Source organism: Caulobacter sp. KR2-114, from assembly GCF_049446115.1.
In the GTDB taxonomy this organism is placed as follows: Bacteria; Pseudomonadota; Alphaproteobacteria; order Caulobacterales; family Caulobacteraceae; genus Acaudatibacter.
Window position 1 is genome coordinate 600,963 of the sequence record NZ_JBMSEC010000001.1, and the last position, 54,238, is coordinate 655,200.

The window sequence follows — 54,238 nt, forward strand, 5'->3', positions numbered from 1 at the left end:
TTCGGCCTCGACTACGCCCGGCTGGTGCGCCCCGACGGGACGGTGTCCGAAATTCCGGTGCAGACCACCGCCGGTCCGGCGCCTGACAGCGTCGAGGTGCTGTCGGGCCTGCGCGACGGCGATGTGCTGACGCCGGCGGTCGCCGGCCAATGAACCTCGGCCTCTCAGGGCGCCTGACGCGCGCCACCATCAACTCGCCGCTGACCCCGCTGCTGCTGCTCGCGGCCCTCGCGGCCGGCCTGCTGGCCCTGGTCTCGATCCCCCGCGAGGAGGAGCCGCAGATCAGCGTGCCGATGGTCGACATCCTGGTGCAGGCGCCTGGCCTGCGCGCGCCCGATGCGGTGGAGCTGGTGGGCAAGCCGCTGGAGACCATCGTCAAGAGCGTCGCCCAGGTGGACCACGTCTACACCTTCGCCGAGGACAACCAGGTGATGGTGACCGCCCGCTTCAAGGTGGGGGTCGATCCGGACGCCGCCGCGGTGCGCATCCACGAGAAGGTGCGCGCCAACTACGATCGCATTCCTGCCGGCATACCCGAGCCGCTAATCCAGACCCGCGGCATCAACGACGTGCCGGGCCTGGTGCTGACCCTATCGCCCAAGCCGGGCGCGGCCGGGGCCTGGAACGACCAGGCGCTGTACGAGATCGCGGGCAAGCTGCGCACCGAGATCGCCAAGGTGGACGACGTCGGCCTGACCTTCATCGTCGGCGGCCGCCCCGAAGAGCTGCGCATCGAGCCTGATCCGGCCCGGCTGGCGCAGCACGGCGTGTCGCTGGGGGCGCTGATGGACACCGTGCGCCAGGCCAACCGCGCCTTCCCCGCCGGCTCCGTGCGCAACGGCGGCCAGGCCGTGGACGTCACCGCCGGCCACACCCTGGGAACGCCCGCCGAGATCGGCCTGCTGGCGCTGCCCTCGGCCAAGGGCGAGCGGGTCTATGTGCGCGACGTGGCCAAAGTGGTCGAGGCGCCGCGCGAGGACCAGGCGCGCGCCTGGCGCTCGGTGCGCGTCGGTGATCGCTGGACCAGCGCCCCGGCGGTCAGCCTGGCCATCGCCAAGCGCAAGGGCGCCAACGCGGTGGTGGTGTCCAAGGCGGTGCTGGACCGCGTCGAGACGCTGAAGGGCGCCCTGCTGCCGCCCAGTCTGGATGTCGCGGTGACCCGCGACTACGGCCAGACCGCCAATGAGAAGGCCAACGATCTGCTGTTCCACTTGGCGCTGGCGACGATCTCGATCGTGGCGCTGATCGGCTTCGCCATCGGCTGGCGCGAGGCGGCGGTGACGGCGATCGTCATCCCCACCACCATCCTGCTGACGCTCTTCGCCTCCAATCTGATGGGCTACACCATCAACCGGGTCAGCCTGTTCGCCCTGATCTTCTCGATCGGCATCCTGGTCGACGACGCTATCGTGATGATCGAGAACATCGCCCGGCACTGGGCGATGGCTGACGGCCGCAGCCGCGTCGACGCCGCGGTGGACGCCGTGGCCGAGGTGGGCAATCCCACCGTGGTCGCCACCATGACCGTGGTCGCCGCCCTGCTGCCAATGCTGTTCGTCAGCGGCCTGATGGGCCCCTACATGGCGCCGATCCCGGTCAACGCATCGGCGGCGATGGTGTTCTCGTTCTTCGTCGCGGTGGTGATCGCCCCATGGCTCATGGTGCGCTTCGCGCGCAAGGCGGTGGCGGCCGGCGGGGCGCACGGCGGCCATGACGAGGGTCCGCTGGGCCGGCTCTATCGACGGGTTGCCGGCCGGGTGATCGCCACCCGCCGCGGAGCCTGGCGGTTCCTCATCGGCGTCGGCCTGGCGACACTTGTCGCCTGCGCCATGTTCGCTACCCGCACGGTGACGGTGAAGCTGCTGCCGTTCGACAACAAGTCCGAGCTGCAGGTGCTGGTGAACCTGACCGAAGGGACCTCGCTGGAGGAGACCCAGCGCACCCTGGCCGATGCGGCGGTCATCGCCCACGGCGTGCCCGAGGTGACCGCCATCGACGGCTACGCCGGCACAGCCTCTCCATTCAACTTCAACGGCCTCGTGCGGCATTACTATCTGCGCAACCGGGCCGAACAGGGCGACTTGGCCGTCACCCTGGCGCCAAAGGATGCGCGCCATCGCGACAGCCACGCCGTCGCGCTGGACCTGCGCCAGCGGTTGGGCCGGCTGGCCCTGCCGCCGGGCGCGGTGATCAAGGTGGTGGAGGCGCCGCCCGGACCGCCGGTGATGGCCACCCTGCTGGCCGAGATCTATGGCCCGGACGCGGCCACGCGGCGCGCCGTCGCGGAGCGGGTGAAGGCGATCTTCCGTTCCGTGCCCTACATCGTCGACGTGGACGACAGCTACGGCCATCCGCGGCCAGGTCTGCGGCTGGTCGCCGATCGCGAGCGCCTGGAGGCGCTGGGCGTCGCCGACCGCGAAATCTACGACAGCCTGGGCGCCGCCCTCGGCGGCCAGGTGCTTGGCTACGCCCACCGCGGCCAGGATCGCGACCCGCTGGAGATTTCCGTGCGCCTGCCGCAGTCGGCCCGCACCTGGGGCCAGGGGCTGGAGGCCCTGCCGGTGGCCAGAGCGGCCGACGGGCGGCTGGTGTCGCTCGGCGAGGTGACCGACGCGACCCGCGAGGCCGGCTCCACGCGCGTGTTCCGCCGCGACGGCCGCGACGTGGACATGGTGATGGCCGAACTGGCCGGCGCCTACGAGGCGCCGATCTACGGCATGCTCGACGTGGACAAGGCGATCGCCGACACCGACTGGAAGGGCCTGCCGAAGCCGGACGTGCGGCTGCATGGCCAGCCACAGAGCGAGGCGCGTCCCACCGTGCTGTGGGACGGCGAGTGGGAGATCACCTGGGTGACCTTCCGCGACATGGGCGCGGCCTTCGGCATCGCCATTCTGGGCATCTACGTGCTGGTGGTGGCGCAGTTCAAGAGCTTCCGCCTGCCGCTGGTGATCCTGACGCCGATCCCGCTGACGCTGGTGGGGATCGTTCTGGGCCATATCCTGTTCCACGCCCCGTTCACCGCCACCTCGATGATCGGCTTCATCGCCCTGGCGGGGATCATCGTGCGCAACTCGATCCTGCTGGTGGACTTCATCCGCCACGCCCAGGGCGAGGGACGGCCGCTGCGCGACGTGCTGCTGGAGGCCGGGGCGATCCGCTTCAAGCCCATCCTGCTCACGGCCCTGGCGGCGATGATCGGCGCGGCGGTGATCCTCAGCGACCCAATCTTCCAGGGCCTGGCGATCTCGCTGCTGTTCGGCCTGGCCTCCTCCACCTTGCTGACGGTGCTGGTGATCCCCGCGATCTACGTCGTGCTGCGCGACGATGGGCGGCCGCCGACCCCGGCTGAGGGGAGTCGGCGGCCCGACGACCGCACGGTCGCCCCGGCAGGGCTTGCTTGAATTCGTCTGCGCATATTCTACATCAGGAATATGCCAACGCCGCCGCGCCCCGCCCTTCTCGCCGAACGACAGTCCGACGGCTCGGCCCTGGAGGCCTGCGCCCACTCGGCGGCGCGGCTGCTGAAGCTGCTGGCCAGCGAACAGCGACTGCTGCTGCTGTGCCGCATGATCGAGGGTGAGGCATCGGTGGGCGCGCTGGCCGAGCACGCGAACCTCGCCCAGTCGGCGGCCTCGCAGCACCTGGCCAAGATGCGCGCGGAGGGTCTGGTCGCCACCCGCCGCGACGCCCAGACCATCTACTACCGCCTGGCTGATCCCAACGCCGTGCGGGTGTTGCAGACCCTGTCCGAAATCTATCGCGGCTAAGGCGGCGCCCAGCCCCCCCCCGCTCGCCCGGGGCGGACCTGCGGAACGGCTGGCCCGTCTACGCGCCCCGTCCGGGCCGGACGAAGGCGATCACCGGGGAACGACGGCCATGCTTGCCCGTTTCCCAGGCGAGCCCAACCCTGCCGCAGGAGCCTCCATGGCCGATCCCCGCACGCCCCAGCCGTGCAACGACACCAAGGCCCAGCCCGGCCAGCGCGACCCGCTGGACGAGTTCGAGGCCGAGCGCGCCCATCGTGAAGAGACCGCCGGGCAGGAAGGCGCCGGCGCGGGCCTGGGCCAGGGCGGCCAGGCTCATCTGAAGGACGGTCCGGACAATCCGAACAGGAAGCGCTGAGGCCGGCGCCTCGGCGCCAGCGGCGTAAATGGCGATTGGTAGGCCGGGTGGGGATCGAACCCACGACCATTCGATTAAAAGTCGAATGCTCTACCGCTGAGCTACCGGCCCCCTTGGACGGTCCCCAGGCTTGCGCCGGGCGCCGTCAAAGCGGCGCGGACCATAGTCGGGCGCCTGCCATGGCCGCAAGCCGCCAATAAATCAAGCGTTCCCGTCACCGGCGCCGCTGGCGCGCACGGCCGCTTGGCGGACCCGCCCCGGTCAAGTTAGAACAGCGGCATGCGCAGACTCCTGGCCCCCCCCGCCGCCCTGATCCCCGCCCTGATCGCCGCCCTCGCGGTTCCCGTCCTCGCCTTGGCCGACCCGCCGCCGCCGGGCCAGCTGCAGACGCCGGACCAGGCCGGCCAGTCCAGCGTCGGCATGGCCGCCGCCGCGCCGATGCACGACATGAACCTGATGCGCCAGAAGATCCCGCCGGTGCTGCTGGCGGCGATGGCCGATCCGTACGCCCGGCCGAACCCGGCCACCTGCCGCAACCTGTCGGCCCTGGTGAACGAGCTGACCGTGGCCCTCGGCGACGACCTGGACGTGGTGGCCGACGAGGACGACAGCACGCGCGCCAAGCGCGACCGTCTGGCGCGCGAGGGCCTGCACGCGGGCTCGGAGGCGCTGCTGCCGTTCGCCGGCTTCGTGCGCAAGCTGTCGGGCGCCGAGCAGCACGACAAGCTGGTGCTGGACGCGATCACCTCCGGGGACGTGCGCCGCGCCTATCTGAAGGGCCTGGGCGAAGCCCGCGGCTGCCCGCCGCCCGCCACCCCGCGCCACCTGACGCACCCGATCAGCCTGCCGGTCGACGACGGCGGCCATCGCAAGCCGCAGTACCCGATCCACTAGGGGGGGGTGTGAGGGGCGTAACCCCTCACCTTCCCATGGCTGCGCCATGGGCCCCTTCCTCTCCCTATGGGAGAGGAGAGGCTTGGCGGACGCTGGGAGGATCACGTCTCCCGGAGGGAGAGGGAGAGGGAGGGGTCCGCGGCGCTTGCGCCAGCAAGCGGCGTGGGAGGGTGAGGGGTTCAGGCGTCCGCCGCCGTCCCCTCCCCGGCCTGCCGCGCCTTGAAGGCCCGGCGGAACGCGTCCATCCGCCCCTCGACGATCGCCTGGCGCACCTCGCGCAGCAGGTGCTGGAAGAAGGCGATGTTGTGCCAGGAGAGCAGCACCTGGCCGAGGATCTCGTCGGCCTTGACCAGGTGGTGCAGGTAGGCGCGCGTGTAGTCGCGGCTGGCGGGGCAGTCGACGTCCGGCGACAGCGCCGATTCGTCCTCGGCGAAGCGGGCGTTCTTCAGGTTGATCGGCCCGTCCCAGGTCCAGGCCTGGCCGTGCCGCCCGGAGCGGGTGGGCAGCACGCAGTCGAACATGTCGACGCCGCGCGCGGCCGCCTCCACCAGGTCGATCGGCTTGCCGACCCCCATCAGGTAGCGCGGCCTGTCGGCGGGCAGCAGCCCCGGCGCGTAGTCCAGCACCTCGCACATCGCCGTATGCCCCTCGCCCACCGCCAGGCCGCCCAGGGCATAGCCGTCGAAGCCGATCTCCAGCAGGCGCTCGGCGCTCTCGCGGCGCAGGGCCTCGATGGTCGAGCCCTGCTGGATGCCGAACAGGGCCTGGCGGTCGCGGGTCCCGAAGGCGGCCTTGCAGCGCGCGCCCCAGCGGGCCGAGCGGCGCAGGGCGTCGGCCGCCCGCCCCTCCTCCGCCGGCCACGACACCAGTTCGTCCAGCTGCATGACGATGTCGGAGCCCAGCAGGTCGGCCTGGATCTGCATCGAGCGTTCCGGCGACAGGGCGTGGCGCGAGCCGTCGATGTGGCTCTGGAAGGTGACCGACTCCTCGGTGACCTTGGAGATCTTCGACAGGCTCATCACCTGGAAGCCGCCGGAATCGGTGAGGATCGGCCCGTCCCAGCGCATGAACCGGTGCAGCCCGCCCAGCCGCGCCACCCGCTCGGCGGTGGGGCGCAGCATCAGGTGGTAGGTGTTGCCGAGGATGATCTGGGCGCCGGAGGCCTTCACCTGGTCGACGGTGAGCGCCTTGACCGTGCCGGCGGTGCCGACCGGCATGAAGGCGGGAGTGACGATGTCGCCGCGAGGCGTCTTCAGCATCCCGGCGCGCGCGGCGCCGTCGGTGGCGGCGATCTCGAAGGGAAAGGCGGCCATCAGGCGGCCCGCCACAGCAGCGAGGCGTCGCCGTAGGAATAGAAGCGGTAGCCGGTCTCGATGGCGTGGGCGTAGGCCGCCCGCATGGTCTGGAGCCCCGCGAAGGCGCTGACCAGCATGAACAGCGTCGACTTGGGCAGGTGGAAATTGGTCATCAGCCCGTCCGCCGCCCGGAAGCGGTAGCCGGGGGTGATGAAGATGGCGGTCTCGTCGGCGAACGGATGGATCACCCCGTCCTCGGTGGCGGCGCTCTCCAGCAGACGCAGCGAGGTGGTGCCGACGCAGACGATGCGGCCGCCGGCGGCGCGCACGGCGTTCAGGGCGGCGGCGGTCTCGGGCGTCACCTCGCCCCACTCCGGATGCATGCGATGCTCGCTGATCTCGTCCACCTTGACCGGCAGGAAGGTGCCCGCGCCGACGTGCAGGGTCACGAAGTGCTCGGAGACCCCCATGTCGGCCAGGGTCTGCAGCAGGCCGGGCGTGAAGTGCAGGCCCGCGGTCGGCGCGGCGACCGAGCCGTCGTCGCGGGCGTAGACGGTCTGGTAGTCGGTGCGATCCTGTTCGTCCTCGGCGCGGCGCGCGGCGATGTACGGCGGCAGCGGCATCATCCCGCGCTCGGCGATGGCGATGTCGAGATCCGGCCCGGACAGGTCGAACGCCAGGGTCACCTCGCCGTCCTCGCCCTTGTCGACGACGGTGGCGTCGAGGGCCGCCAGCAGGCAGGCGCGGTCGGAGGTCTCGCCGAAGCTCACCCGGTCGCCGGCCTTCAGCCGCTTGCCGGGGCGCATGAAGGCGGTCCAGCGGCTGGGCGACAGGCGCCGGTGCAAGGTCGCCTCGACAGCCACAACGCTGTCCTCGCGCACCCGCTGGCCGGAGAGCCGCGCCGGGATCACCCGGGTCTGGTTGAACACCAGGGCGTCGCCCGCGCGCAGCACCGAGGGCAGGTCCGACACGCTCAGATCACGGAAGCCCGGCGCGCCCTGCCCGTCCGTCTCCACCGCCAGCAGGCGCGCGGCGTCGCGCGGAACCGCCGGCCGCAGGGCGATGCGATCCTCGGGCAGCGGAAAGTCGAAGGCGTCCAGTCTCATGCGGGGTGGGCGATAGGGACCCCCGCCCCCAGCGTCAAGCGGCGCGGCGAAGCTCGGCGACGCGCGACAGCGCCCGGCGCATCGGCGGGCGGGCAGGTTGGGTCACCTGGCCGAGCAGGGCCAGGTACTGCCGCGCGACGCCCAGCGGCGACAGCACGCGCAGGGCGTCGGCGGTCATGCGCAGCTCCTCCAGCGCGCCCTGCAGCGCGCCGACCTTCTCGTGCTTGCGGATGTTGCTGACCCCCGGCCAGTCCACCACCGCCAGGCGCAGGCGGCGGGCCAGCACCTGTTCGTTCAGCCAGGCCTCGGCCCCCCACCGCGGCAGGCGCGCCATGGCCTTGGCCGCCTCGACCATCACCTCGGCCGGCAGCAGCCGTTCGCCGGAGACGAAGTCCAGGCCCATCAGCCGGTAGAACCACAGGCTGTTGCGGCGCAGGCTGATGCTCATGTCGGCGCGGCCATCCAGCACCGGTGCGGCCAGGGCGTCGATGTCGCGGGCGCGCAGGCCCGCCAGATCGGCGTCCAGCAGCAGGATCCAGTCGCCGCGCGCGGCGCTCACCCCCTGGCCCATGGCCCAGGTCTTGCCGCGGTTCTCGGCATACGAGATCACCCGCACGCTGGGCCAGGCGGCCAGCCGCGCCAGGGTGTCGTCGGTGGAGCCGTCGTTGACGACGATGATCTCGGCCAGGGCGGGATGGCCGACGATGGCGTCCAGGATGGCGCCGATGCGATCGGCCTCATTGTAGGCGCAGACGACGCAGGAAATCCCGGCCGCGGTCCGGTGCGCGACGGTTGCCATCGGCGTGTCTTCCTCCGGTGCAGGGCGTTCGCCGCCCGTGGTGCTGAACAACGCCAACCGGGGCAAAACGATCCGGCGCAGCGGCTTCGAGCGTCGCCTTGCCGACACCCGGAGAGCTTTGCCGGTCAAAGAGTTGCGGCAGAGATATGAAAGACCCGCCGGGGCGGGAACCGCGCCCTCGGCGAACGGTTACCGGCGGCTGGAACATCACCTTCGAGGGAGACGACTTATGGCCGCCACCGGTCAGACCACGCATGCCAAGTCCACCAAGGGCGCCCGCTCCGGCCGCACCCGCCGCACCGGCCGGCGCGACCCGCTGGCCATCAGCCTGCTCAAGGCCGACCACCGTGAGGTGGAGGGCTGGTTCGACGAGTACGAACAGCTGGAGGCCGACGCCGAAAAGCTGGCGCTGTTCAACAAGATCGCCCTGGCCCTGAAGGTGCACACCGCGATCGAGGAGGAGATCTTCTATCCGGCCGAGCGCGGCGAGGTGGAGGACGACCTGCTGGACGAAGCCTATGTCGAGCACGACGGGGCCAAGAAGCTGATCGCCGAGATCGAGGCGATGCAGCCCGGCGACGAATTCTACGACGCCAAGGTCAAGGTGCTGGGCGAGTACATCAAGCACCACGTCAAGGAAGAGGAGCAGCCGGGCGGCGTGTTCGCCCAGGCCAAGAAGGGCGACGACGACCTGGAGGCGATGGGCCAGCAGCTCAAGGCGCGCAAGGCGGCGCTGATGGCCGAGATGGGCGGCAAGGGCAAGGCGCCCGCCAGGCACTAGGCCCGACGCCTCCCCCGGAGCGCCCGCTCGCGCGCCGGGGGACCGCCCTGGCGCGCGAGCGGCAAATCGCCTAGCCAGGGCGCCTGGTTTCGGTTGGCTCGCGGCGGGACATGGCGGGGTTGCATTGGCTGGTGGTCGCGCTGCGGGCGCTGGCGTTCCTGTTGGCGCTGGGCGCGGCTGCGTTCGGCTTCCTGGCCCTGGGCGGCGTGGTCAGCCGCTGGCTGGACGTGCTCACCCACTTCGCCCCGCTATACCTGATCGCCGGCCTGGGCGCCGTGCTGCTGCGGCTGGCGACCGGCCTCGACGGCTCCCGGCCGACCCTGACGCTGGGCCTCGCGGCGGTCGCCTTCGCGGCCATCCTGATCGCTCCAGAACTGCTGTCGGCCGAGATGCTGGGCCGTCTTCGCGCGCCAGCGCCGCCGCAGGGCCGCGTACAGACCGTCAAGCTGCTGCAGTTCAACCTCTGGGAGCGCAACCTCGACCCCGAAGGCACGGCGCGCTGGATCGCCGCCCAGGGCGCGGACGTGGTGGTGCTGGAGGAGGTCAACGACCACGCCGGCGAGATCCCCGACCTGTTGCGGGCGCAATATCCCTATCGCACCACCTGCTGGCCGCAGCGGCCATGCTCGACCACCATCCTCACCCGGGTGAAGCCCACCGCCTCGGCCGGCCTGATGCCGCCGCCGGCGCGCCTCTCCGCCGCCTGGGTGACCCTCGGCGCGGGAGCGGACGCCTTCACGGTGGCGGGCGTGCACTACACCTGGCCGATCCCACCCGGCCCGCAGCAGAACCAGTCGCACCGGCTGGAGGCGGCTCTCACGGGCTTCGACCGCCGCAGCCTGATCGTCGCCGGGGACATGAATTCCACGCCCTGGTCTTTCACCCTGCGCCGCCAGGACGCCCGCTTCGGCCTGCAGCGGCGCACCCGCGCCCTGTTCACCTGGCCGGTGGCGCCGTTCGGCGCCTTCAGGCTGAGATCCCCCCTGCCCTTCCTGGCCATCGACCAGGTCTATGCCGGGTCGGACTGGACCACGGTCAGCGTCAAGGCCGGGCCCCGGCAGGGCTCCGACCACCAGCCGGTGACGGTGGTGCTGCAGCGGCCGCGCTGACCGGCAACCGGTTCTAGGTCAGGGTCGCCAGCTCGCGCGCCAGATTGGCCCGCGCGGCCGCCTCGAAGCGCGCCGCGAACCCGGGATAGGCGAAGATCGCCGGCGCGGCCAGGAAGCGCTGCAGCACCGCGCTGCGCCCGGCGCGAAAGGCCGGAGCCGGGACATGGGCGTATTCCGCGCGCACGGCGGCGGCATAGGCGTCGTAGATGGCCGGGGCGGCGCCCAGGATCGACAGGTCGATGGACACCATCAGCGCCCCCAGCCGGTCGCCCGCGGCGACGCTGTGCCCCGCGGTCAGCAGGATCAGGCGGGCGACCTCGTCGACCTCGGCGGGCGAAGCGCCCAGGTCCGGCAGGTCGCGGCGGGCCAACTCTGCGCTGGCGGCCTCGTTGTCGGCGCGGGTCGGATCGTAGATCGCGTCGTGCCACCAGATCGCCCAGGTCAGCACGCGCTGCGCCGCCTCGCCGGGATCGGCGATCTCGGCGAGGCGGGCAAGGCAGTCATCGATGTGGGTGGCGGTGTGATAGCGCCGGTGGGGTTCGGCGTACCGCGCCCGCAGCTCCGGCGTCACGGCGCCCGGCCTCAGGCGTCCGCCGCGACCTTGACCGAGAGGATCTTGCCCGGGCTCGTCGGCGGCTCGCCGGCCGGCAGTTCGTCGACATGCTCCATGCCCTCAACCACCTGGCCCCAAACCGTGTACTGACGATCCAGGAAGGTGGCGTCGTCGAACACGATGAAGAACTGGCTGTTGGCGCTGTTCGGGTTGGGCGTGCGGGCCATGGAGCAGACGCCGCGCACGTGCGGCTCGGCGGAGAACTCGGCGGTGAGGTTCGGCTTGTCCGAGCCGCCCGTGCCGGTGCCCGTGGGATCGCCGCCCTGGGCCATGAAGCCCGGGATCACGCGGTGGAACACCACGCCGTCGTAGAACCCCTCGCGGGCCAGTTCCTTGATCCGCGCCACGTGCCCGGGCGCCAGGTCCGGCCGCAGGCGGATGGTCACCGGACCCGTTTCCAGGGTCATGATCAGGGTGTTCTCGGGATCGTCGGCCATGGGTCGGGCTTTCCTTGCTTTTCGTTAGGGCGCGCCGCGTTTTGCGGGCGTCACTTCACTTCGGAGATGAGATCAACGTCGCACGGACCCAGTTCGATCACCTTGTCCTTGCGCGCCTTGGCGGCCAGCACCTGGAACCAGGGTCCCCGCGGGTCGAGCACGCGCACCTTGGGGCGCTGCGCCTCGGGCAGGTCGGCCAGCACGCGCACCGTGGTCATGCTGTCCTTGGGATCGGGCACCGCGCCCGAGGGGTCGGGGCCGGCCTTGATCGCGCGCACCACGTCCAGGCCGCTGATCACCGCGCCGAACGCGGTGTACTTCTGGTCCAGCGAGTGGGCCGGGTCGCGCATCAGGTAGAACTGGCTGTTGGCGCTGGCCGGATCCTCGGCCCGCGCCGCGCCGATCACCCCCTGGCAGAAGGGGCCGAAGGCGGCGACCTTGTGGTCGGCGGTCATCATGGCCAGGTCCATCGGCTGGCTGACCACCGCCATCGAGTTCAGGAACCCCCATTCCGTGCCCGCGCCCCGGCCCACGCTGACGAACGGGGTGTCGGCGCCGCGCCGGAACATGAACTCCGGCGGCAGGTTCGGCTTGTCCGAGCCGCCGGTGCCGTTGTTGTTGGGGTCGCCGGTCTGGTCCATGAACCCTTCCAGCACGCGGAAGAAGGTCAGGCCGTCGTAGAAGTGCGCGCGGGCCAGCTCCTTGACGCGCTGCACGTGCAGGGGCGCGGCGAGCGGCTCCAGCTCGACCAGGATGCGGCCCTTGCTGGTGTCGATCACCAGCACGTTCTGCGGGTCGGGCGTGCGCCAGTCCCCCTCGCCGGGGCCTGTGGGGCCCGTCGGGGCGGCCGGCGCGGCAGGGGCTGCGGCCGGGGCGGCCTGGGGCCGGGTCTTGGCGAAGACGGGAGCCGTGGCGGCGGTCAGGGCGGCGACGCAGGCGAGCGTGACGGACACGGATTTCATGCGCATGCCCCTAGAGGCAAACGCGGCGGCGCGCCATAGCGATTTCGCCGCGCCGATCGGCGGGCCTCAGACCGGGCCGTACTTGGCCTGCAGCCGCTCCTTCACCCCCGGCGGCACGAAGCGCGAGGTGTCGCCGCCCATCTGCACGATCACCTTCACCAGGCTGGAGGCGATCGCCTGGTGGCGCGGGTCGGCCATCAGGAACACGGTCTCGATGTCGCGGTCCAGCTGCTGGTTCATCGCCGTCATCTGGTACTCGAACTCGAAGTCGGCCACGGCGCGCAGCGAGCGGATGATGATGTTGGCGCCCACGTCGCGGGCCAGCTGGATGGTCAGCTTGTCGTCGTAGCCGATCACCTCGATCTCGGCGATCTTGGCGCAGCTGGTGGTCTCCTGCTGCAGGATCTCCACCCGTTCCTCGAGGGTGAACAGCGGCCCCTTGGTGGGGTTGCCGGCCACGCCGATCACCAGCTTGTCGACCAGCTTCACGGCCCGGCTGATGATGTCCAAGTGCCCGTTGTGAGCGGGATCGAACGTCCCCGGATAGAGACCAACGCGCGCCATGCCGTCCCCCGCAGCCTGGGTGAAACTGAAGCCCAGCCCCAAGACGAGGAAATCCGCGTCCTGTCAACCTTGCCGGTGGGTGAGGCGCGCTCTTCCCCCGCTTGCGGTCAGTGGGTTCTCTCCCGCCGCTGGGGGAAGCACCGCCGAAGGCGGGGATGGGGGCTGCCGCGCGCCCGCGCTCGGCGGAGGTCAGCGCCCCGCTGGAGCCCCCTACCCCCGCTTCGCGGGGACTTCCCCCAGAGGGGGAAGAGAGACTAGTCCTCGCCGCCCTCAGGCGCGGTCTCGCCGCCGTCCGAAGCCTCCTCCTCCGGCGCCTCGCCCTCGCCTTCCAGGCGCTCCACCGAGACCACGTGCTCGTTCTCGGCGGTGCGGAAGATGGTGACGCCCTGGGTGTTGCGGCCGGCGATGCGGATCTGCGCCACGGGGGTGCGGATCAGCTGGCCCTGGTCGGAGACCAGCAGCAGCTCGTCGGAATCCTCGACCGGGAAGCTGGCGACCAGCCGGCCGCCGCGCTTGGACAGGTCGTGCGCGGCCAGGCCCTGGCCGCCGCGGCCTGTGCGGCGATAGTCGTAGGCGCTGGTGCGCTTGCCAAAGCCCTCGGACGACACGGTCAGGATGTGCTGCTCGGCCCCGCCCAGCTCGGCGATGCGTTCGGGCGACAGGGCGACGGCGGCCTCGACCACCTCGGCGCCCTCCTCGGCCTCCTCCGGCGCGGCGACGTCGTCGTCCTCGCCGGCGGCCTTGCGCATGGCGGCCGCGTGCTTGAGGTAGGCCGCGCGCTCGTCCGGCGTGGCCGGCACGCCGCGCAGCACGGCCATCGAGATCACCGTGTCGGCGTCGGCCAGGCGGATGCCGCGCACGCCGGTGGATTCCCTGCTGGCGAACACCCGCACGTCCTCCACCGGGAAGCGGATGCAGCGGGCCGCGGCCGTGGTCAGCAGCACGTCGTCGCCGGCTGCGCACAGGGCCACGCCGATGATCGAGTCGCCCTCGTCCAGCTTCATGGCGATCTTGCCGTTGCGGTTCACCTGCACGAAGTCGCTGAGCTTGTTGCGGCGCACCGAGCCGGAGCGAGTGGCGAACATCACGTCCAGCCGATCCCAGGTCGCCTCGTCCTCCGGCAGGGCCAGGATCGAGGTCATGGTCTCGCCATGCTCGATCGGGAACAGGTTGACGAACGCCTTGCCGCGCGAGGTCGGCGTGCCCACCGGCAGGCGCCAGACCTTCAGCTTGTAGACCTTGCCCCCGGACGAGAAGAACAGCATCGGCGCGTGGGTCGAGGCCGAGAACACCCGGGTGACGGCATCCTCGTCCTTGGTCGACATGCCGGAGCGACCGCGGCCGCCGCGGTGCTGCGTGCGATAGGTCGACAGCGGCGTGCGCTTCACATAGCCGCCGTGGGTGACCGTGATCACCATGTCCTCGCGGACGATCAGGTCCTCGTCCTCGAGGTCGGCGTCGCCCTCGACGATCTGGGTGCGGCGCGGCACGGCGTAGGCGTCGCGCACCTCGATCAGCTCGGCGCGGACCACCGCCATGATGTTGGCGCGGTCCGACAGAAGTTCGAGCAAGTCGGCAATAGTCTTGGCCAGATCGTTGGCTTCGTTGAAGATTTCCTCGCGACCCAGACCGGTCAGGCGGGCCAGGGTCAGCGCCAGGATGGCGCGGGCCTGCTCCTCGGACAGGCGCACGCGGGAGCCTCCGGCCGGCACGCCCGCGCTGGCGTCCCCGTCGACGATCAGGGCCGTACGCGGGTCGGCGATCAGCTCGATCAGCGGCAGCATGTCGCCCACCGGCCAGTCGCGGGCGACCAGGCGCTCGCGCGCCTCGGCCGGGTCCTTGGACGAGCGGATGATGTGGATCACCTCGTCGATGTTGACCACCGCGATGGCCAGCCCCACCAGCACGTGGCCGCGGTCACGGGCCTTGTTCAGGTGGAACTTGGTGCGCCGCACGACCACTTCCTCGCGGAAGTCGACGAAGGCGGTCAGCATCTCCTTCAGGCCCATCTGCTCGGGCCGGCCGCGGTTGATGGCCAGGGCGTTGACGCCGAACGAGGTCTGCAGCGGGGTGAAGCGGTAGAGCTGGTTCAGCACCACCTCGGCGCTGGCGTCGCGCTTCAGCTCGATCACCACCCGCAGGCCCTGGCGGTCGCTTTCGTCGCGCAGGTCGCCGATGCCCTCGATGCGCTTCTCGCGCACCAGCTCGGCGATCCGCTCGACCATGGCGGCCTTGTTCACCTGGAACGGGATCGAGGTGATGACGATGGCCTCGCGGTCCTTGCGGATGTCCTCGATGGTCGCCTCGCCGCGCATGATCACGCTGCCGCGGCCGGTCATCAGCGCCTGCCGCGCGCCCGTGCGGCCGATGATCTCGCCGCCGGTGGGGAAGTCGGGGCCGGGCACGATGTCCAGCAGGCGATCGAGGCCGACGTCCGGCTCGTCGATCATCGCCACGCAGGCGTCGATCACCTCGCCGAGGTTGTGCGGCGGGATGTTGGTAGCCATGCCGACGGCGATGCCGCCCGAGCCGTTGACCAGCAGGTTGGGGATCCGCGACGGCAGGACGTGCGGTTCCTTCTCCTTGCCGTCGTAGTTGTCCTTGAAGTCGACGGTGTCGGAATCGATGTCGGCCAGCAGCGCCATCGCCGGCTTGGCCAGGCGGCACTCGGTGTAGCGCATCTGCGCCGGCGGATCGTTGTCGATCGAACCGAAGTTGCCCTGGCCGTCGATCAGCACCAGCCCCATGGAGAACGGCTGCGCCATGCGCACCAGGCTGTCGTAGATCGCCGTGTCGCCGTGCGGGTGGTACTTGCCCATCACGTCGCCGACCACGCGCGCCGACTTCACATAGGGCCGGTCGGGCGTGTGGCCCTGCTCGTTCATCGAGAACAGGATGCGCCGGTGCACGGGCTTCAGCCCGTCGCGCACATCCGGCAGCGCCCGGCTGATGATCACGCTCATGGCGTAATCGAGGTAGGACTTCTTGAGTTCGTCCTCGATGTGGATCGGGGCCACGGCGCCACGGCGCGAGTCGTCGGGCGGCAGGGTTGTATCGTCGGTCAAAGGGGGATTTCAGACTGTGTGAATCGGACACCAAACGTCCGCTTCCGTGTTAGCATCCAGGCGCCGCCGACGCCACCCGAGGCGCCCTTTCTGACCTGCCCGCGGGCCGGCGCCGGACTTCCTGAAGAGGAGCGTCCAAGGCCATGTCCGCACATCTGATTTCCCTCGCCGCCGGCGCCCTGGTCCTGGCCTGGGTTTCCGCCGCCCCCGACACCGCCCATCCGGCCGCAGACCGCCACGCCGGCGTCTATCAGTTCGAGCCCCTGCCGGAGGGCTGGTGCGCCGGCCACGCGCCGCAGAGCTATCGCCCGCAGGCCCCAGCGCGCCTGACGCCGCTGGGCGCCCTGCCGCCCGCCTACGTCATCCGCCTGACCGCGACCGCCCCGGCGCCCCTGGAAGCCGCGCCGCCCACCGCCGCGCCGCCGCCCGCAAGCCAGGGCCCCTACGATCCCTGCGCCCGCGTGGGCCCGGCGGTCGTGCGCGTGCGGTAGTCGCTTCTCCCGCACGGCTCAGGCCAGGCCTTCCCGCAGCCGCGCCATCGCGATCGCGTCGACATACGCCCCGTCCCGGAAGGCGTAGGCGCGGTGCAGGCCCTCGCGGACGAAGCCGGCGCCCTCGTAGAGGCGGATGGCGCGGTCGTTGTCGGCCCACACCGTCAGCTCGATGCGGCTGAAGTTCTGCCAGCGGTCGGCCAGTTCCAGCAGCGCCCCCAGCAGGGCGCGGCCGGCCCCGCGCCCGGCGAAGCCGTCGTGCACCGCCATGCCGATGCTGGCGACATGCGCGCGCCGGCGGTTGGCCTCCGGATGCAGCCCCGCCGCGCCGATCACCTTGCCGTCGACCACCGCCCCGATCGCGGTGTGGCCGGGCGGCAGGGCGAGGTGGCGCGCGCGGCGCGCCTCGACGCTCAGATAGGGCGCCTGCAGCGTGCCCCAGACGGCGCGGGGCTGGGCGAAGATCTCGGCGACGTCGTCGAAGTCGGCGGCTTCGAGGGCGCGGATCTGGATGTCGGCGGGTGGCATGCGGGCTCCTTCGGGCGAAGGCGCCGGCGGGACACGAAGAAGCCCCGTCCGACGCCGGCGGGGCTGGGGGTGGACAGGTCTGGCTGAACCGGTCAGGCCGGCGCGCGACGTCCCTCCCCGGCCCGGGCCGGGTCAATAAGGGTCGCTACGGGCATGGTCGTGCGCATGGCCATCAATCGCTAGCAGATCGGTGCGCGGTCCGCGAGTCGGTGACGCGTACAGTCTTCGGTTGTTTCTACCCCGCTTCCATGCCAGGGTTGCTCCTGTCCGCTCGCGAGCGACGCCCTGTCACCCGCCCGCCGCGCGCGTCTTCTTCAGTACGGATCAGTCTGCGGCCGGCGCTGCGCGCCACCGCTTCACCGTGGGAGGGAACCATGACCTATCGCGTATTGTCGCTGGACGGCGGAGGCGCCTGGGCCCTGCTGCAGGCCAGGGCGCTGGAGGCGGTTTACGGCGACATTCCCGGCCGGGCCATCCTGGCGAGGTTCGACCTGGCCGTGGCCAATTCCGGGGGCAGCATCGTGCTGGGCGGGCTGGTGGAGAACAAGTCGCCCACCCAGATCGCCGACCTGTTCCTGCAGCAGGCGAACCGGGCCGCGATCTTCGCCAAGACCAACCTGATCGAGAACCTGCTGTCGCACATTCCGATCTTTCCCCGCTATTCCGCCGCCGGAAAGCTCAGGGGGCTGACCAATGTGTTCGGCGCTCAGGGGGCGACGCCGCTCTCGGCCTTCTCCGGCGCGAGCTGGGTGCAGGGGCCGAACGGCGGCGACGTGAAGCTGATGATCGCGGCGTTCCACTACGACGAGATGCGCGCGGCGCTGTTCCGCTCCTACGGCACCGCGCACGGCGCCACCGCCAACGACATTCCGCTGGTTCAGGCGGTGCATGCCTCCAGCGACGCGCCGGTGGAATTCTTCGATGCGCCCACGGTCTGGGCCGGACACCGCTATTGGGACGGGGCCATGGCCGGGCTGAACAACCCGCTGCTGGCCGGGGTGATCGACCTGATGGGCGAAGGCGTGCGCGCGCAGGACATCGTCTGCCTCTCGCTCGGCACCGGCACCGTGCGCCTGGCGCCGCCGAACGCCGGCGCCCCCGCGGCCCTGACCCAGGCCACGCAGACCCCCGGGGTGATCAGCGACCTGGGCAAGGCGGCGGGCTGCATCACCGACGACCCGCCGGACATGGCCAGCTTCACCACCCACGTGATGCTGGCGTCGGCGCGCGACGCCGACCCGACGGCGCTGGGCTGGCTGGTGCGGCTGAGCCCGATGGTCACCCCGCTGCCTCCGGCGGGCGGCCAGGGCTGGGTCGTGCCGCCTGGCCTGACGCCCGACCAGTTCCATGGCCTGGCGACGCTGAGCATGGACGCCGTGGAACAGGACCAGGTGGCCCTTATCGACGCCCTCGCGACCTGCTGGATCCAGGGCGACGACCCGATCAACCAGCCGATCCGGGTGGACTGGGACGACCCGGCCAACGCCCTGGGCGAGCGCACCTTCTCCGCGGCCAAGGCCCGTTGGCTGGCGATCAGCTGACCGCGCGGGGTCAGTCGCCGATGCGCTCGCCGTAGAACGCCGTGAAGGCCGCCAGCGGCGCGCTGACCGCCAGGGCCGGTAGCGGGAACACCCGCCACGGGGCATCGGGATCCAGGTCCCGCAGCCGGGTGAGGAAGGCCTCGCGGGCGGCGGGTTTCACCTGGCCGCGGTGGTCGATCAGCTGGCCCCAGCTGGAGGTGCCGTTCAGCCGCAGGGGCTCGGGGCGCTGGCGGGAGGCGCCGTACTGCGGCGGGAACAGCCGGCGATAGGCCTCGAGGTTGTAGAGCCACGAGCCGCCCTTGACGGTGTGCGCGTCGGCGTGGGCGGCGGCGATATGGCCGAACATCGCCGCCGCATCGGCGCGCCGTCGTCCCAGCTTGTCATCCGCCAGTGGACTGACCCCGTCGTCGTCGCGGTTCTCGAAGTGGATGCGCACCACACCGTCGCCCAGGGCCGCATCGGGCGGGTCGTAGGCGAAGCAGCCGAACACCGGCCTGGCCGTGGTCGGGGGCGGTCCCTCGGCGCAGCACCGCACGGTCCAGTCCAGCCGCTCTTCCAGCGTCGCCCGCGCTTCCAGGCCTTCGACGTAGCGCCGCCAGAACGGCGAGACCGCCTGCGGATCCAGGGTTCCGAGACCGAAGCGCCGGTGCAGGTTGGTGAGCAGCCCCACGGTCTCGCCGAGCGGCGCGCCCCGCCGCTCGGCGGCCACCTCCGCCAGCCGCAACTGCAGCTCGAACCAGCCGCGCAGTCCCTCGGCCCGGACCCGCTGGGCTTCGGTCATGCGAGGTCGGGGCGTAGGCTGGAGGGCTGTCGGGGCAAGGCGGGTTCAGACCCCGCTGCTCAGAACGGGATCTCGTCGTCCAGGTCGGCGCTGAAGTTTTCCGAGGGGCCCGAGCGCGAGGCGGGGGCGCGACCGCCGCTGGAGTAGCCGCCGCCGCTGTTGCTGGCGCCGCCGCCCGAATAGCCGCCGAAGTCGCCTTCCGAGGCCCCGCCACCCTCGCCGCGGCCGTCGAGCATGGTCAGTTCGCCGCGGAACTTCTGCAGCACGATCTCGGTGGAGAACTTCTCGGCGCCGGAGGCGTCCTGGTACTTGCGGGTCTGCAGCGCGCCCTCGATGTAAACCTTGGAGCCCTTGCGCAGGTAGTTCTCGGCCACCTTCACCAGGTTGTCGTTGAAGATCACCACCCGGTGCCACTCGGTGCGCTCCTTGCGCTCGCCTGAGTTGCGGTCGCGCCAGGTCTCGGAGGTGGCGATGTTGAGGTTGGCGACGCGGTCGCCGGAATTGAGGGTGCGGATCTCGGGGTCGCGCCCCAGATTGCCCACCAGGATGACCTTGTTGATGCTGCCGGACACGCCCTTGGCTCCATGCTCGCCCGGCGACCCTATGCGCCGGAATCTGCGGAGCAGGTTAGCGAGCCGTTAACCCGCTGGCAAACAGTTTGTTCTCATTATGTTCCGATTCCACGCGACCATCCACAGCTAATTGGCCGCAGCGCCCAGGCAACGCTACTGCTGCGGCATCGCCCCCGGCACAGCCAGGCGACCGTCGCCCGTGCGCACCATGAACGGATAGCGTGCGCCCTCGTAGGACTGGGCGGTGAACACCCCCTCGCGCTGCAGGAACAGGAAGCTGCCCTGGTACTCGCCGGTGATCTCGGTCTGGGTGCCGCCGAGGCTGAGGAACTTGATGCGCATGGCTTCCAGCTGGGCGGCGCAGTGCTCCAAATCCGGCACGTGCTCGGCGACCTTGTTGAACTTCACCTTGCCGTCCTTGGTGACCGCCATCGACCAGCACACCTGCGGGTCAGTGGGGGCGTCGAGCTTCTTCTCGCAGCCGCCGAGGGCGGCAGGCAGGACGAGGATCGCGAGGGCGGCGAGGAGACGGTTGCGCATGGCCTCGAAGCTACACCGATCCCGCGACGGAGGAATAGCGATGAAGCGGCCCCGCGAGGCTCAGCCGATGGCGGGAACGGCGCAGCCGGGCCCCTGTTCCGCCAGGGTGCGGAAGTCGTGGTTGTCGCCGGAGACCTCGATGCGGCCCGGCACCGAGCGCAGGGTCTGGTCGATCCACCGGCCGTAGGTGGCGCCGCCCTGGCGCTCGCAATGGCCGGCGTAGAGCGCCTGGACGCAGGCGTTGAGCGTGAGATCGGTCGGCAGCTTCTGCCACTGGCCGCCGGCGCGTCGCCAGCAGGCGCCTGCCGGCCCTCGCGCGGCGGCGACGGTCTTGCCGGCCGCAATCGGCGCCTGGCCGGGGGACGGCGCTTCAGCGCCCGGGGCGGGCGAGACGCCGCCCGGCGGGCTGAGCTGGGTCACCGGCTGCGGCGGCAGGGGCGTGATGTCGGAGTTGGAGCCGTTGGCCGCCGCCAGGGCGCCCGAGGAGTCGACGCCCACGTCCAGCGAGCCGGAGGCCACGCCGTTGCGCTTGGCGCACTCGTCCAAGGTCAGCTCGCCGACGAACTGGCCGCCGACGAAGCAGCGCAGGGGCCGCTTGGCGTCCAGCTTGACGTCGTCGTCACGGCCGGTCTCCACGACCAGCCCGCCCTGGGAGGCCGGGGGCGCGTCGGCGGGCCCCTTGTCGTGGCCGGTCAGCAGGAAGGCGATCGCCAGGCCCGCGCCCAGCGCCAGCAGGCCGCCGAGTCCCAGCAGCACCCGGCGGTCGCGGAACAGGTTGTTGGAGGGTCCGGCCATATCCCTGGCTACGATGCGCCCCGCTTCGTTTCAAGCGGCGCCACGCAGCAAGACCGTCAGCCGAAGAGGCTGGCCGTGCCCGTCCCGCTGGAGGAACCGCCCGTGAGGCGGTTCAGCGCCGCCGTATAGTTGGAGATCTGGTTCTTCAGGTAGCTGGGCACCGTGCCCGAGGGGTTGGTGGTGGGCGGCGTCTTGGGCTTGGGGGTCGCCGCGGTCTTCATGTCGTTATAGGCGTTGACGATGGTGGTGATCGCCGACTGCAGCGCCGAGGAGGCGGCCGCGATGGCGTCCTTGGAATTCAGGTTCAGATTGCTGGACAGGCCCAGGCCGTAGACCTGGCCCTTGCCGTCGGCCGAGACCACCTGTCCGCTGGAATCCACGGTGGTGTTGCGCACCACCCCGGCATTGATGCCCAGCGCGCTCAAGGCGTCGTGGCCGGAGGGCCCGTTGACGAACTCCACCGTGCTGGTGTCCGAGAACGGCTTGATCGACAGCGAGCGCAGGCCGTTGACCGTAGTGGTCGCGACGGTCACCTGGAAGCCGGCCGCGCGCTGGATCTTGGTCTTCAGGGTGTCGAGGGTGTCGCTGGCGTCGATCGTCACCTTGATCGGCGTGCCGCCCTCCAGGGTCTTCACAAAGAAGCTGTCGCCCGGGCGCACCGAGGAGTTGTCGATCAGCCGGGTGGACTGGGCGGCGTTCATCGTGCCCTGCGGCAGGCCGAGCTGGTCGAGGATGCTGGCGCCGCCGGGGGCGACGGCCACGCTGGTCGGGGCGTCCTGGCCGTCCTTGGCGGTGAAGCGGCGGGCGAAGCCCACCGAGCCGTCCACGGAGGAAACGCTGACCAGGAAGCCGTCCTTGGTCCCGACCTGGGGCAGCCCCGGCAGGTCGCCCGAGCCGGCCGAGCCGGTGAGGTAGACGTTGTTGCCGGACACCGCCATGCCGGTGACCTTGTCGTTCCCGCTGCCGCCGTAATAGGCGACCGTGTCGGAAGCGTTGGCGCTCAGGCTGGGGTCGATGGCGGCGACGAAGCCGTCCTCCCCGCCCCCGCCGGCGGCGGTCACCGTGCCGGCGTTCAGGTTGTCGCCGAAGCTGGAGCCGGCCACCACGACCTGGCCGTTGGCGTTGACGCCGATGCCAGCGATGTTGCCGCCGCCCAGGTTGCCGAGGTCGCGCTGGGCGGTCTGCACCGGCGCCCCGGTTCCCGAGGTGTCGAAGCTGCGCACCACCGCATGGCCCTGCTCGTTGCTGGCCACGTAGACGTTCGCGCCGTCCACCACCAGGCTCTGGGCGGCGTCCGAGCCCGAGCTGCCGAACTGGTTGGTGAACTTGACGGTGGGCAGGCCCTTGGCCGAGGTGGTGATGCCCATCAGGTAGCCGTCCTGGCCACCCTGGGTTCCGCCGGTCTGGCCGGTCATGGCCCCGTTGGTCTGGCCGGCCACATAGACTGTGCCGTCGTTGCCGAACGCGACCGCATTGGCCTGGTCGGCGCCGGAGGCGCCGCGGCGCTGGGTCCAGACCTCCTGGCCGCTGGCGTCGTAGAGACTGACGAAGCTGTCGGACGTCGTGGCGCTGGCCATGGTCTCGCCCGCGTCGAGCGAGCCGGTGACCGAGCCGGCGATCGCCACCTGGCCGCTGGACGAGACCGCCAGCGACAGGCCCGAGGCGCTGACCCCGGCGCCGAGGTCGCGGGAATAGACCAGGTTGCCGGCCGAGTCGTACTTCATCAGGGCCACGTCCTGGCTGCCCTTGATGGTCTGGCCCTGGGTCAGGCCGTCGATATCGGCCAGCACATAGACCGAGCCGTCGGGACCGACGGCGGTGGCGTGCGTGGCGCCGACGCTGGACGGCAGGTTGTTGGCGAACACCCGCCCCGACGTGGAATAGGGCTGGCCGTCGGCCAGCGGCGTGGTCCCGTCGGTCTGGAACTTCACCAGCTGGCTGGTCTCGTCGCCGGCCAGGGCCGCTTGCGCCGCCTTCTTCTGCGCGGCGGTCATCCAGGTTGCGTTGGGATTGACCGAGGTGTCCGGCGGCGTGCCGGCGGTCTGGGTGAGATAGACCGCGTCGTTGGTCGAGGCGGCCGAGAAGCTGACGCTCTCGGCGGGACTGGTGGTGAACTGCATCGCCCAGGTGTCCTGGGTGGCCGGCAGGGTCACGGTGGAATTGCCCACGGTCACGGTCTGCGGCTGGCCCGGAATCCGGTCGGTGGCCACCCGGGTCAGCGCGCCGGCGGCCTTCAGCTGGTCATTGATGAAGCTGACCACGTTCGACATCGACCGGGTCTGCGCGCCCATCTGGTTGAGGTCGATGGGGATCACCTGCGCCGGATTCTTGCCGCGCTGGATGGTGATGTTGAACTGGACGTCGCCCTGGAAGGCGTCCACCGCGTCGGTGGAGCTGCCGGTGTGCAGGGCCTTGGTGGTGTAGGTGGTGGGCTGGTTCGGCACGGCCTGGACCGTGTCCGAGGTCTGCACCTGGCCCTGGGTGACGCGGATGCTCTGCAGGTTCAGGCTGTTCACATAGCTGGTGACCTGGGTCAGGCCGGACTGGAACGCCTTCTGGTACTGCGCCAGCTGGTAGCTGGACACGCCCACGGTGCTGGCCTGGTCGGCCAGGCCATAGAGGGTGTTGAGACCCTGGTAGAGAGCGAACAGGCTGGAATAGTCCGAACTGGCGCCCGGCATGTCCAGCTGGGCGGCGTTCTGGTTGATGAAGGGCATGCCGCTCAGCGCGTTCTGCACCAGGGTGCTTTCGCGCGCCGCGCCGGACGACGCGTCCCACGGCGGGGTCGGGGCATACTGGCCGTGGGCGGAAACCTTCGCCGTGCTCGTGCCGGAACCGGTCGCGCCGGACAGCTGGGGGACGCTCGCCGAGGCCGCCGCCTGGGCGACCTTCGACTGGTAGTAGCTCACCAGAATGTTGGGGTCGAAACTGATGACCACCGGGGGACCTTGCGCGCGAGTCGGCGGGGACGGATTTCCCCGCTCCGATTGTGCCGCCCAAGGCCTTCAGGAGTCGTTAAGGCGCGCCCTTAACGCGCCCTGACCCACCGGCCAGATCATTGACCAGAAGGCGCGTTAGTTCAGATACTTACCTGAACAGGGACAGCACGACCTGCGGCGCCTGGTTGGCGATCGACAGCGACTGGGCGCCCAGTTGTTGCTGCACCTGCAAGGCCTGCAGGCGGGCGCTGTCCTTGGCCATGTCGGCGTCGACGAGGTTGCCGACCCCGGAGGTCAGGGTGTCGGACAACTTGCCGACGAAGGTGATGTGCGCCGAGATCTGCGAGGACTGCGCGCCGAGGTCGCCCAGCGCCTGGTTCACGTTGGCGAGCGAGGCGTCCAGCAGGGCCAGGTTCGAGGTGGCGCTGGTGACGGTGTTGATAGTCGACGTGGCCGCCAGGGTGATGATCGGGCCGCTGAGGGACATGTCCTTGGTCGACAGGGTGATGAACGAGTTGCCCTGGGCGTTGGCCAGGAACTGGATGTTGCTGGTCAGCGAGCCGTTGAGGATGTTGGCCCCGTCGAAGCTGGCCGAGTTCACCACCTGGCTGATCTGCCGCAGCGTCGCCTGGTAGTCCGCGTTCAGCGCCGTGCGCGATGTGGTCGACAGCGACGGGTCCATCGCGCTGACCACCTTCTCGCGCAGCTGCACCAGGAGGTCGGAGACCTCGCTGCCGGCGGTGTTGGTGACGTCGGCGATCGACGCGGCGCGGTTGAGGCTGCTCTTCACCGACGCCAGGGAATTGATGTCGGCCCGCTGCCCCTGGGCGATCGACCAGACCGACGCATTGTCCTTGGCGCTCGATACCGAGAGACCCGTCGAGATCTCGTTCTGGATATCGGTCAGGTTCTGGTTGGTCTTGTTGAGGTTTTCCAGCGCGGTCAGCGCAGCCGTGTTGGTATTGACGCTCAGCGACATGATCGGATGCCCCAGTTTCAGGCGCCGGTCGCGGTGATTCTCCCCCCGGCCTCGTCAGGCTAGGGTTGCGTTGGTATGCGTATGGTTAACGAGGTGAAAACGCCGATCGCCGCCGCCGCTGGCGCGACGCCGGTTGCAGAGAGGCGGACGGCCGGTCTGCCGCCGCGAACGATCAGGCCACGCGGCTAGCCGCGGGCGTCGACCACCTGGCCCGGCTGGTAGCCGGACTGCTCCTTCAGACGCAGGACCTCTTCACGGGGAACCTGTTGCACGACATGGCCGGTACGGACATCGACGGTCTTGTAGATGTACGAGCCGGACATCTTGTCCTCCTCGATGACGAGTCGCAGGTTCGGCGTGTCGGTGATGGGGATGGCCCCACCGACCGGTTGGTCCGCGTCCGGAGCGGAAGTCCGGGCGGACGCCGGCCCCGTGGGGTCCGACACCGGCGCGGATGGCGCTACGGAAGTGCTCATCTCGACATGAAGCCGGCCTTGGACGACCGGCGACCTCCTTGAAGCAAAGCCGACGGCGGCCGGACTCGCGCCCGGCCGCCGTGGCCGAGGGACGGGTCGCCCCGCCCCTCAGTTGGCTATTAGCGGAACAGCCCCAGCAGGGACGACGAGGCGGAGTTCGCGATCGACAGGGCCTGGATGCCAAGCTGTTGCTTGGTCTGCAGGGCCTGCAGGGTCGCGCTTTCCTTCGCCAGGTCGGCGTCCACCAGGTTGCCGACGCCGGCGGTGATCGTGTCCTGCAGCTTGCCCACGAAGGTCAGCTGCGAGCCGATCGACTTCGACGCCGTACCCATCTTGGCGAGGGCCGCGGAGACCTTGTTGATCGACGTCTGCACCGTCGCGATCATGGCGCTCGCCTGGGTGACGGTGCCGATGGTGCCGGTTGCGGAGACGGTCACGTTCGCGCCGCCCACCGACAGGTCCTGGGCATTCACGGTCAGCACGGAGCTGCCCGAGGAGTTGGCCAGGGCGGTGATGTCGGTCGCGCCGCTCTTGATCAGGTTGATGCCGTTGAACGAGGCGTTCGAGGCGACCTGATTGATCTGGTTACGCAGGGAGATGAAGTCGGTGTTCAGAGCCGCCCGGCTGGCCGTGTCCAGAGAGGCGTCCGAGGCCGACAGGGCCTTGGATTGCATCTGGCTCAGCAGGTCGGAGATCTGGCTGCCGGCGGCCAGGGCGACGTCGGTCACCGAGGAAGCGCGGTTCAGGGAGTCCTTCACCGAATCCAGCGAGGAGGCGGTGGCGCGTTGGTTCTGGGCGATGGCCCAGGTGGCGCCGTCGTCCTTCGCCGAAGCAACCTTCAGGCCCGTCGAGATGATGCTCTGGACGGAAGCCAGCTGGCTGGTGGTGTTGTTGAGGTTCTGCAGGGCGACCATCGCGCCCACGTTGGTATTGACGCTCGTGCTCATAGCGTAGGGTCCTATTCAAGGTGTCCGGCCGCCATTCTGGAGGCCAGGGGCGTTTTGCCCGGTTGAACAGGAAGCAATTGGCGGGCCAGGAGCCGATACTCACCCGGCAAAAATATCTCTTTGATTTTATTGAATTATGCCTTTGTTAGGCATGGCTGGGCAGGAACTTCCTGCCTACCCCGGAGGGGCGCCCGGCAATTCCTGCCGGGTGATTTGCGCCGGTCAAGCGGTAAACCCGGCCTTACCCAAGAAAAAGAGGGCCCGCCGGGCGGAACGAGGTCCGCCCGGCGGTCGCGACTATCTGAACAGAGACAGCACGGCCTGCGGCGCCTGGTTCGCGATGGAGAGAGCCTGGACACCCAGCTGCTGCTTGGTCTGCAGCGACTGGAGGGTGGCGCTTTCCTTGGCGAGGTCGGCGTCGACCAGATTACCCACACCGGCGGTGATCGTGTCCTGCAGCTTGCCCACGAAGGTCATGGTCGAGCCGAGGGACTTCGACGCCGTGCCCAGCTTGGCCAGGGCGGCGCTGACTTTGTTGATCGAGGTCTGCACCGTGGCGATCATGGCGCTCGCCTGGGTGACAGTACCGATGGTGCCGGTGGCAGAGATGGTGACGTTGCCGCCGCCCACGGACAGGTCCTGAGCATTCACCGTCTGAACGGCGGTGCCGGCGGAATTGGCCAGGGCGGTGATGTCCGTCGCGCCGCTCTTGATCAGGTTGATGCCGTTGAACGTGGCGTTCGCGGCGACCTGATTGATCTGGTTGCGCAGGGAGATGAAGTCGGTGTTCAGCGCGGCGCGACTGGCCGTGTCGAGGGACGCGTCGGAGGCCGACAGCGCCTTGGCTTGCATCTGGGTCAGCAGATCGGAGATCTGCGAGCCCGCCGCCAGGGCGACGTCCGTCACCGAAGACGCACGATTCAGCGAGTCCTTGACGGCGTCGAGCGAGGAGGCGGTGGCGCGCTGGTTCTGGGCGATCGCCCAGGTCGCGCCATCGTCCTTCGCCGACCCCACCTTGAGGCCCGTCGAAATGATGTTCTGCGTCTGCTGCAATTGAGCGCTGGTCGCGTTGAGGTTCTGGAGCGCGATCATCGCGCCCACGTTGGTGTTGATTGAGGTCATCTGACTGGTCCTTCCATTCTGGTCGGGATGTGGCGGCTTTTGCCGCTGGGCGTTTTTGCCCGTGGGACACAGCGCAAGGCTCGGGCCACGGCGAGACGCCGCAGCCTTTTCTTAACCACCCGATTTGATGGAAGTTTTTCGGCGACCGCCGGTCGCTCAGGGTGACGGCGGGGGGTCGCCTCTGCCGCCGGGTAGGAATTGCCCGGAAAGAACCGGTCACGGCCGCGGCCAGGCGCGGCGGCGCGGTCCGCGGCAGGCGCCGCAGGGCGCCCCGCCGGGACCTCGACGGCGGACCCTACTTGAAGCGGTAGGTGATGCGACCCTTGGTCAGGTCGTAGGGGGTCATCTCGACCAGGACCTTGTCGCCGGCCAGCACGCGGATGCGGTTCTTGCGCATCTTGCCCGCGGTGTGGGCGATGATCTCGTGATTGTTCTCAAGCGTGACGCGGAACGTCGCGTTGGGCAGCAGTTCACTGACCGTGCCGGGAAACTCCAGAAGCTCTTCTTTCGCCATGCAACCTTCTCAAAACCGACCGACCAAAGCCGAGCGGCCCGCCGAATGAATCGGGCGGGCCGCCGGCCTTGGCTTGCCAGTATACATCAACTGCCCCTGCAAGGTCGATGATCTCGCCGATTCCCGTCAGACCGGCGACGGGACCGTCGCCGCAACGCCTCAGTCACGCTGCATTTGCCGGCCACGAGTTCTGCTATGGTCGGCGTGAAACGCGCTTTGGCATGGGGTCGTCGATGAGCAAGACCGGGGTTCCGTCGTGGGCGGCCGCTGCGTGCGCGGCGGCCGCAGGCCTGGCCGCCTCCCCCGCCCTGTCCCAGGGCGCGGCGGCGCCCGCAGCCCCCACCGCCACCCCGGCCGTGGCCGCCGGACTGGCCTGCGACACCCAGCTGAGCCCGGCGATCTTCGCCAAGTGGACCGAGCTTGGCGGCAAGAACGGCCTGGGCTGCCCCGCCGCCCGCGAGGCGACCAGCGTCAAGACCCAGTCCGGCTCGGTGGGCCATGAGGCCGACTTCGCCGATCACGGCGGGGCGGGCATCTTCTGGCACGCCAGCGGCGCGCACGCCGGCCAGACCTATGCGGTGACCGGCTGCTACTATCGCCTGTTCGTGCAGTACGGCGGCCCGCGAGGCTGGCTGGGCCTGCCGGTCGGCGAGCCGCAGAACAATCCCGACGGCCAGACCCAGGCCTTCGAGGGCGGGGTGATCGACTACCAGCGCGCCGACCACAGCTGCAGCGCCACCCGGGCCGCGGAACAGGCGGCGCCCACGCTGGGCGCGCACGACGTGGCTCTGGCCGACGCCCACCTGGTTCCGCTGGGCCTGTACTTCGACAGCGCCAGCGGCGACCACATGACCAGCGCCACCGGCCTGCCGCCGCAGCTGACGGACTTCTACCAGACCGTCCGCCAGGAGGCGCAGGTCTACCAGGAGCATCCGCCGGGCGCGGTGGCGCTGAAGCTCTATTTCAAGGAAGCCACCGGCGACTACGCCACCGTGGCCACGCCCGAGGGCGAACGCGACGTGCAGTCCGCCGGCTACGAGTTCGCCGGCCTGCAGGGCTATGTGTTCCCGGGCCCGCAGCCGGGTCTGGCGCCGCTGAAGCTCTACGTCGGCCCCGACGGCAAGGACTATTTCCTGGCCGCGTCTGCGGCGAGCCTCGGCGAGGCGGAGGCCGCCGGCTACCGGTTCGTGCGCATCGAGGGGTATGCGCCGGCCGCGCCTTAGGGCTCTCTCTTCATCACAAATCCATTGTCATCCCGGAAAGCCGCGCAAGCGGCTTATCCGGACCGCCGGAAACGCCGACGATCGACGGCCGAAGCAGGCTCCAGCGCTTGCCGCGGTCCCGGATATTCGCTGCGCGAATTCCGGGATGACAGATTGAGGGGCGCCCCGTCCGCCACCGCTCGTCACCCCCCTACCGTCCGGGCCGGCAGCGGAAAGCGCGCGCGGATCTTGGCCTCCAGGTCGTCGCGCACCTGGCGATAGGCCTCCAGCATCTGCTCGCGAGACCCGCTGGCCAGGGTCGGGTCGTGGGTGGGCCAGTATTCGATCTCCACGGCGCGGCCGCGGGCCAGTTCGACGGCGCGGTGCTGCGCCTCGGGGGTCAGGGAGATGACCACGTCGAAGCTGTCGTCCTCGAGTTCGTCGAAGCTCTTGACCCGATGGTCGGTCAGGTCGACGCCCAGTTCGTCCATCACCGCCACCACGAACGGGTCGGCCTCGTCGCCCTCGTCGTGGCGCAGGCCGCAGCTGTCGACGAACACGCGGTCGCCCAGCAGCAGCTTCATCAGCCCCTCGGCCATCGGGGAGCGTACGCGGTTGTGGTTGCAGGCGAACAGCACCGCACCAGGCAGGGGCGCCACGCTCATCCCCGCCAGTGCAGGGCGCAGATCAGGGTGAACAGCCGCCGGGCCGTGTCCAGGTCGGTCTCGACCTTGCCGGCCAGGCGCGCCTGCAGCAGCGCCGAGCCCTCGTTGTGCAGGCCGCGGCGGCCCATGTCCAAGGCCTCGATCTTCTGCGGCGTGGCGTTGCGGATCGCCTGGTAATAGCTCTCGCAGATCATGTGGTAGTCGCGGATCACGCCGCGGAACGGCGACAGCGACAGGATGTGCCGGCGCTGGTAGCCGGGGCCGGTGATGTCCAGCGCCAGGCGGTTCTCGATCAGCGAGATCTTCAGGTCGTAGGGCCCGCCGTCGGCGCCGTCGGGATGGAAGGTGTTCTCCTCGATCAGGTCGAAGATGGCGATCTGCCGTTCCTGCTCCTGGTCGCGCGAGGCTGCGCCGAGGCTGTCCTCGTCCAGCTCGACGCTCTGCAGGCGGTGCTCGCTCATGGCCCCTTCCTTAGCGAGTTCCGCCGGACTGGGGAAAGCCCCCTTCCCCCGCTTCGCGGGTACTTCCCCCAAAGGAGGAAGAGAACGATGGGGCAAGCCGAACGGCAGCCTCTCTTCCCCCCTTGGGGGAAGTACCGCCGAAGGCGGGGATGGGGGCCGCCGGCCGCCGGTCAGTTGCGCCGGATCGCCGCCGAGCGGGCGTGGGCCGGCAGGCCCTCGATCTCGGCCAGGGCGACGGTGGCGCCGGCCAGGGCCTCGAAGGCCGCCGCGTCGCACTTCACGATCGAGGTGCGCTTGATGAAGTCGTAGATCGACAGGCCCGACGAGAACCGCGCCGCGCGGCTGGTGGGGAGCACGTGGTTGGAGCCGGCCACGTAGTCGCCGATTGCCTCGGGGGCGTAGCGGCCGAGGAAGATGGCGCCGGCGTGCCGCACCCGGTCGGCCAGGGCCTCGGGGTCGTCGACGGCGAATTCGACGTGCTCGGGGGCGATGCGGTCGACTAGGCCGGGGGCGGCGTCCAGCGGGGCCAGGATCACGGCGCCATGGTCGCGCCACGAGGCGGCGGCGTCCTCGCCGGTGGCCAGGGTGGTCAGCTGCCGCTCCACCGCGCCGCACACCGCCAGGGCGAAGGCCTCGTCGTCGGTGATCAGGATCGACTGGGCGTCGGGGTCGTGCTCGGCCTGGCTGAGCAGGTCGGCGGCGATCCAGTCCGGATCGTTGTGGCCGTCGGCCACCACCACGATCTCGCTGGGACCGGCCAGGGCGTCGATGCCGACCACGCCGTAAAGCCGGCGCTTGGCCGCGGTGACATAGGCGTTGCCGGGTCCGACGATCTTGTCCACCGGCCGGATCGGCCCGGCGCCGTGCGCGAGCGCCGCCACCGCCTGGGCGCCGCCGACACGCCAGATCTCGGTGACCCCGGCCTCGCACGCGGCGGCCAGCACCGCCGGCTGCAGCCGGCCCGGCGGGGTGACCATGGCGATGCGGTCGACGCCGGCGACCTTGGCCGGGATCACGTTCATCAGCACGGTCGAGGGATAGGCGGCGCGGCCGCCCGGCACATAGACGCCCACCGACTCCAGCGCGGTCCAGCGCCAGCCCAGCTCCACGCCCGCGGCGTCGGTGAAGCGCTGGTCCGCGGGGCGCTGGCGCTCGTGATAGCTGCGGATGCGGCCGGCGGCGAAGGCGATGGCCTCGCGCACGGGCTGCGGACAGGCGTCGGCCCCGGCGGCGATCTCGTCCTGGGTCAGGCCCAGGGTAGCTTCGGTGAGCTGAATCTTGTCGAACTGGGCGGTCAGCCGGATCAGAGCCTGCACGCCCTCGGTCCGCACCGCCTCGATCACCTGCGCCACCGCGGCGTCCACGTCCGGCGGCGAGCCGCGCCGCTCGTTGAGAAAGGCGTCGAAGGCGGCCTCGAAGCCGGGATCCTGCAGGCTGAAACGTCGCATGGCCGGCTAGATGGCGGCGAACGCGGCGGAAGCAAAGCGGAAAGTGGCGGGCAAGCTCTCTTCCCCCGCTTGCGGGGGCAGAGGCAGCCCCTACCCCGCGTGCCCGGGCCGTCGCGGCGTCGGCCATGGCTCCGACACGTCGGCCAGGGCGACGTCGATGCACTCGACGCCCACGGCCAGGTCGCCGCCGCCGGCGAAGGTCAGCAACAGGCGCCCGCCGGGCGGCTCCTCCGCGGGTTCGAAGGCCACGGCCAGCAGCTCCAGGACCGCGCCGGGCGCGCCCTGGCGCAGGCGGCGCGACTTGACCTCGAGCACGCCGCCGATCTGCAGACCGGCGCGCACGCGCTGGCCGGCGCGCCCCTCGGCCTCCCAGCGGAAGCGGTTGAGGGCGAGGGTCACCGCCCGGCCCCGGGGGTCCCAGTGAATGTCGCCGATGCGGGTGACCGCGTCCTGCAGCGCCGCTGAGATCAGCGCCAGGTCGTCGGCGTCCTCGGCCAGAAGGCGCAGCACTATTCCTCGTCCTCCTGGCCGCCTTCGCCGCGGATGCGCCGGATCTGCGCGCCGCAGGCCGAGAGCTTTTCTTCCAACCGTTCGAAGCCGCGGTCCAGGTGGTAGACGCGGCTGACGGTGGTTTCGCCCTGGGCCGCCAGGCCGGCGATCACCAGGCTGACGGAGGCGCGCAGGTCGGTGGCCATCACCGGCGCCCCGGTCAGGCGCTCGACCCCCTTCACCCGCGCCTCGCCGCCGGCCACCGCCACCTCGGCGCCCAGGCGCATCAGTTCCGGCGCATGCATGAAGCGGTTCTCGAAGATCGTCTCGCGGATCACGCTCTCGCCGTCGGCGAGGGTCATCAGGGCCATGAACTGGGCCTGCAGGTCGGTGGCGAAGCCCGGATAGGGATCGGTGGTCAGTTCCACGGGCGCCAGGCGATGGCCGTTGCGGCGGATCACCATGCCGTCGGCGCGCCGCTCCACCTCGACCCCTGCCTCTTCCATCTTGGTGAGCAGGGATTCGACGAAATCGGTGCGGGTGTTGGTCAGCCGCACCTCGCCGCCGGCCATGGCGGCCGCCAGGGCGTAGGTGCCGGTCTCGATGCGATCGGCGACCACCGCGTGCGTCGCGCCTTTCAGCCGGTCGACGCCCAGGATGCGCACCACCGGCGTACCGGCGCCTTCGATGCGCGCGCCCATGGCGTTCAGACAGTCGGCCAGGTCGACGATCTCCGGCTCGCAGGCGGCGTTGCCGATGACCGTCTCGCCGCGCGCCAGGGCTGCGGCCAGCAGGGCGTGCTCGGTGGCGCCCACCGAGACGAACGGGAAGTCGATCTGCGCCCCCTTCAGGCCGCGCGGGGCCTGGGCGTAGACATAGCCCTCGTGCAGGTCGATCTGCGCGCCCAGGGCTTCGAGCGCCTTCAGGTGCAGGTCCACCGGCCGCGCGCCGATGGCGCAGCCTCCCGGCAGCGACACCTTCGCCTGACCGGTGCGCGCCAGGAGCGGCCCCAGCACGTTGAACGAGGCGCGCATCTGGCGCACCAGGTCGTAGGGCGCGATGGCGCTGGTGATCTCGCCGGTGGTCAGCACGGTCTGCGGCCCGTCCGGACCGTTCACCTCCTCGACCTCGGTCCCCAGGCGGCGCAGCAGCGCGCCCAGGAAACGGGTGTCGGCCAGGCGCGGCATGTTGGTCAGGCGCAGCGGCTCGTCGGTGAGCAGGCTGGCGGCCATCAGCTTGATGGCCGAGTTCTTCGCGCCGCTGATGGCGATCTCGCCCTGCAGCCGCGCGCCGCCGGTGATGGCGATACGATCCATGCGGTCCCTCACGCGGCGGCCGCGACGCGCGACCGGCTGTTCCGTGACGTTACATATCCGTCGCCGGGGCGGCCGGAAAGCGGCGCTTTTCCGCCCTCCCCTTCCTGGGGAGGGACAGATCGCATCAGCGATCAGGGTGGGAAAGTGAAGGGCTGTGCGCGAAGCCCGACAAGGCCGTGCGCCGGCGGATGTTCCCCACCCTGCCCGCTGCGCGGGCTTTCCCTCCCCACGAGGGGGAGGGTAGGCTTGACCCCATTCTTCCTTGTTCATTCCCCCCATCCGCCCCGCCAGAGGCGGCTTTCGAGAGGTTTCGCCCCATGCAATACTGTCAGCTTGGCTCCAGCGACCTGCGGGTCTCCGTCATCTCCCTCGGCTCGTGGCTGACCTTCGGCGTCGGTGTCGAGCGCGAAAACGCCAAGGCCTGCGTCGACCGGGCGTTCGACCTTGGGATCAACTTCATCGACACCGCCAATGTCTATGGCCGCGGCGCCGCCGAGAGCTTCCTGGGCGAGGCGCTGACCGGCCGGCCGCGCGACAGCTACGTCCTGGCCACCAAGCTGTTCGGCCAGATGAGCGACACCGACCGCGGCCTCTCGCGCGAGCAAGTCTTCAAGCAGATCGACGCCTCCCTGGCCCGCCTGAAGACAGACTACGTCGACCTCTACCAGTGCCACCGATACGACCCCGAGACGCCGCTGGAAGAGACCATGCAGGCGCTGAGCGAGATCGTCCGGCAGGGCAAGGTCCGCTACATCGGCTTCTCCGAATGGTCGCCGCAGAATATCGCCGCCGCCCTGGCGATCCCCGGCGTGGAGGCGTTCGTCTCCAGCCAGCCGCAGTACTCCCTGCTGTGGCGCCGGCCCGAGGACAAGGTGATCCCGCTCTGCGCCGCCAACGGCATCTCGCAGATCGTCTGGTCGCCCCTGGCGCAGGGGGTCCTGACCGGCAAGTACCGGGCCGGCCAGCCGTTGCCGGAGGGCTCGCGGGCCACCAGCGAGTCGATGAGCGGGCCGATCCAGAACTGGCTGCGCCCGGCGGTGCTGGAGGCGGTGGACAAGCTGCGCCCGCTGGCCGCCGAGGCCGGCTGCACCCTGGGCCAGTTCGCCCTCGCCTGGGTGCTGCGCGAGCCGAACGTCGCGTCCGCCATCGTCGGCGCCAGCCGCCCGGCCCAGCTGGACGAGAACGCCGCCGCCGCCGACCTGACCGTCGACGCGTCCCTGTTCGCCAGGGCCGAGGCCATCGCGGCGCAGATTCCGCGGGGGTAGCCGCCCCAAGGGGGCGGGCGAGGAAGGTGGTGGGGCGGGAGCACCGGCTGGAGGGGTGAGGGCTCCCGCCCCTACGTCGGCCTTACGGGCGCGACGATCTGGGAATTGAAGTTCAGCAACACGGGCGACACGAACGGGATGTGCAGGGTGTAGCTGTAGGTCCACGCGATCTGGGCCATGGTGGCGCCGGAAACCGTGGGCTTGGTCACCGTCAGGGTGACATCGCTGATCGAGACGGTCGTCAGGTTCGCGGCCACCGCGCTGCGGAACTGGGTGTCGGTGGTGGCCGGGGTGGTCAGATAGAGCCGCGCGGCCCGCTCGATGGCGTGGCGCACGTCGGCGCCGCAGTAGAGTCCCCACCCCAGCCAGAAGACGCCCAGCACGAAGGTCAGGAACATCGGCATCACCAGCGCCGTCTCCAGCGCCGCAGCGCCGGAGCGGTCGTGGGCCCAGGTCCTGATCGCCCCTCCTCGCGCCATCTAGCGGGTCCGCACCGTCTGGGTGGCGGTGATCGGCTGGCTGCCCAGGGGGCCGACGTAGGTCATCGAGGCGGAGATCGTCGTGTAGCCCTGCGGCACGCTGGAGTCGGCGCACAGGGTCGTGCAGGAGCCCGCCACGCCCGCGCACGAGCACCATTGCGACACCGACACCGTGTCGCCCGATCCGTAGCCGGTCCAGGCCGTGGTGGCGACCGTCCGGATCGCCGTCGGGTCGGATCCGCCGGTCATCACATAGGTGGCGGCGGACTGGACGGCGTCGCGCATCTTGTGCGCCTGATCCAGCTCGGGCGCATAGTTGGCGATGCCCACCAGAAGCCCCGCCAGCAAGGGCGAGACCAGGGCCATCTCCACGGCGGCTGCGCCGCCATGATCGCGGGCGAATCTCCGCAGCACGGCTGTCAGGCGAGGGAGGTTGCGCATGGACGTCATCCGATCAGGGTCACGCCGCCCACCGGGATCGACTGCAGGCCATAGCTGCTGCAGTCCACCTGGACGGTGGTGTTGCCGGTCCACTGGACCGTCTTGGCGACGATGTGGGTGCAGCCGCCGCTGCCGGAGAAGTTGCCCAGGTAGCTGACGGCCTGGTTGGGGAAATAGATGTTGCCGGTCATCGACGAGGTGGCCGTCCCGTTGATGGTGTTGCCCACGTTGGTGTTCGTGCGCGACCCCACCATCAGGAAGCCGGCATAGGTCCCGCTGGTCGGCGCGCTGACGTTGAAGGTGGCGTTGCCGTTCAGGCTGATCGAGGCGTTGTTCAGGAACACGAAGGTCACGCCCGTGCCGCTGACATTGGCGTTGGCGTTGGCCTGCAGCGTGCCGCCGTCGATGATGTAGACACCCGGCTGCAGGTTGACGTTGTTCTTGAAGCTCACGCCCCCGCAGTAGCGGCCCGGCTGCAGGTTCGCGCCGTTTCCGTTCTGGCAGTTGCCGGTGGCGGAGGGGATCTGCAGGCCGGCGAAGGGGTCGCCGACCGGCCCCTGCCCGGTCTGCGGCGCCGAACAGCTGGTCAGGTGGTCGCCGGAGGTGGTCGAGACGCCCCCCACGGCGTACATGCAGGGCACATAGACCTGGGCCGAGCCCTGGGTGTTCACCGCCGACGACGAGATCGAGTCGGCCATCACCACGCAGTTGTTGAAGGTGCTGGTGGTGTTGCCCGAGAAGTTGATCGCCGCCGAGGCGGTGGGGTCCAGCGCCAGCACGCAGGCGTTGGCCGCCGTCGACAGGGCCGCGGTGGCGTTGACCGTGATCAGCAAAGGCTGGGAGACGAAGAGGCCCGAGAAGAGACGCGGCTCGTTGCGCGTGATGCGGGCGGTGACGGTGTTGTTGCCCGCGCCGTTGGGGGTGATGGTGACGGTGTCGGCGCTGGCGGCCCCGTTGGCGGTCGCCGCGCCGGAGCCGGTGGACACCACAAGGGTATTGGCGGACCCGCGCCGCTGCTCCACCGCCCCCGCGAACGCCCCCGCGTCCGCCGCCTGTTGCAGGTGGACCTGCTCGTAGTAGTCGTAGCCGATCTCGACGCCGAAACCGGCCCCGCCGATCAGCACGGGCATGCACAGCGCGGTCAGCACCGCGACGTTGCCCGTTTCCGACCTTGCAAACCACTTGATCATTGGACAGCCCCAATGAATTGCGACAGCCCATGGTTCTGCGACTCCCGTATGAATCGAGTCTTTATATTTTGGGTAAATTTCGGGTTATCCGACTCCATCAACAGGCATAGACAAAGTTGTATAACTCAATATCGAGGATGTTGAATCGGCATTGCTTATGTCATTGACGCCCGCATGAGGATACATCCAAGCCAAGTTCGGCTGAATACAGATACCGACCCGCCGGCATAGGGACCGAGCGCAGCTCGCTTGCGGCGCCCGTCGCGGGCGGTTTGATCGCTCACCGCCACGCTTTGTCTTGCGTAGACGGATGAATTGAACAACGGTCTGCGAACTTCGTAACGGCGCGGCGGCGCGCCGAGGGGCCCGTTTTCCAGCTGTGCCCGGCCCCGTCCTTCAGCCGCGCGTTTCAACATCCTGGGAGGGCGTTCCATGAGAACGGTGCTGTCTGCCTGCGCGGTCGCGGGCGTTTCGATGCTGGGGTTTGCGCTGTGGGGCGGAGCTGCGGCCGCAGAGCCCTATGTGGACTACACGCCGCAGAAGGGCCTGTGGCACGTCACCACAGTGAAGGTCGATCCCAACCATATCGACGACTACCTGGCGGGCCTGAGGCGCACCTGGGTTCCTTCGGAGGAGATCTCCAAGAAGCATGGCCTGATCGACAGCTACCAGGTGATGGTCAAGTTCAACGCGTCGGATGGTCAGGGCAACGTGCTTCTGATCGAGCACATCCCCAACAGCGCCCTGCTCGACCCCGACCAGGCGCGCGACCAGGCCCTGCAGCGCGAGAACTATGCCGCCGTGCCCAAGGCGCAGGGCGAACAGGCCGTGGCGGGCTACGACAAGTATCGCACCTTCGTCGGCGACGACTACTGGGGCGAGATGGCGTTCCCGAAATAGCCACGGGGCGGGCGCTGCGCGAGGCTAGACGGCCGCCCCGAACAGGCGGCCGACCCCGGCGGTGACGGCCATGGCCAGCGCGCCCCAGAACGTCACGCGCAACACGGCGCGTGGCGCGCTGGCGCCGCCCGTGCGGGCGCCGACGGCCCCCAGCACCGCCAGCAGGGCCAGGGCGAAGACAGTGACCACCGGCAGGGCCAGCGCCCGCGGCGTGACCCACAGCACCAGGATCGGCGGCAGCCCGCCCGAGGCGAAGGTCAGCGCCGAGGTGAGCGCCGCCTGGATCGGCCGGGCCTGGGTGTGCTCGGAAATGCCCAGCTCGTCGCGCGCGTGCGCGGCCAGCGCATCGCCGGCCATCAGCTGGCGCGCCACGGCGTCGGCCAGGTCCGGGCTCAGACCGCGCTGCACATAGAGCTGCTTCAGCTCCGCCTGTTCGGCCGCCGGGTTCTGCGCCAGTTCCCCCGCCTCTCGCTTGAGGTCGGCGGCCTCGGAGTCGGCCTGCGAGCTGACCGAGACATATTCCCCTGCGGCCATCGACAGGGCGCCGGCGACCAGGGCCGCGACGCCGGTCATCACCACGCCGGTCTTGCCCGCCGGACTGGCGGCGACGCCGGCGACGAGGCTGGCCACCGAGATGATGCCGTCGTTGGCGCCCAGAACTGCGGCGCGCAGCCAGCCGACCCTGGAAATGAAGTGCCGCTCGGCCATCGTATGTCTGGGGGCCATGTGAGGTGCTCCGACTGTCCGGCGATCGTGGTCGGTCACCTGGCCCTCGGACGCAATGGCAAAGGTCAAAAACCGGCCGGAGCCGACCGCCGGGCCTGGGCCGGACCCTGTCGCCGCCGCAGAATCACGCTCCAAGGCGGCCATGCGCCGCCCGATCTCCCCCGTCGTCGTCCTGCTCGCCCTGATCGTGGTGGCCGCCGTGCTGCTGGTCTGGCTGCAGCTCGCCCAGCCGCCCGGCCCGCCGAAGCCCGCCCTCGCCGCCGCCGCCCCGATCGTCACCACCGGCGGGGCGTGCAACGGCGCGGTGCTGCCCGCGCCACCGAAGGTGCTGGACCCGGCGCGTGCGGCCGACGCCCAGACCTTCTGTCACGCCTTCTACCTGGTGGCCTATTCGCCGGGCCTGCGCGACCCGCTGTGGTCCGGCGAGCGGCTGACGGCGGCCATGGCCCGGGCCGGCGAGGGCTTCCGGCGGCCGAAACAGGGCTTCGTGCTGGAGCATGACCTGCCGCGCGCCGACCAGGGCGCCAACGGAGACTACGCCCGCAGCGGCTACGACCGCGGGCACATGACCCCTGCCGCCGACGCCCCCGACCCGGACGCCGAGGCCGACACCTTCGTGATGACCAACGTGGTCCCCCAGACCCGGGTGCTGAACGAGCACCTGTGGGAGCGGCTGGAGACCCAGGTGCGCCAGCTGGCCCTGGCCCAGGGCGAGATCTTCGTGGTCACCGGTCCGATCTTCGGGCCTGCGCCGGAGCGGCTGGGCGGACGCATCGCCGTACCGGCCGCCACCTTCAAGGCGGTGCTGATCCCGCGCACCCGCCAGGCCATCGTGCTGATCGCCAGCAACACCGAGGCGCCGACCTGCGAGGCGGTGTCGCTGGTCGAGCTCAAGCGCCGCGCCGGCGTGGACGCCTTCCCGGGCGTCGCGGCCGCCGCCGGGGCCAGCGGCCTGGAAGGCGCGTGCGCCGCGGCGATGGCGGCGTAGCGTGGATCGAGCTGCCCCGGGGCGACTTTCATTCGGATAGCGGCCCGGCATGTAAGACCTTCTCCCCTTGCGGGAGAAGGTGGCCCGCGGCAGCGGGTCGGATGAGGGGTTGACGGTCCCTCGCCGCGAGCTTGGCGATACTTTGCCGCGCAAGCCGGCCCCGCCGTGGCCACCCCTCATCCGTCTTGCTGCGCAAGACACCTTCTCCCGCAAGGGGAGAAGGGAGAACGCTCACTGGCCAAGCCTTGAAGAGCGGGACCTACCCGACCAGCGCCCCGAGGCCGGCGATCACCGCCTCGCGTGCGGCATCCACGGTCAGGCCCTGGGTCAGGCGAAGGCGCAGCCAAGCGTCCATTGAGGCGATCAGGTCCGCCGCCGCGGCGCGGGCCGGATCGGCGCCCAGCTCCGGCAGCACGGCCAGCAGCTGGCGGCGCTGATCGGCGGCGAACTCGTCGCGAAAGCGGCGCAGGATCGGCGAGGCCGACAGCCTCGGCTCCCCGGCGCGGTAGAACGGGCCGACCTCCTCGAACACCCGGGCGCGGCGCGCGGCCAGGGCGGCGATGCGCACGGCGGGAGGGCCATCGGGAACCGGCTCGGCCAACACCGGCCGCACCAGCGCCTTCACCCGCTCGTTCATCTCGACGTACAGGCTTTCCATGTCCTGGAAGCGCCGGAACACGGTGCGGTGGCCGACGCCGGCGTGAATGGCCACCTCCTCGGAGGTGGGAGCCGGATTGCCGGCGCGGATCAGCGCCAGCATCGCGGTGGCGATCTTCTCGCGGGTGCGGGCGCTGCGCAGGGCGCGGCCATCGGTGAGGGCTTCCGTGACGGGCGCGGCGGCTTCGGCGAGGGACATGCCTTCCGCCTTGGCGCCTCGTGGCGGCATAGTCCAGCTTGCGACGCTCAGTTGTCCCACAGGATGTACTCGTCGCCCTTCTTCTGCGGCTGGCCCGAGGGGTGGTCGACGAAGATCGGGCCCTGCAGCAGCGACGGCCAGATCGGCTTGACTCTGCGCGCATCCTGGGCGGCCAGCAGGGTCTTCAGCGCCGCCACCTTGTCCGGCCGAGCGGGCGAGAGGTCGTGATGCTCCGTCGGGTCGCTGGAGAGGTCGTAGAGCCAGACCTTCCCCTGCGCCTCGCTGACCTGCAGCTTCCAGTCGCCGTCCAGCACCACCTTGTACTGGCCCGAGCGCCAGTACAGCGTCTGGTGCGGCCGGCCGGCGGTCTGGCCGGTGACGTAGGGGATCAGGTCCACGCCGTCGATCGGCCGGTCGGCGGGCAGCGGGGCCCCGGCCGCCGCGGCGGCGGTGGCGAAGATGTCGACGTGCGCCACGGGATAGGCGAAGCGGCTGCCGGGCTTCACCTTGTCCGGCCAGCGGATGAAGAACGGCGAGTGGATGCCACCCTCGAAGAAGGTCGCCTTCCAGCCGCGGTACGGCTTGTTGATCTCGGGCAGGCCGATGTAGTTCGCCCCGCCGTTGTCGCTGGTGAAGATGACGATGGTGTTCTTGTCCAGCCCCTCGGCCTTGAGCGCTGACAGCAGCCGGCCGACGTTGCGGTCGAGGTCGCGCGCCATGGCGCCGTAGACCCGCAGGCGGTGGTCGCCGATCTGTGGCAGGGCGTCGTAGTCGGCCTTCTTCGCCTGCAGCGGCGTGTGGATGGCGTTGGGCGCATAGTAGATGAAGAACGGCCGGTTGCGGTTGGCGTGGATCGCCTTCACCGCCTCGTCGGTCAGGTAGTCGGTCATGTAGCCGGCGGGCGCGAACATCGGCGAGCCGTTGAACTGCACGGCATAGGGCAGGTTCGGCCACAGGAAGCGGTCGATCGGGTCCCACGGCTGCTTGGCGTTGACCACGCCCGGGTCGTGCTCGGGCAGGTACATCGAGGCGCCGGCCATGAAGCCCAGGCTCTCGTCGAAGCCCCGCTGTTCCGGCCGCGCGCCAGGCGAGCCGCCCAGGTGCCACTTGCCGAAGTGGATGGTGTGATAGCCGCGGCCCTGCAGCAGCTTGGCGATCATGATCTCGCTGGTCGGGACGGCCAGGTTGTTGACCGCCGCGGCGCCCTTGGTGGTCCCGGGCGGCATGGCCTTCAGCCGGTCGGGGAAGAACCGCGGCAGCACGATGTCGTCCTGCTCGTGCTGCGTGCCCACCATCCGCTCGAACGCCACCGGCGCGGGGGTGAACTCGAAGCCGAAGCGGGTGACGTTGCGCCCGGTCATGATCGCCGCGCGCGAGGGGGCGCAGGTGGCGTTGCCGTCGTAGCCGGCGGCGAAGGACACCCCGTCGTGGCCGATGGAATCGATGTTGGGCGTGGGCACGAGGCCCCCGGCCACGCCGCCACCGTTGAAGGTGATGTCGTTGTAGCCAAGGTCGTCGGCCAGGATCAGCACGATGTTCGGCGGCCGCTCGCCCGCGGGCGGCTGCGCCGGCCCCTCGGCCCACCGCACCGGGTGGTTGGGCGCGACGTGCGGCAGCTGGCTGTGGGCGATGGCGATGAAGATCGCCTCGCGGTTCAGCCAGGCGACGCCCGCCAGCGCCGCCAGCCCCGCCACGCCGCCCAGCAGCCATCGACCGATCCGCATGCGCAGTCCTCTCCCCGCCCCATCGCGGCCCCGTTGACGGCCGCGAAAACAAGTGACACAAGCACTGTCATATGGAGCCGCGGCCACGCGGAAGTCAACCGGGGAGCGCCAGCGCCATGCAGATCCTCCGCACCGCCGACGACCGTTTCCACGGCCTGCCGGACTGGCCGTTCGCGCCGCGCTATCTGCAGATCGCCGACGACGACGGCACGGACCTGCGCATCGCCTGCGTCGACGAGGGGCCGCGCGACGGGCGGCCGGTGCTGCTGATGCACGGCGAGCCGTCCTGGTCGTACCTGTATCGCCACGTGATCCCGCGCCTGACGGCCATGGGCCACCGGGCGATCGCGCCGGACCTGGTCGGCTTCGGCCGCTCCGACAAGCCGGCGGCCCGCGGCGACTACACCTACGAGCGCCACGTGGCCTGGATGTCGCGCTGGCTTGAGGCGATGGATCTGCAGGGCGCGGTGCTGTTCTGCCAGGACTGGGGCGGCCTGATCGGCCTGCGGCTGGTGGCGGCCTTTCCGGAGCGGTTCGCCGGCGTGGTGGTGGCCAATACCGGCCTCCCTACCGGAAATCCGGTCAGCGAAGCGTTCATGGGCTGGCTGAACTTCAGCCAAACGGTTCCGCAGCTGCCGGTGGGGATGATCATCGCCGGCGGGACAGCGCGATCGCTGTCCGACGCCGAGCGGGCCGCCTATGACGCCCCGTTCCCCGACGAGAGCTACAAGGAGGGCGCGCGGCAGTTCCCGGCCCTGGTGCCGATCACCCCGCAGCACGGTTCGGTGGCCGAGAACCAGGCCGCCTGGACGGTGCTGGAGGGCTGGACCAAGCCGTTCGTCACCGCCTTCAGCGACGCCGACCCGGTGACCAAGGGCGGCGAGGCGGTGTTCCAGGCGCGCGTGCCGGGGACCCGCGGCCAGCCGCACGTCACCCTGCCCGGCGGGCACTTCCTGCAGGAGGACTGCCCCGCCGAGATCGCCGCAACCCTCGACGCCCTGATCGGGCGGCTCTGATTTGAGGAGACCCAGCCGATGGACGTGAAGAACGCGGTCTATCCCCTGCCGCAGCAGTTCCAGGACTTCTTCGGCGCCCCGGAGGACGGGCCGTTCGTGATGGTCAACCTGCTGAAGTTCAAGGACAAGGCCGAGTACGCCGACGGCTCCGAGCCCGAGCTCTCCGGCCGCGAGGCGTACCTGCGCTACGGCGCCGAAGTGGCCAGGCTGGTCGAGGGCCTGGGCGGCAAGATCTGGTTCACGGGCGCGGTCACCGGCCTGATGATCGGCGAGGTGGAAGAGCTGTGGGACATGGTGGCCCTGGCCGAATACCCTTCGCTGGCCGCCTTCCAGGCCATGGCCCTGTCGCCGCAGATGCACGCCATCGAGCACCACCGCGCCGCCGGCCTCGCCGGCCAGCTGAACATCCGCACCAAGCCGGTGACGGGGAGCTGAGGGGCGCGATGGGAGCGACGGCGCAAGTGCGTTTCTCTTCCCCCTCTGGGGGAAGTACCGCCGAAGGCGGGGATGGGGGCTGCCGCGCGCCGCCGCCTGTTCGCCACTGGAGCCCCCTACCCCCGCTTCGCGGGTACTTCCCCCAGAGGGGGAAGAGAGCAACGCCGCCGGACGTTCGTGGGGGAAGAAGACGGCAGCCGGCGTGGCGCCGGCGCCCGGGGGTCCCGTCATGAGCCTGCTGCCCCCTTCCACCAACGACGCCTATCGCGGCGCGCGGATCTCGGCCTGGTACCTGGCGCTGGCCGCGGTTCTGACCATTGCCCCGGCGCTCGTGCACCTGACGCTGCCGGACGGCGGGGCGCAGAGCATCGCCCACCTGGACCTCGGCGACCGCCGCGCGCTGGTGGTGGCGGTGTTCCGCTGGGAGGGCGCCACCCAGCTGGCGCTCGGCCTGGCGATGCTGGGCGTGGCGCTGCGCTACCGGCCGCTGACGCCGATATTCCTGGCGCTGAACGTGCTCGAGCGCGGCCTGATGGCGCTCGACGGCTGGGTGCTGGAGCCGCCGGCCAGCGGCCAGCACCCGCCGGAGCACTTCGGCAGCGTCGGCGCGGTGGCGCTGGGCCTGGTGTTCCTGGCCCTGTCGCTGCGGCCCCGCCCGGCGTGAGGGCCGGCCTTGCCGCGCCGCTGCTGGCCACCCTGGCGCTGACCGCGGCGGCGGGCTTTTCCGCCTGCCATCCGCGCGCCGGACCCGTCGCCCAGGCCGAAGCGCCACACGCCCCGTGCCTGCCGCCGCGGCCTCCGGCAGCCGCCGCGCCCGCCACGCCCGGCATGGCGCACATCCCCGGCGGCCGGTTCGTGATGGGCGGGGCGCCGCTGCTGCCGGAAGAGGGTCCGCCGCGGCCGACCCGGGTGGCCGGCTTCTGGATCGACCGCACCGACGTCACCAACGCCGACTTCGCCCGCTTCGTCGCCGCCACCCACTACGTCACCGTGGCCGAGCGGCCGCTGGACGCCAAGGCCTGGCCCGGCCTCTCCCCCGACCAGCGTCGCCCCTCGGGCATCGTCTTCGCCGGCGAGGGCGGGACCCGGGAAGACGCCGCCTCGCGCTGGCGCGTGGTCCCGGGCGCCGACTGGCGCCATCCGAAGGGGCCTGGCAGCTCCATCGCCGGTCGCGACGACCTGCCGGTGGTGCAGGTGGCCTGGGAGGACGCCCTGGCCTACGCCCGCTGGCTGGGCCACGACCTGCCCACCGAGGCGGAGTGGGAGTTCGCCGCCCGCGGTCCGCGCCCGCCGGGCGCGGCGCCCACCCGCTATGTCTGGGGCGACCAGCCGTTCGACCCCAAGCATCCGCAGGCCAACGTCTGGCAGGGGGTGTTTCCGGTGATCGACACCGGCGAGGACGGCTATCGCCTGGCCCCCTCCCCGGTCGGCTGCTTCCCCGCCAACGGCTGGGGCCTCTACGACATGGCCGGCGACGTCTGGCAGTGGACCGCCGACTGGTACCGCCCGAACCTCGACCCCGCCGGCGGCGAAGCGCCCGCCGGCCCCTCGGCCGACGCCGCCACCGACCCGCGCGACCCGCACGCCGCCCCGCGCCACGTGATCAAGGGCGGCTCCTACCTCTGCTCCCCCGACTACTGCTTCCGCTACCGCCCCGCCGCCCGCGAAGCCGGCCCCGCCGACAGCGGCGAGGATCATGTCGGCTTCAGGACGGTGTGGCGGGGCTGAACCCAGGTAAGAACCCTTCAGGGTCAGATGGGACCCTGAGGGGCTCTATTTCAAACACTTAGAGCATGTCCGGGCGGCGAAACCGGATCCACTTTCGCCTGACATGCTCAGAACCTGGCCCGCAGCTCGATCCCCACCTGCCGCGGGCTGCCCCAGCTGACGTAGCGGGCGCCGATGCTGGTGGAGTCGCCCATGCCGGCGACGTAGGCCTGGTTGGCCAGGTTGGTGGCGTAGAGCCGGGCCTCGTAGCGCTCGGAAGGGCTGTCCCAGATCGCCGTCAGGTTCACCAGGCCATAGGGCGCCTGGCTGTCGATGGCGGCGTTGAACTCGCGGAAGTAGATCCGCGAGCGATAGCTGGAGTCCACCCGGAAGGTCAGCCGCCCGAAGCTGAGCGGGTCGGTGCGATAGGCGATGCTGAGGTCGGCCGAGGTGCGGGGCGCGTTGTTCAGCGTCCGGCCGTCGAGGTTCTGCAACCCAAGCTGCGGGTTCAGGCCGTCGACATTGGCGAAGTCGGTGTAGACCGCCCGGATGTAGGCGATGTTGCCATTCACCGTCCAATGGCTGTCCGGCCGCCACGCCGCCTCAAGCTCGACGCCCCGCACCTCGGCCGCCGCGGCGTTGGTGACGTTCAGCGACAGGCCGACGATCTGCTGCAGCTGGAAGTTGGTGTAGCGGTAGTCGAAGCCGGAGACGCCCAGACTGACCGCGTCGTCCAGCCAGCGCCCCTTGTAGCCCAGTTCGTACGACGCGATCTGTTCGGGCCGGAAGTCGTTCTGGCAGGAATAGATGTTGGCCCCGCCCGCCTTGAACCCGGTGGAATAGGTGAAATAGGCGTTGTGGTGGGCGTCGAAGTCGTACTGCGCCCCGGCCCGCCCGGTCACGGAATCGAAGGTCAGCCGGTCGGTCTCCGTCGGGCAGAAGGCGCCCAGCGGAATGCGCGCGCCGACGCCCTCCAGGCCGAAGGTGTTGCCGTAGGTGGCCGTGATCCGGTCGCGCGAATAGCGGGCCCCGGCGATCAGCTTGAGCCCACCCAGCAGGTGATAGGTGCCGTCGGCGAACACCGCGTACGAGGTGGTGTCGTAGGTGGGATTCTCGAAGTCGAGGTAGCTGCCCGGCGGCAGGCCGGTCAGCCCCAGTTTGAAGTGGTAGTCGATGGCGTTGGCGCCGTGCTCGTCGAGGTAGAAGGCGCCGGCGACGAAATCCAGCCGATTCCAGCGGCCGCTGAGGTTCAGCTCCTCGGTCAGGGCGCGGTCGGTCTTGCGGGTGTCGTAGGGCGCGGCCGACAGGTTCAGACCGTCGCCGTCGTTCTGCGCCACATAGCCGTAGTTCTGATAGGCGGTGATCGACTTCAGCTGGCCGAATGGCAGGCGCCAGGTGAAGGTCCCGTAGACGGACTCGTAGTCGCGCCGGCTGGTCACCGGGTCGTTCACGTCCGTGCGCCAGGGCTGGCTGATGAAGGTGGCGTTGGCCAGGAACGGGTTGGTGACGATCGCCCCGGCGTTGGGGGCGCTGTAGTTGGTCAGGTACTCCCACGGGCCGGTCGCGTGCAGGCCCGAGACGCCCAGGTCGAACTTCAGGCTGTCACTGAGGTCGGCGGTGACGCGCAGTCGCCCCGACAGGCTCTGGCCGCGGTCGACACTCTGCCCGCCCGGCACCACCGACTGCACGAAGCCGTCCTGGCGGTCGCGCCAGTCGACGGTCAGCCTCGTGCGCACCGACTCGTTCAGGGGCGCGTTGACCACCCCCTGCAGGTGATACTCGTGGTACTGGGCGTACCCCGCCAGCAGCGAGCCGCCGAAGGTCCCGGTCGGGGCGTTCGTGATGAAGTTCACCGCCCCGGCATTGGCGTTGCGGCCGTAGAGGGTGCCCTGAGGGCCGCGCAGCACCTCGACCCGCTGCAGGTCCGCCTGGGCGATGTCGGCCACGGCCGTCACCGTCTGGTAGACCCCGTCGACGCTCTCGGCGACGCCCGGGCCGCCGGTGGTGGCGCCGACGCCGCGGATGGCGATGTTGGTCGAGCCGGTCAGGGTGCCGGCATGGAAGCTGGGCACGGCGAACTGCAGGTCGTTGACCGACTGGATGCCGCGCGCCTCCAGCGTCTTTGCCGACAGGGCCGTGATCGACGCCGGCACCGCCAGCACCGACTGCTCGCGGCGGTTGGCGGTGACCACCACCTCGGTCAGCTTGGAGCCCTCGCCCGCGTCCGCCGCCGCGCCCGTGGCCTGGGCGCCGTGCGCGCCGGACGCCGCCGCGAGCGTCGCCAGCACGGCCGTCGATGCGGCCGCCGCGCGCAGGTCTCCCTTGGAAATCCGCTGCATCTTCCTCCCCTTTTCCTGTCTGCGCCGGGACCTTGGCGGCGCGCCGGGGTGTTCCCCGGTCGGCGCGCCCTCCCGCAGGGAAGGCGCCGGCCTAAAGATCATGATTTACGTTCAAGTGCAATCTGACAGCGAAGTGTCAGTCAGGTTCCTGCCGGGCCGTCACGGCTGCATCAGCGCGCCGTAGACGAGGGCGGCGCTGAGCGCGCGCAGGTCGGCGCCGGGTTGCGGCAGGCCGACGTGAGCCATGGCCGCGCCCTCCTGCTGGGTCACGCCGATCACGGTCAGGTCGCTGGCCGGGTCGTTCCACCACCACGAGCCCAGCCAGCCGGTCCAGTAGTAGGTTCCCCGCCCATAGCCCGCGTCCATGGCGGTCGCGCGGGCAGGATCCTCCACCACGCCAACGCCGACGCCGTAGCCCAGGCCGTCGAGACGCTGGCCGAAGTGTTGCCGCACCCCCGCCGGCAGCAGGCTGGAGGTCATCAGCCGCACCGAGGCCGGCGACAGCAGGCGCTGGCCGCCGGCCCGCCCGCCGTCCGCCAGCATGCGCGCGAACTTCAGATAGTCGTCGAGGGTCGAATAGAGGCCGCCGCCCGCCGATGGATAGGACCCGCGCGAGCCATCCGTGGTGGTCACCGACGGCGGCGAGGGCGCGAGGCCGTCAGGCCCCCAGGCGTAGACCGTGGACAGCCGCGCCCGCTGCGCCGCATCCAGTTCGAAGCCGGTGTCGGCCATGCCCAGCGGCCGGAAGATCCGCTCGGCGAAGAAGTCGTCCAGGGTCTGGCCCGACAGGACCTCGATCAGGTGGCCCTGGAGGTCGTGCGTCACGCCGTACTCGAAGTCCGTCCCCGGCTGATAGGCCAGCGGCGCGCTCGCCAGCCGCTCCACCATCCGCGACAGCGAGCCGCCCTGCAGGTCCAGCGTCCGGTAGAGCTCGGCCACCGGCACGCTGCGCACCAGGCCCGTCAGGGGAATGTGCAGCGGCACGATCATCGAGAAGCCGGCGGTGCTGGTCACCAGGTCGCGCATCAGCATCGGCCGCGCCAGCGGCGCGCGCCCGCCGTCGGCGGTCGCCACCGCCAGGTCCGCGAACTGCGGGATGTGCCGGGCCACCGGATCGTCCAGCCGCCAGCGCCCTTCCTCGTGCAGCATCATCAGCGCCACGCCGGTCACGGGCTTGGTCATCGACATGATGCGGTGGATGGTCTCGTCGGCCCAGCGGCCGCCCGACCGCGACATCCGCATGCCCGGCGTGGTGGCGATAGACCTCGCGCCCGCCGCGCGCGACCAGCACCGAGATGCCGGCGTATTCGCCGCGCCCGGTCAGCGCGTCCAGCGCCGCGCCGAGGCGTTGGAGCCGGCCGGTGGAAAAGCCCTGTGCCAGGGTCTCGCCGCCCGTCATGGAAGCCATTCTGAAGTCCCTCATGCATGTTTACGTTCTGGTGCAATTACGCGTCAGATTGTTCGCGACGCAAGGCGCCAGCCGCACGGACAAACAGTTCGTGCCGAACTGTGGCTGTTTTGCACCGAAACGTAACCGCTGCGCCGCGACTCGCGACGCGACGAGGGGGGGGCGGCGGCGGACGGAAAGCCTGGGGACGAAGCGCTGCGTCGGCGCTAGCGCGCCAGGATGCCCCATAGCGCGAGGTCGGCCAGTTCCTGGGCGCGCGGGGCGATGGCCTGCGGCGTGAACTGGCGGATCGGGCTCCAGCTCATGAAGCTGGGCAGGCCCAGGGTCACCGCTTCCACCGGCAGGGGGCGGATGCTGCCCTCGGCGACGCCTTCGGCGAACAGGCGCACGTAGCCATCGTACATGGCCTGGGCGCTGCGGGTCACCGAGGCGCGCGCCGCCTCGCTGAGCAGGCCGTAGCCGACATAGGGCAGGTTGATCGAGACGTCGGGATCAACGGCGGCGCGGGTCAGGTCGCGGACGGCGGCGTGGATGGCGATGCTGCGCGGCGCGTCCAGGGCCTCGGCGGCGTGCATCTCGTCCAGGAAATAGCCGTAGGTGCGCTGCACGCAGGCGTCGACCAGGGCCTGTTTCGAGCCGACGTAGTAGTAGATCGCCCGCTTGTTCATCCCCAGCGCCTCGCCGACGTCCTCCAGCCGCGTGGCGCCGACGCCGCGGCGATTGAACATGGCCGAGGCGACCACAAGGATCCGCTCGCGCTTGGCCGCCTCCAGGCCGGCGCGGTCGAAGGCCTGGGGCCGCGCCGGAGCCAGGGGGACCAGGGCGGGCAGCGGCGGGACCGGCGCGCGGCGGTCGGCGGCCATGCCGCGGGTGACCAGCTCCACCGATCCGACCGAGACCAGGCTGGCGTCCAGCCCCTCCCCCCAGCGGCGCAGCAGCGGGGTGTAGGCGGCGGCGCTGACGATGGCGTTGGCGACGATGTCGGTGTCCATCGGCCGCAGGGTTCCGGCCGCGATTCCCGTCGCAAGCACCGCGCCCAGCCGGTCGGTCAGGCGATTCAGCCGGCCGGCGATCTCGTCGCGCTGCTCGGGGCGGAGCGCCTCCAGTTCGCAGATCACCGCCTGTTCGCCGTCCCCCGGCCGCTCGGCCAGGAACGCCTCGACCGCCGCGGGAATGTCGTGGGCGTGCCCCGCCAGGGCCCGCTCCAGGCCATGCTCCAGCGCCCCGCAGGCCTCCTGATAGCAGCGGTGCTGCAGATCCTCGCGATCGCTGAAGTAGCTGTAGAGCGCCGGACGCGTGATCCCCAGCCGCCGGGCGATGTCGCCGAACCACTCCAGCGACACCCCCATGGTGTTCAGCTCCTCGATGGCGGCGGCCAGGATGTCTTCTTCGCGACTGGCGGATCGGGCGGTCCTGGGCGGCATGGGTCTCCTCGCGGGCGCCGGGCGCACCGTTCGCCGGGCGCCCGAAGAGGCCCGCGGCCGCGCTGCGCGTCAACCGAAACTTACGTTCGGGTGCGGGGCGTGGAGGCTTCCTTATTCTTCGTCCACGGGCTCGACGCAATTCGGCGTGGTGCAGTGCTTTCGCGTGGGCGTCGGCGTGGGGGTCGGGTTGCTGCTGGGCTGCGGCGGCTTGCCCGGGTCGTGCCGGCAGAGGGTCTGGCACATCATGTCGCCGGGCTTGCAGTTGCAGTCGCTGCTGGGCGGGCTGGCCGCGGCCGGGGGGCTGACCGTGAGGTTGCGCCAGGCCAGCTGCAGATCCGGGGTGTTGTAGTAGCGGCCGATCGCCTCGACCGACAGGCGGCAGGCGCCGGCAACCTGCAGCTTCCAGGCGCCGAAGCCGACCGTGCTCCTGGGCAGGTCGCCGTAGGGCTGCACCTCGCGGGCGTCGATCACCCGGCACGGGCCGCTGACCACCCGCAGGCGCATCTGCACCTGGCGGGCCGTCTCGGGGGCGACGTTGCCGAGCTTGCCGCGGATGTCGGCCACCGGCGTCTGCCGCGGATCGTTCAGCGTGGTGGGGTCGAACTTGATCAGGGCGTTGGTGCGCAGGGCCGAGAACGACGCCCGCCAGAGGGTGGCGATGGATTCCGCCGCCATCGCCTCCTCGACGCCGGCGCTGTTCAGCCGCACGGCGGCGTTGTCCCGCACGTCGGTGGCCATGGCGATGGTGAAGGCCCCCACCGCCGCGGTGAGCTGCGCCGTCGGGTCGCCGAACTGGGTCTGCGGGTTGCCGGTCCAGTAGACGCTGTACTGGGACACCGGATTGCTCGGGCACTCCGGCGCGCGCAGGCCCTCCCACAGCACGTGGCTGGAGGAGACATACGAGGCCGTGTCGGTGGATCCGTTCCAGAACCAGGGGTCGAACCAGTCGAGCTTGGGATCGCTTCCCGCCGAGTCCAGGAAGCGGTGCGCCTCGGCGGTGAAGTCCTCGCTGTGGGCCGAGCCGCCGATGACGCCGGCCACATTGTACGAGCGGCCGAACACCCCGCGGTCGCCGGTGACCCGCTCGCTGAGCACGACATGATCGGGACTGGTCTTCACCTGGGCGCGAAGGTCGGCGGCGTACTCGCCGTTGATGTGGTAGGGCACGTGGGCGTCGGCCAGGAAGTGCGCCGCCCAGGCCGCGGCCTTCTCGCGGCCCTGCTGGCCATAGGCCAGCGGCAGGTAGTTGGCCGCCACGCCCTGGGGCGCATGGCCCTCCTGGTTGCGCGGGTTGTACCAGTGCAGGGAATAGTCGCTGGCGCCCTTGGCGTCCGGGCCCGGCCCCCTCTGCATCACGTCGGCGCCCTCGTGCGCCAGGATGTCGGCCAGGGCCGGGAACTTCGCGCCCTGGAACGCCGGGTCCTTTTCCAGGAAGGCGTAGGCCATCCTGTCGAGGCAGGCGTGGGTGTTGAACTTCGCCGGCCAGACGCCGCCTGTGGTGGTCGAGCCCCAGGCCAGGGCCGGCGTCGAGGGGGCCAGGACCAGGCCGCAGGCCGCGAGCGCTGCCAGTCGTTTCATCGCCAGCTCCGAATGTCGGCTCCTGGTCTGGTGTGTGTCGCGGGACGGGCGCGGACGCGTTGATCTCGCTCAAGGCCCCTGACGCTTCCGACGCCTAGGCAACAGCGGCGACAACACCGTCTGGAGCGCCCCGATGAAAGCCGTGCTCGCCGTTCTCATCGCCGCCGGCGCCATCGCCGGCGCGGCCTCGGCGCAGGACGATCCGGACCAGAGCTTCCATCCCGGGCCGGCGCCCTCGGACCAGGCGCCGATCCCGCCGTCGCCCACCGGCGATCGCTCCACCCCCGATCGTTCCACCCCCGATCGTTCCACCCCCGATCGCTCCGCTTCCGATCGCTCGACGCCAGACCGGGGCGACCGCGGTCCGGACCGCGACCACGGAGGCCCGGTCCTGACCGCTGACATGCTGGGCGACCGGCTGGCGATCGACGAGCTGGACGGCGCCTGGGTGGGAACCTGGACCCGCCGTCCGGGCACCGACACCTTCGACGCCGTCTGGCGCAACCGCCAGGGCCAGGAGGCGCACGACGTGATCCGTCTGGTCGGCGTAGCCGGCGGGCAGGTGACCTTCCGCCGCGACGGCGTGTCCGGCCCGGCCGGCGGGACCTATACCGGGACCCTCGCCGCCGACGGCCGCACCATCGTCGGCACGGCCTCCTGGTACCAGCCCGGCTGGGTGTGGCGAGCGGTGATCGGCGATCGGGCCGACCGCGATCACGGCGGCCCCGATCGAACCCATCGCGAGGCGCAGACGCCGCCCGTCAGCGAAGTGCAGCTGGCCGACACCTGGAACACGGGCGGCTGCGGCTTCACCGACACGGCGACCCTGGATCTAGGCCAGTCGGTGCGGCTGTCGCGGATTTCGTTGTGGTACAACTGGCAGCCGGGCGAGCGGGAGGTCCGCTACACCGTCAGCCTGCACGGTCGCCAGGTCGGCGGCGGCGTGCTGACCCGCGGCGACTGCGATCCCTACCAGGGCGCCTGGTGCGAGGCCCGCGACACGCCGGACGCCGACCTGCAGGCCGGCCAATATCGCTTCCAGCTCGAGCGCGGGCATCTGTGCCAGAACGGCGGCAGCGGCGGCGCCGGCTTCATCCGCGCCTGGGGCTATCCCACCGGCGGATCGGTCGAGCAGCGCCGCGAGGACGCCCGCCCGGCCGTCTCCCTCTCCGGCGTGTGGTCGGGCAACGATGGCGGCCGCTACGTCGTGCGCCAGGACGGCGACCGCATCCGCTGGACCGGCGTGTCCGGCGATGGCGGGCGCACTTTCATCAACGATTTCGAGGGCCGCATCGAGGGCGACCGGATCATCGGCCACTTCCAGGATCGCCCCGGCGCGGCGGTGCATTCGAGCGGCGATCTGGTGCTGCGCATCGAAGGACCCGATCGGTTCGTGATGGTCACCCCCAGCGGCGGATTCGGCGGCAGCGTCTGGACGCGATAGCCAGCGGCCGCCTTCAGGCGCGCGCCCGGCCGCGAACTCTGAGATGATCGCCCAAATACCGGCGCCCGGCTGATCGCCAAGGCCCGGAGGCGGCCATGGGAGAGGCGCGATGGGCGAGCTGGTGCTGACGACCTACGACTGGGTTCCGGAGATGCCGCGCGGCTATGTGCGCGACCTGCGCATCCGCTGGGCGCTGGAGGAGGCCGCCCTGCCATACCGCGTGGCGACGACGCCGTTCCGCGAGCGCGGGCCCGAGCACGTGGCGCACCAGCCGTTCGCCCAGGTCCCCTGGCTGACCGACGGGGCCGTGTCGCTGTTCGAGAGCGGCGCGATCCTGCTACACTTGGCCGGGCGCACCGACGCCTTGCTGCCGGCCGGGGAATCCGCCCGCGCCGAGGCGCTGAGCTGGCTGTTCGCGGCGCTGAACTCCGTGGAGATGGCCAGCCTGCCCTGGTGGCTGCTGGGCATGGCCGAGGAGACCGCGCACGGGCCGGCCAAGGCCCGCTTCGACCAGTTCTTCACCAGCCGGCTGCAGCGTCTGGAGCCGGTGGTCGCGGCGCGCGAGTGGCTGGCCGGGCCGTTCTCGGCCGCCGACATCCTGATGGCCGACGTGCTGCGCCTGCCCGAGCGCGCCGGCGCGCTGAAGGACCACCCCGCCTGCCAGGCCTATCTGGCCCGCGCCACCGGCCGTCCCGCCTTCGCCAAGGCCCTGGCCGACCAGCTGGCGCACTTCGCCGCCGCGGACTGAGCGGGCGGCGCCGG

53 protein-coding genes, 1 tRNA gene and 1 pseudogene (1 of these 55 running past the window's edge) are annotated in these 54,238 nt (G+C 70.6%); 19 read left to right on the forward strand and 36 right to left on the reverse strand.

Going from position 1 to position 54,238, the window contains the following annotated elements:
- From ACO2Q3_RS02630 to ACO2Q3_RS02645, 4 genes are all read left to right on the forward strand, one after another.
- On the forward strand, positions 1-153 hold the final stretch of the coding sequence (locus ACO2Q3_RS02630; RefSeq protein WP_423304848.1) for an efflux RND transporter periplasmic adaptor subunit. Its footprint begins 906 nt before the window's first position; only the last 153 of its 1,059 coding nucleotides appear in the window; its start codon lies off the left edge, out of view; it ends in the stop codon at positions 151-153.
- Positions 150-3,404: an efflux RND transporter permease subunit gene (locus ACO2Q3_RS02635; RefSeq protein ID WP_423304849.1), complete on the forward strand. Its 3,255-nt coding sequence runs from the start codon at positions 150-152 to the stop codon at positions 3,402-3,404. The genes ACO2Q3_RS02630 and ACO2Q3_RS02635 overlap by 4 nt, the downstream gene beginning before the upstream one ends.
- A gap of 30 nt (positions 3,405-3,434) precedes the next feature.
- Positions 3,435-3,770 (forward strand): ArsR/SmtB family transcription factor, encoded by a 336-nt coding sequence (locus ACO2Q3_RS02640; RefSeq protein WP_423304850.1) that lies wholly within the window; start codon positions 3,435-3,437, stop codon positions 3,768-3,770.
- Positions 3,771-3,927: 157 nt separating this feature from the next.
- The gene (locus tag ACO2Q3_RS02645) at positions 3,928-4,125 is read left to right on the forward strand and encodes a hypothetical protein (protein WP_423304852.1); all 198 of its coding nucleotides are present in this window, start codon (positions 3,928-3,930) and stop codon (positions 4,123-4,125) included.
- Between the two features lie 36 nt (positions 4,126-4,161).
- Here ACO2Q3_RS02645 and ACO2Q3_RS02650 read toward each other — a convergent pair.
- Positions 4,162-4,236: transfer RNA gene (locus tag ACO2Q3_RS02650), tRNA-Lys, on the reverse strand.
- A 168-nt stretch (positions 4,237-4,404) separates the two neighbouring features.
- Here ACO2Q3_RS02650 and ACO2Q3_RS02655 point away from each other — a divergent pair.
- Positions 4,405-5,019 (forward strand): hypothetical protein, encoded by a 615-nt coding sequence (locus ACO2Q3_RS02655; RefSeq protein ID WP_423304853.1) that lies wholly within the window; start codon positions 4,405-4,407, stop codon positions 5,017-5,019.
- 179 nt (positions 5,020-5,198) lie between these two features.
- Here ACO2Q3_RS02655 and tgt read toward each other — a convergent pair whose 3' ends face one another.
- From tgt to ACO2Q3_RS02670, 3 genes are read right to left on the reverse strand one after another with little or no spacing between them, the layout of a single operon-like run.
- Positions 5,199-6,332, reverse strand: coding sequence for a tRNA guanosine(34) transglycosylase Tgt (gene tgt, locus ACO2Q3_RS02660; protein ID WP_423304855.1), 1,134 nt, complete (start codon positions 6,330-6,332; stop codon positions 5,199-5,201).
- Positions 6,332-7,420 (reverse strand): tRNA preQ1(34) S-adenosylmethionine ribosyltransferase-isomerase QueA, encoded by a 1,089-nt coding sequence (gene queA, locus ACO2Q3_RS02665; RefSeq protein ID WP_423304857.1) that lies wholly within the window; start codon positions 7,418-7,420, stop codon positions 6,332-6,334. The genes tgt and queA overlap by 1 nt, the downstream gene beginning before the upstream one ends.
- A gap of 34 nt (positions 7,421-7,454) precedes the next feature.
- Positions 7,455-8,219 (reverse strand): glycosyltransferase family 2 protein, encoded by a 765-nt coding sequence (locus ACO2Q3_RS02670; protein WP_423304859.1) that lies wholly within the window; start codon positions 8,217-8,219, stop codon positions 7,455-7,457.
- 229 nt (positions 8,220-8,448) lie between these two features.
- Here ACO2Q3_RS02670 and ACO2Q3_RS02675 point away from each other — a divergent pair, with 229 nt between their 5' ends.
- Together ACO2Q3_RS02675 and ACO2Q3_RS02680 are read left to right on the forward strand one after the other, a co-directional pair.
- Positions 8,449-9,000, forward strand: a complete 552-nt coding sequence (locus ACO2Q3_RS02675) for a hemerythrin domain-containing protein (RefSeq protein ID WP_423304860.1) — start codon at positions 8,449-8,451, stop codon at positions 8,998-9,000.
- Positions 9,001-9,110: 110 nt separating this feature from the next.
- Positions 9,111-10,109, forward strand: a complete 999-nt coding sequence (locus ACO2Q3_RS02680) for an endonuclease/exonuclease/phosphatase family protein (RefSeq protein ID WP_423304862.1) — start codon at positions 9,111-9,113, stop codon at positions 10,107-10,109.
- Between the two features lie 13 nt (positions 10,110-10,122).
- Here the strand turns inward: ACO2Q3_RS02680 and ACO2Q3_RS02685 are convergent, their stop codons facing one another.
- From ACO2Q3_RS02685 to gyrA, 5 genes are all read right to left on the reverse strand, one after another.
- A complete protein-coding gene (locus tag ACO2Q3_RS02685) occupies positions 10,123-10,680 on the reverse strand; it encodes a phosphohydrolase (RefSeq protein ID WP_423304864.1) in 558 nt (185 codons plus the stop codon).
- An 11-nt stretch (positions 10,681-10,691) separates the two neighbouring features.
- Positions 10,692-11,159: a peptidylprolyl isomerase gene (locus ACO2Q3_RS02690; RefSeq protein ID WP_423304865.1), complete on the reverse strand. Its 468-nt coding sequence runs from the start codon at positions 11,157-11,159 to the stop codon at positions 10,692-10,694.
- Positions 11,160-11,209: 50 nt separating this feature from the next.
- On the reverse strand, positions 11,210-12,121 hold the full coding sequence (locus tag ACO2Q3_RS02695) for a peptidylprolyl isomerase (protein WP_423304866.1): 912 nt from the start codon (positions 12,119-12,121) through the stop codon (positions 11,210-11,212).
- 66 nt (positions 12,122-12,187) lie between these two features.
- Positions 12,188-12,685: a pantetheine-phosphate adenylyltransferase gene (gene coaD, locus ACO2Q3_RS02700; RefSeq protein WP_423304867.1), complete on the reverse strand. Its 498-nt coding sequence runs from the start codon at positions 12,683-12,685 to the stop codon at positions 12,188-12,190.
- A gap of 254 nt (positions 12,686-12,939) precedes the next feature.
- Positions 12,940-15,750 carry a DNA gyrase subunit A gene (gene gyrA, locus ACO2Q3_RS02705; protein ID WP_423304868.1) on the reverse strand — a complete coding sequence of 937 codons (2,811 nt, stop codon included), beginning with the start codon at positions 15,748-15,750 and terminating at the stop codon, positions 12,940-12,942.
- 143 nt (positions 15,751-15,893) lie between these two features.
- Between gyrA and ACO2Q3_RS02710 the strand changes: the two genes are divergently transcribed.
- Positions 15,894-16,241 carry a hypothetical protein gene (locus tag ACO2Q3_RS02710; RefSeq protein WP_423304869.1) on the forward strand — a complete coding sequence of 116 codons (348 nt, stop codon included), beginning with the start codon at positions 15,894-15,896 and terminating at the stop codon, positions 16,239-16,241.
- Positions 16,242-16,259: 18 nt separating this feature from the next.
- On the opposite strand, the gene ACO2Q3_RS02715 is transcribed toward ACO2Q3_RS02710, so the two are convergent.
- Positions 16,260-16,769, reverse strand: coding sequence for a GNAT family N-acetyltransferase (locus ACO2Q3_RS02715; RefSeq protein WP_423304870.1), 510 nt, complete (start codon positions 16,767-16,769; stop codon positions 16,260-16,262).
- Positions 16,770-17,143: 374 nt separating this feature from the next.
- Between ACO2Q3_RS02715 and ACO2Q3_RS02720 the strand changes: the two genes are divergently transcribed.
- Positions 17,144-18,310 carry a patatin-like phospholipase family protein gene (locus ACO2Q3_RS02720; RefSeq protein ID WP_423304871.1) on the forward strand — a complete coding sequence of 389 codons (1,167 nt, stop codon included), beginning with the start codon at positions 17,144-17,146 and terminating at the stop codon, positions 18,308-18,310.
- A gap of 10 nt (positions 18,311-18,320) precedes the next feature.
- Here ACO2Q3_RS02720 and ACO2Q3_RS02725 read toward each other — a convergent pair whose 3' ends face one another.
- The 10 genes from ACO2Q3_RS02725 to infA form a co-directional block, all read right to left on the reverse strand.
- Complete coding sequence (locus ACO2Q3_RS02725; protein ID WP_423304872.1) at positions 18,321-19,091, reverse strand: hypothetical protein; 771 nt, start codon at positions 19,089-19,091, stop codon at positions 18,321-18,323.
- A gap of 59 nt (positions 19,092-19,150) precedes the next feature.
- The gene (gene ssb / locus ACO2Q3_RS02730) at positions 19,151-19,663 is read right to left on the reverse strand and encodes a single-stranded DNA-binding protein (protein ID WP_423304874.1); all 513 of its coding nucleotides are present in this window, start codon (positions 19,661-19,663) and stop codon (positions 19,151-19,153) included.
- Between the two features lie 153 nt (positions 19,664-19,816).
- Complete coding sequence (locus ACO2Q3_RS02735; RefSeq protein WP_423304875.1) at positions 19,817-20,203, reverse strand: hypothetical protein; 387 nt, start codon at positions 20,201-20,203, stop codon at positions 19,817-19,819.
- Positions 20,204-20,263: 60 nt separating this feature from the next.
- Positions 20,264-20,998: a hypothetical protein gene (locus ACO2Q3_RS02740; protein WP_423304876.1), complete on the reverse strand. Its 735-nt coding sequence runs from the start codon at positions 20,996-20,998 to the stop codon at positions 20,264-20,266.
- A 56-nt stretch (positions 20,999-21,054) separates the two neighbouring features.
- The gene (locus tag ACO2Q3_RS02745) at positions 21,055-23,937 is read right to left on the reverse strand and encodes a hypothetical protein (RefSeq protein WP_423304878.1); all 2,883 of its coding nucleotides are present in this window, start codon (positions 23,935-23,937) and stop codon (positions 21,055-21,057) included.
- Between the two features lie 148 nt (positions 23,938-24,085).
- Complete coding sequence (locus tag ACO2Q3_RS02750) at positions 24,086-24,916, reverse strand: flagellin (RefSeq protein WP_423304879.1); 831 nt, start codon at positions 24,914-24,916, stop codon at positions 24,086-24,088.
- Positions 24,917-25,101: 185 nt separating this feature from the next.
- Positions 25,102-25,239, reverse strand: a complete 138-nt coding sequence (locus ACO2Q3_RS02755; RefSeq protein WP_423304880.1) for a hypothetical protein — start codon at positions 25,237-25,239, stop codon at positions 25,102-25,104.
- A 272-nt stretch (positions 25,240-25,511) separates the two neighbouring features.
- On the reverse strand, positions 25,512-26,339 hold the full coding sequence (locus ACO2Q3_RS02760) for a flagellin (RefSeq protein ID WP_423304881.1): 828 nt from the start codon (positions 26,337-26,339) through the stop codon (positions 25,512-25,514).
- A 297-nt stretch (positions 26,340-26,636) separates the two neighbouring features.
- Positions 26,637-27,461, reverse strand: coding sequence for a flagellin (locus ACO2Q3_RS02765; protein ID WP_423304883.1), 825 nt, complete (start codon positions 27,459-27,461; stop codon positions 26,637-26,639).
- 295 nt (positions 27,462-27,756) lie between these two features.
- Positions 27,757-27,975 carry a translation initiation factor IF-1 gene (gene infA / locus ACO2Q3_RS02770; RefSeq protein WP_166573809.1) on the reverse strand — a complete coding sequence of 73 codons (219 nt, stop codon included), beginning with the start codon at positions 27,973-27,975 and terminating at the stop codon, positions 27,757-27,759.
- A gap of 233 nt (positions 27,976-28,208) precedes the next feature.
- Here infA and ACO2Q3_RS02775 point away from each other — a divergent pair, with 233 nt between their 5' ends.
- Complete coding sequence (locus tag ACO2Q3_RS02775; protein ID WP_423304885.1) at positions 28,209-29,198, forward strand: LGFP repeat-containing protein; 990 nt, start codon at positions 28,209-28,211, stop codon at positions 29,196-29,198.
- A gap of 182 nt (positions 29,199-29,380) precedes the next feature.
- Here the strand turns inward: ACO2Q3_RS02775 and ACO2Q3_RS02780 are convergent, their stop codons facing one another.
- The 5 genes from ACO2Q3_RS02780 to murA all read right to left on the reverse strand — a co-directional run bounded on the left by ACO2Q3_RS02780 (position 29,381) and on the right by murA (position 33,556).
- Positions 29,381-29,836, reverse strand: a complete 456-nt coding sequence (locus tag ACO2Q3_RS02780; RefSeq protein WP_423304886.1) for a low molecular weight phosphatase family protein — start codon at positions 29,834-29,836, stop codon at positions 29,381-29,383.
- 2 nt (positions 29,837-29,838) lie between these two features.
- Positions 29,839-30,303: a UPF0262 family protein gene (locus ACO2Q3_RS02785; protein ID WP_423304887.1), complete on the reverse strand. Its 465-nt coding sequence runs from the start codon at positions 30,301-30,303 to the stop codon at positions 29,839-29,841.
- A gap of 170 nt (positions 30,304-30,473) precedes the next feature.
- Positions 30,474-31,751 (reverse strand): histidinol dehydrogenase, encoded by a 1,278-nt coding sequence (hisD, locus tag ACO2Q3_RS02790; protein WP_423304888.1) that lies wholly within the window; start codon positions 31,749-31,751, stop codon positions 30,474-30,476.
- Between the two features lie 90 nt (positions 31,752-31,841).
- The gene (locus tag ACO2Q3_RS02795) at positions 31,842-32,261 is read right to left on the reverse strand and encodes a DUF2948 family protein (RefSeq protein ID WP_423304889.1); all 420 of its coding nucleotides are present in this window, start codon (positions 32,259-32,261) and stop codon (positions 31,842-31,844) included.
- Positions 32,261-33,556 (reverse strand): UDP-N-acetylglucosamine 1-carboxyvinyltransferase, encoded by a 1,296-nt coding sequence (gene murA, locus ACO2Q3_RS02800; protein WP_423304891.1) that lies wholly within the window; start codon positions 33,554-33,556, stop codon positions 32,261-32,263. The genes ACO2Q3_RS02795 and murA overlap by 1 nt, the downstream gene beginning before the upstream one ends.
- A 317-nt stretch (positions 33,557-33,873) precedes the next feature.
- Here murA and ACO2Q3_RS02805 point away from each other — a divergent pair, with 317 nt between their 5' ends.
- Entirely contained in the window at positions 33,874-34,821 is a 948-nt protein-coding gene (locus tag ACO2Q3_RS02805; protein WP_423304893.1) for an aldo/keto reductase family protein, read from the forward strand.
- A 71-nt stretch (positions 34,822-34,892) separates the two neighbouring features.
- On the opposite strand, the gene ACO2Q3_RS02810 is transcribed toward ACO2Q3_RS02805, so the two are convergent.
- Genes ACO2Q3_RS02810 through ACO2Q3_RS02820 form a run of 3 tightly spaced genes read right to left on the reverse strand, consistent with a single transcriptional unit; the run spans position 34,893 to position 36,931 of the window.
- Positions 34,893-35,300 (reverse strand): TadE/TadG family type IV pilus assembly protein, encoded by a 408-nt coding sequence (locus tag ACO2Q3_RS02810; RefSeq protein ID WP_423304894.1) that lies wholly within the window; start codon positions 35,298-35,300, stop codon positions 34,893-34,895.
- On the reverse strand, positions 35,301-35,741 hold the full coding sequence (locus tag ACO2Q3_RS02815; RefSeq protein ID WP_423304895.1) for a TadE/TadG family type IV pilus assembly protein: 441 nt from the start codon (positions 35,739-35,741) through the stop codon (positions 35,301-35,303). It lies immediately after the preceding gene.
- A gap of 5 nt (positions 35,742-35,746) precedes the next feature.
- Positions 35,747-36,931 carry a pilus assembly protein TadG-related protein gene (locus ACO2Q3_RS02820; RefSeq protein ID WP_423304896.1) on the reverse strand — a complete coding sequence of 395 codons (1,185 nt, stop codon included), beginning with the start codon at positions 36,929-36,931 and terminating at the stop codon, positions 35,747-35,749.
- Between the two features lie 432 nt (positions 36,932-37,363).
- On the opposite strand from ACO2Q3_RS02820, the gene ACO2Q3_RS02825 reads away from it, so the two are divergent.
- Positions 37,364-37,831, forward strand: a complete 468-nt coding sequence (locus ACO2Q3_RS02825) for a hypothetical protein (protein ID WP_423304898.1) — start codon at positions 37,364-37,366, stop codon at positions 37,829-37,831.
- Positions 37,832-37,855: 24 nt separating this feature from the next.
- On the opposite strand, the gene ACO2Q3_RS02830 is transcribed toward ACO2Q3_RS02825, so the two are convergent.
- Positions 37,856-38,557: a VIT1/CCC1 transporter family protein gene (locus ACO2Q3_RS02830; RefSeq protein WP_423304900.1), complete on the reverse strand. Its 702-nt coding sequence runs from the start codon at positions 38,555-38,557 to the stop codon at positions 37,856-37,858.
- Between the two features lie 142 nt (positions 38,558-38,699).
- On the opposite strand from ACO2Q3_RS02830, the gene ACO2Q3_RS02835 reads away from it, so the two are divergent.
- A complete protein-coding gene (locus ACO2Q3_RS02835; protein WP_423304901.1) occupies positions 38,700-39,545 on the forward strand; it encodes a DNA/RNA non-specific endonuclease in 846 nt (281 codons plus the stop codon).
- Positions 39,546-39,595: 50 nt separating this feature from the next.
- Here the strand turns inward: ACO2Q3_RS02835 and ACO2Q3_RS02840 are convergent.
- The 3 genes and pseudogenes from ACO2Q3_RS02840 to ACO2Q3_RS02850 all read right to left on the reverse strand — a co-directional run.
- Positions 39,596-39,662: pseudogene (locus ACO2Q3_RS02840) on the reverse strand (hypothetical protein); the annotation flags it as partial.
- A gap of 142 nt (positions 39,663-39,804) precedes the next feature.
- The gene (locus tag ACO2Q3_RS02845) at positions 39,805-40,401 is read right to left on the reverse strand and encodes a TetR/AcrR family transcriptional regulator (protein ID WP_423304902.1); all 597 of its coding nucleotides are present in this window, start codon (positions 40,399-40,401) and stop codon (positions 39,805-39,807) included.
- Between the two features lie 47 nt (positions 40,402-40,448).
- Positions 40,449-42,125 carry a sulfatase-like hydrolase/transferase gene (locus ACO2Q3_RS02850; RefSeq protein WP_423304903.1) on the reverse strand — a complete coding sequence of 559 codons (1,677 nt, stop codon included), beginning with the start codon at positions 42,123-42,125 and terminating at the stop codon, positions 40,449-40,451.
- A 116-nt stretch (positions 42,126-42,241) separates the two neighbouring features.
- On the opposite strand from ACO2Q3_RS02850, the gene ACO2Q3_RS02855 reads away from it, so the two are divergent.
- The 4 genes from ACO2Q3_RS02855 to ACO2Q3_RS02870 all read left to right on the forward strand — a co-directional run bounded on the left by ACO2Q3_RS02855 (position 42,242) and on the right by ACO2Q3_RS02870 (position 45,304).
- Positions 42,242-43,141, forward strand: a complete 900-nt coding sequence (locus tag ACO2Q3_RS02855) for a haloalkane dehalogenase (RefSeq protein ID WP_423304904.1) — start codon at positions 42,242-42,244, stop codon at positions 43,139-43,141.
- An 18-nt stretch (positions 43,142-43,159) separates the two neighbouring features.
- Positions 43,160-43,576: a DUF1330 domain-containing protein gene (locus ACO2Q3_RS02860; RefSeq protein ID WP_423304905.1), complete on the forward strand. Its 417-nt coding sequence runs from the start codon at positions 43,160-43,162 to the stop codon at positions 43,574-43,576.
- 229 nt (positions 43,577-43,805) lie between these two features.
- Positions 43,806-44,240, forward strand: coding sequence for a hypothetical protein (locus ACO2Q3_RS02865; protein ID WP_423304906.1), 435 nt, complete (start codon positions 43,806-43,808; stop codon positions 44,238-44,240).
- Complete coding sequence (locus ACO2Q3_RS02870) at positions 44,237-45,304, forward strand: formylglycine-generating enzyme family protein (protein ID WP_423304907.1); 1,068 nt, start codon at positions 44,237-44,239, stop codon at positions 45,302-45,304. The genes ACO2Q3_RS02865 and ACO2Q3_RS02870 overlap by 4 nt, the downstream gene beginning before the upstream one ends.
- A 107-nt stretch (positions 45,305-45,411) precedes the next feature.
- On the opposite strand, the gene ACO2Q3_RS02875 is transcribed toward ACO2Q3_RS02870, so the two are convergent.
- The 4 genes from ACO2Q3_RS02875 to ACO2Q3_RS02890 form a co-directional block, all read right to left on the reverse strand.
- Positions 45,412-47,622, reverse strand: coding sequence for a TonB-dependent receptor (locus ACO2Q3_RS02875; protein WP_423304909.1), 2,211 nt, complete (start codon positions 47,620-47,622; stop codon positions 45,412-45,414).
- 159 nt (positions 47,623-47,781) lie between these two features.
- Entirely contained in the window at positions 47,782-48,858 is a 1,077-nt protein-coding gene (locus ACO2Q3_RS02880) for a serine hydrolase domain-containing protein (RefSeq protein WP_423304910.1), read from the reverse strand.
- 378 nt (positions 48,859-49,236) lie between these two features.
- The gene (locus tag ACO2Q3_RS02885; protein WP_423304912.1) at positions 49,237-50,454 is read right to left on the reverse strand and encodes a TetR/AcrR family transcriptional regulator; all 1,218 of its coding nucleotides are present in this window, start codon (positions 50,452-50,454) and stop codon (positions 49,237-49,239) included.
- A gap of 111 nt (positions 50,455-50,565) precedes the next feature.
- Positions 50,566-52,032, reverse strand: coding sequence for a hypothetical protein (locus tag ACO2Q3_RS02890; RefSeq protein ID WP_423304913.1), 1,467 nt, complete (start codon positions 52,030-52,032; stop codon positions 50,566-50,568).
- A gap of 133 nt (positions 52,033-52,165) precedes the next feature.
- On the opposite strand from ACO2Q3_RS02890, the gene ACO2Q3_RS02895 reads away from it, so the two are divergent.
- Both ACO2Q3_RS02895 and ACO2Q3_RS02900 read left to right on the forward strand, forming a co-directional pair.
- Entirely contained in the window at positions 52,166-53,476 is a 1,311-nt protein-coding gene (locus tag ACO2Q3_RS02895) for a hypothetical protein (RefSeq protein ID WP_423304914.1), read from the forward strand.
- Between the two features lie 109 nt (positions 53,477-53,585).
- Positions 53,586-54,224 (forward strand): glutathione S-transferase family protein, encoded by a 639-nt coding sequence (locus ACO2Q3_RS02900; protein WP_423304916.1) that lies wholly within the window; start codon positions 53,586-53,588, stop codon positions 54,222-54,224.
- The last annotated feature ends 14 nt before the right edge of the window (positions 54,225-54,238 follow it).

Bases quoted from the DNA above. Each gene is read 5' to 3' on its own strand.
- ACO2Q3_RS02760 (WP_423304881.1), bottom strand. From the start codon at position 26,339: ATGAGCACGAGCGTCAATACCAACGTGGGCGCGATGGTCGCCCTGCAG.
- ACO2Q3_RS02785 (WP_423304887.1), bottom strand. From the start codon at position 30,303: ATGAGCGAGCACCGCCTGCAGAGCGTCGAGCTGGACGAGGACAGCCTC.
- ACO2Q3_RS02635 (WP_423304849.1), top strand. From the start codon at position 150: ATGAACCTCGGCCTCTCAGGGCGCCTGACGCGCGCCACCATCAACTCG.
- ACO2Q3_RS02680 (WP_423304862.1), top strand. From the start codon at position 9,111: ATGGCGGGGTTGCATTGGCTGGTGGTCGCGCTGCGGGCGCTGGCGTTC.
- ACO2Q3_RS02875 (WP_423304909.1), bottom strand. From the start codon at position 47,622: ATGCAGCGGATTTCCAAGGGAGACCTGCGCGCGGCGGCCGCATCGACG.
- ACO2Q3_RS02835 (WP_423304901.1), top strand. From the start codon at position 38,700: ATGCGCCGCCCGATCTCCCCCGTCGTCGTCCTGCTCGCCCTGATCGTG.
- ACO2Q3_RS02810 (WP_423304894.1), bottom strand. From the start codon at position 35,300: ATGGCGCGAGGAGGGGCGATCAGGACCTGGGCCCACGACCGCTCCGGC.
- hisD (WP_423304888.1), bottom strand. From the start codon at position 31,751: ATGCGACGTTTCAGCCTGCAGGATCCCGGCTTCGAGGCCGCCTTCGAC.
- queA (WP_423304857.1), bottom strand. From the start codon at position 7,420: ATGAGACTGGACGCCTTCGACTTTCCGCTGCCCGAGGATCGCATCGCC.
- infA (WP_166573809.1), bottom strand. From the start codon at position 27,975: ATGGCGAAAGAAGAGCTTCTGGAGTTTCCCGGCACGGTCAGTGAACTG.
- ACO2Q3_RS02830 (WP_423304900.1), bottom strand. From the start codon at position 38,557: ATGGCCCCCAGACATACGATGGCCGAGCGGCACTTCATTTCCAGGGTC.
- ACO2Q3_RS02865 (WP_423304906.1), top strand. From the start codon at position 43,806: ATGAGCCTGCTGCCCCCTTCCACCAACGACGCCTATCGCGGCGCGCGG.
- ACO2Q3_RS02890 (WP_423304913.1), bottom strand. From the start codon at position 52,032: ATGAAACGACTGGCAGCGCTCGCGGCCTGCGGCCTGGTCCTGGCCCCC.
- ACO2Q3_RS02885 (WP_423304912.1), bottom strand. From the start codon at position 50,454: ATGCCGCCCAGGACCGCCCGATCCGCCAGTCGCGAAGAAGACATCCTG.
- ACO2Q3_RS02860 (WP_423304905.1), top strand. From the start codon at position 43,160: ATGGACGTGAAGAACGCGGTCTATCCCCTGCCGCAGCAGTTCCAGGAC.
- ACO2Q3_RS02825 (WP_423304898.1), top strand. From the start codon at position 37,364: ATGAGAACGGTGCTGTCTGCCTGCGCGGTCGCGGGCGTTTCGATGCTG.
- ACO2Q3_RS02690 (WP_423304865.1), bottom strand. From the start codon at position 11,159: ATGGCCGACGATCCCGAGAACACCCTGATCATGACCCTGGAAACGGGT.
- ACO2Q3_RS02880 (WP_423304910.1), bottom strand. From the start codon at position 48,858: ATGTCGCGGTCGGGCGGCCGCTGGGCCGACGAGACCATCCACCGCATC.
- ACO2Q3_RS02850 (WP_423304903.1), bottom strand. From the start codon at position 42,125: ATGCGGATCGGTCGATGGCTGCTGGGCGGCGTGGCGGGGCTGGCGGCG.
- ACO2Q3_RS02655 (WP_423304853.1), top strand. From the start codon at position 4,405: ATGCGCAGACTCCTGGCCCCCCCCGCCGCCCTGATCCCCGCCCTGATC.
- ACO2Q3_RS02895 (WP_423304914.1), top strand. From the start codon at position 52,166: ATGAAAGCCGTGCTCGCCGTTCTCATCGCCGCCGGCGCCATCGCCGGC.
- ACO2Q3_RS02695 (WP_423304866.1), bottom strand. From the start codon at position 12,121: ATGAAATCCGTGTCCGTCACGCTCGCCTGCGTCGCCGCCCTGACCGCC.
- ACO2Q3_RS02720 (WP_423304871.1), top strand. From the start codon at position 17,144: ATGACCTATCGCGTATTGTCGCTGGACGGCGGAGGCGCCTGGGCCCTG.
- ACO2Q3_RS02670 (WP_423304859.1), bottom strand. From the start codon at position 8,219: ATGGCAACCGTCGCGCACCGGACCGCGGCCGGGATTTCCTGCGTCGTC.
- ACO2Q3_RS02845 (WP_423304902.1), bottom strand. From the start codon at position 40,401: ATGTCCCTCGCCGAAGCCGCCGCGCCCGTCACGGAAGCCCTCACCGAT.
- murA (WP_423304891.1), bottom strand. From the start codon at position 33,556: ATGGATCGTATCGCCATCACCGGCGGCGCGCGGCTGCAGGGCGAGATC.
- ACO2Q3_RS02710 (WP_423304869.1), top strand. From the start codon at position 15,894: ATGTCCGCACATCTGATTTCCCTCGCCGCCGGCGCCCTGGTCCTGGCC.
- ACO2Q3_RS02725 (WP_423304872.1), bottom strand. From the start codon at position 19,091: ATGACCGAAGCCCAGCGGGTCCGGGCCGAGGGACTGCGCGGCTGGTTC.
- ACO2Q3_RS02715 (WP_423304870.1), bottom strand. From the start codon at position 16,769: ATGCCACCCGCCGACATCCAGATCCGCGCCCTCGAAGCCGCCGACTTC.
- ACO2Q3_RS02750 (WP_423304879.1), bottom strand. From the start codon at position 24,916: ATGTCGCTGAGCGTCAATACCAACACGGCTGCGCTGACCGCGCTGGAA.
- ACO2Q3_RS02675 (WP_423304860.1), top strand. From the start codon at position 8,449: ATGGCCGCCACCGGTCAGACCACGCATGCCAAGTCCACCAAGGGCGCC.
- coaD (WP_423304867.1), bottom strand. From the start codon at position 12,685: ATGGCGCGCGTTGGTCTCTATCCGGGGACGTTCGATCCCGCTCACAAC.
- ACO2Q3_RS02740 (WP_423304876.1), bottom strand. From the start codon at position 20,998: ATGGCCGGACCCTCCAACAACCTGTTCCGCGACCGCCGGGTGCTGCTG.
- tgt (WP_423304855.1), bottom strand. From the start codon at position 6,332: ATGGCCGCCTTTCCCTTCGAGATCGCCGCCACCGACGGCGCCGCGCGC.
- ACO2Q3_RS02855 (WP_423304904.1), top strand. From the start codon at position 42,242: ATGCAGATCCTCCGCACCGCCGACGACCGTTTCCACGGCCTGCCGGAC.
- ACO2Q3_RS02820 (WP_423304896.1), bottom strand. From the start codon at position 36,931: ATGATCAAGTGGTTTGCAAGGTCGGAAACGGGCAACGTCGCGGTGCTG.
- ACO2Q3_RS02755 (WP_423304880.1), bottom strand. From the start codon at position 25,239: ATGTCCGGCTCGTACATCTACAAGACCGTCGATGTCCGTACCGGCCAT.
- ACO2Q3_RS02775 (WP_423304885.1), top strand. From the start codon at position 28,209: ATGAGCAAGACCGGGGTTCCGTCGTGGGCGGCCGCTGCGTGCGCGGCG.
- ACO2Q3_RS02640 (WP_423304850.1), top strand. From the start codon at position 3,435: ATGCCAACGCCGCCGCGCCCCGCCCTTCTCGCCGAACGACAGTCCGAC.
- ACO2Q3_RS02765 (WP_423304883.1), bottom strand. From the start codon at position 27,461: ATGACCTCAATCAACACCAACGTGGGCGCGATGATCGCGCTCCAGAAC.
- ACO2Q3_RS02900 (WP_423304916.1), top strand. From the start codon at position 53,586: ATGGGCGAGCTGGTGCTGACGACCTACGACTGGGTTCCGGAGATGCCG.
- ACO2Q3_RS02735 (WP_423304875.1), bottom strand. From the start codon at position 20,203: ATGCGCAACCGTCTCCTCGCCGCCCTCGCGATCCTCGTCCTGCCTGCC.
- ACO2Q3_RS02815 (WP_423304895.1), bottom strand. From the start codon at position 35,741: ATGCGCAACCTCCCTCGCCTGACAGCCGTGCTGCGGAGATTCGCCCGC.
- ACO2Q3_RS02805 (WP_423304893.1), top strand. From the start codon at position 33,874: ATGCAATACTGTCAGCTTGGCTCCAGCGACCTGCGGGTCTCCGTCATC.
- ACO2Q3_RS02645 (WP_423304852.1), top strand. From the start codon at position 3,928: ATGGCCGATCCCCGCACGCCCCAGCCGTGCAACGACACCAAGGCCCAG.